The following is a 57,671-nucleotide window of genomic DNA, read 5'->3' on the forward strand; positions in this document are numbered from 1 at the left end:
CCCCCGCCAACCCGCTCAGCACCTGCTCGACATCCGCGTCCCCTGCCGACCGCACGTGCTGGGACGGAACCGACGAGGAGCCACCCGCCTCTGCCCCGGACACCTGACCCGACTCGCTGGACAGACCGGTCCCATCGATGGGCCCGGACCCGCGTGACAGCCCCGGCTCCTGCGAGCCGATCGCCGCATCGACACCGGAACGCGGCCAACCGACAGACTCCTGCGGCGCGTTCTGCACCAGGTCACGCAAACGGTTCGCGACCCGCTCGACCACACGGTCACGCCCCAGCGCCCCCGCACCGTTGAGCGGCCGGAACACATCGGCCAGCACACTCTGCCCGGCCAGCAGGTCCAACCAGGCCAGCCGGCGCAGCTCATCCAGCCGGACCGGAAAACGCTTCAGCACCCGGTACAGGTCCTTGACATTCCTGAGCTCCAGGACGACCGCGGCCTCCTCCAGCGCGTCGACCGACGGCACCTCCCCCATCCCATCCACCACACTCAGCAGGTTCTCCATCTGCCGAACGCCCAGCCGCTGCCGCAACGCCTCCAGGGCCACGATCTCGTGGGCACTGAACCCCTCGACCCGCGCCCCCTCAACCCCCCACGCACGAACCGCCCAGTCCCGCACACCCGCCGAAGCAGGAACACGAACGGGCCCCGGATAAGCCGGCGGCGGACCACTCAGCTCCGACCCCAACAGCGACTCTGACTCCGGCTCCAGCAGCGGTGCAGACTGCACCGACGCATGGGACGGGAGCTGCCCGGCCTCGGCATCATGTTCCGAGAAGTCAGGCAGCACGTCCAGCCCGTCCAGCGCGGCCCGTACACGAGGCGCGCTGTCCATGTACGTCCCAGAGTCATCAGGGGCACCCTGACGCTCCGCATACGCCAGCGCCCACTCACGCACCACCGGCCCCAACGGCCGGGCCGCGAGCTCATAACTCAACCAGCGCCGTACGGTGCGTCGGTCCTGGCGATCCACCCATTCAAGGCGCTCCGGCTGCGCGGTCTCGTTCACCTCCGCGAGGAGGTGCAATTGGAGGTCTTGGAGTGCGCGCGGGTCGCTGCGCAGCCCGGGCAGCTCCGCCATCTCCGCGAAGAGGCGGTTCATCACCCCGGCCCACACGGGCTCGCCGCTCAGCGCCACCAGGTCGAACCGGTAGACGTTCCTCAGGAACTCATTGAGAGGCAGGTAACGAGCCGAACCAAGACCCGGATCGGACGCAGTCTGCGAACCCGAAGCCTCCTGACCCTGCCCGGTGGCGAAGAGCTCCGGGCAGGCCTTGATCAGGCGGGCGAAAGCCGCCCAGTCCTCAGCGGTACGCAGCCCGAGCACATCGAACTGCGACCTCATGAACTCAACCCAGCGCTCCGGCACCTCCCATCCCGCGTTGTCCTGCAGACCCGCCCTCCAGCGCTCCCCATACAGCGTGGCAATGTCCTGCGGGAACAACAGCGCCAGGTGTGAGTCCTGCAGGAACGACAGCTCACCCGAGGCATCCCGCAGCCGCTGCGCGGCCGCCTCCAGCGTCGGCCCCCTGAGCTCGTCGGACATCAGGGCCTCAGCCCGCGCCTGGTGCTCCCCGAACGCCTCACCCGCCTCATCGACTGCCCGGCTCCGTTCGGTCAGCCACTCCCCGACCAGCAGACGGGCGTCCGGCGCACCGGTCCGCAGCCCCTTCAAATCAAACTGGCGTGCCAGCACGTAACGCCGGAAATCGACAAGGTCCTGCGCGCGCAGCTGCACCCCGGATCCCGCGAACCATCCGTGGTCCTCCGGGGCGAATCCCGCCTCCATCAGCTCCGACAGCTCGCCTGACACCGTGACCAGATGCTCCAGCGACACATTCATCCGTCGCGCCAGCTCGAAGACCTGGTTGGGGCCAAGGTCCAAGGCCTCGGTCAGGCCAACGACCTCTTCGGGGAAGCGCCCCAGCTCCTGAACGTGCGTCACCAGCGTCGCGGCCTGCTCCGCATCAAGCTCCCAGTGGTGCGCCCACCCCATCACTCCGGTGACGTCCACACCCTCCGGCAACGAGCGCTCGACGAAGACCCGCGCCACTTCGAGGTCAACGCCGAGGAGGTCAGCGTTCTCCCAGACCACCGCAGCGTCGACGGACGAGCCCGACGCAGATCCCGATCCCGATCCCGAGCCCGATCCCGAGCCCGACGCGGAGCCCGAGCCCGATCCCGAGCCCGACGCAGAGCCCGAGCCCGAGCCCGAATTCAGGAACCGATCGGCGCCACCCGATGTGCGGGCCAGCCGCTGGGTCTCCGTGCCGATCCAATGCTCACCGTTGTCCCGGGCTTCCCGCGACAGCTGCGCGGCCAGCCGTTCGGCGGCATCGCGTCCGGAAGTCAGCATCGCCCGGCCCACCGCGTCCGCGGCCTGGGCTTGGAGTTCCCGGCGGCGGACGGACTCACCGTCCGTACCTATGACCGGCGGCCACCGCAGCACACCGGAACCCAGCTGCAGCGTCTGCGACTGCTGCTGCAGCCGGTCGACCAGACGGTCCAGCGGGGACCGCTGCAGCGTCTGCGACTGCTGCAGCCGGTCGACCAGACGGTCCAGCGGGGACCGCTCCAGATCCAGGCTCTCCGGGTGGGACAGTGCCTCTTTTTGTGCGGCAATGTGTTTGTCGAACGAGGACACGGACTCGTCCGTCGGCGTCGACGGGGTCGAGTCCACCGACGGCTCTGGCTGAGGGCTCAGACCGGCGAGCACGAGCGCGACTTCGTCCTCTGCCCCCGGCTGCTCGGTACGGGTCTCCTCCGACTGCTCGGCGTCGGCCTCCTGCTCCTTCCCCTGCCGCTGCTCCTGCTGCTGGGTGTGGACGTCCTGCTCCCCGCCCTCGGCGCGGCCGGTGCGGGCGCGAGCGTCGATGCCGCCGTCGTCGCCGTTGTAGTGGAGGCGTCCGTCGTACTGGAAGATCACGGACGTCTGCGACGGCGGTCCGATGATGGGCTCGTCGAATGTGGCGGCCGACGGACGCTTGACGAAGATCTGCACGCCGAACGCCTCGGCCAGCAGGTGCGGGAGCACGTCGCCGTACCCGTCGGCGAACCGCTCCGCCCAATGCTCTGCCGTCTCGCGCAGGGTGGCGAACTCCTGGGGGGTCCACCGGGAGGTGTGGGACCAGGAGTGGTCCACCACAGACCCCAGGATGTCGTGGTCCACGTTCGCGAGCCGTTCCGCCAGGCTCGTGCCACCGGCGAGCGGGAACTCCGCCTCCGCCACGGCACGCGCCGTGAGCAGCGCGTCCTCGGACTGCGGGTTCGGCCTCAGTCCCTTGGCACGCCAACTGAGCCACGACTCGCGCAGAGCCACGAGCTCCTCGGTGGTGATGCGTCCGTGGAGCACCTGGAGCAGATCGTCCCTGTCGGGCGCCTGATCCGGGTCGACCGTCCTGGTGCGGTACGTCCGGACGCGCTCCAGGAACGCCTGCGGCACTCCCTCCACACGGTCGCCGAGGAATTCCAGCACGTGCCGGTGCGCAAGGCCGACCGCCTCGCGGAACACCGCGCCGTTGGGGTCGCGCTGTCCCAGTGCGAGGTTCCTCACGGTGCTGCGCAGCGCGTGAGAGTCGCTCAACAGGTGGGTCACCGGGTCGTCGTCAGGCAGGCCGAGCTGCTGTCGTACGTGCTCGGGCGCGCCGACGATCAGGGAGGAGATCTGACACCAGCCGTCCCGGGGAACCTCGATCTCCTCGCCCTGCCGGGGCCGCGGGAACATGAGCGGCTGCTGCGGCTCCTGCTGCGGCGGACGCTCTTGCTGCGGCGTCCGCTGCGGCAGAGGCTCTTCCTGCCGCAGCCGGAGCTGATGTTCCTGCTCCCGCTGCTGGTCCTGCTGTGGCCGGCTTTCCCCTTCCTGCTTCGCCGGCTGGTCCTGCGTGGACGACAGGTCACCCTCGGAGGGCGACATACCGGAGGAAAGAGAACTGGACGGGGATGCGGCGGACGACGGCTCGGACTCGTTGCCCACGGCCGTACCCCGCCGCGGGATCAGTGCCTTGACCGTCTGATCCTCGACCACCACCGTGACCTTCGGCGTGCCCGGCACACGCGGCCCGTCGGGGCCGCCCGGGTGGAAGATCTCCACGCCGACCCCGGGGCGTACGACGTGCACCTCGACGCCGTACGCCCGGGCGAAGAGCGTCGGTACGAGATACAGGTCGTCGTAGTCGTGCTCGGCCGGGTCGTCGCCGGGCAGCCGCAGCTTGTCCGGCTGTTCCAGCCGGCGGGCGAGCAGCTCGACGCGGATCTCGTGCGACATCGGGACGTTGGAGTGCAGCACGCCGTCCTGCCGGAACTCGGCCCGGTGCTCCTCCTCCATCCGGTCGGCGAGCCCGGACGCCACCAGGTCCTCCGTCGTGAAGACGTCCCGGCCCGGCTCCGGTTGCAGCCAGGTGTTCCCGGCCTCGACGCTGGAGTGCAACCACGACGCAGCGTTGGCACCGTCCTCACGCAGCCGCGCGGCCAGCGCCTGACGAAGCTGCGGCGCGACATCGGCGGGCAGGCCCACGTGCGGGAGCACCGCCAACGGCGCGCCGGCGCTCCTGAGGTCGAGCAGGCCGGCGTTCAGGGCGAGTGGCAGGCCCTCGCCCTTGGTGTTCTCGGGAGTGATGGTGTCGTGCGGATCCAGCACGTCGTACACGGTTCCGTCGACGTCCGTGTACGTCGCGGGCCCGTTGCCGGTGTCCTCGCCGGCCTCGAACTGCACGGGCCGGTCGAGGATGTCGAGGTACTCCAGGGCGCGGCGCTCGGCCTCGCCCCGGTTCTTGGTCAGCGGCGGTTCGGGGAACGCGGACGGCTTGAGGCCCTGCGCGAACTCCAGCGCGGCCTGCTCGACGGCGGCGGTCCGCCTGAGGTCCTCGATATCGGCCGCGGCCTCCCGCACGAGGAGTTCCTCCAGGTGCGGGAGGGCCTGCGGGCCGTCGGAGTTCTCCTGCGCGGCGGCGAGCCGCTGCTGGGCCTCCCGCAGCCTGGCCTGCGCGTCGTTCCTGCGGCGGGGCAGGTCGTCCGTGGTCCGCACCGGCGCGCCACTGTGCAGCCGCGCCACTTCGTCCGCCAGCAGTTCGGCCTGCTTCTGCGCCTCCTCGAACTGCGGGTGCCGCCGCGCCCGGGCGGCGGCTTCCTTCGCCGCGTGCTCCTTCTGGGCCACGGCGGCGTCGATGCGATCCGCCGCGGTCGCGGCCTCTGCGCGGGCGCGCCGCAGGTACGCGAGCTCCGCGCGGCGCAGGGCGATGAGGTCCTGGATCTCCTGGGCGTCCCGGCCGTCCTGGTGCTTGTTCGCGTCCTGCGCGGTGAGCAGTTCCTGCTTCTTCTCCCGCAGCGCCTCGTCCAGCGCCCGGATCTTGAGCTGCTCGCGCAGCGCGGCATGACGCGGCGGTACGGCGCCGCCCAGCCAGATGCCGCCGTCCGACTCGGCCCGCGACACCAGTCCCGTGACGCGGTCGTCCTGGTACGGCAGCGGTACCGGGTCACGGTCGGCGCCCGCGAGGAACTCGTCCACCGAGGCGTCCGGATCGGCCAGGGGACGCCGCAGGGCGGGCTTGTTCTCGTCCCCGTCGGCCTTCTTTTCCCCGTCCGGCTCGTAGGGCGTCGGCTTGGTGGATTCGTCGCGCTCGTCAGGGGCCTGCTGGTACCAGTCCAGTTGCTCCTGGGCACTGGTCTTGGCCTCGCGCAGCTCCTCCAGGAGCCGCCGGTGCTCGGCGAGCAGGCCGACCCGCTCGATCTCCTGCTCGATCAGCCGTCGTTCCGCACTCCGGTAGCTCTCGGCGAGCTGCTCCGGCGTACGGTGCGGGCCGGATTCATCGTCACCGGACGTGCGGCGCGCCCGATCGGCCTCGCGGATGATCTCGTACAGCTCTTCGTAGCGGCGTTCGACCCGGATCGCGGCGGCCTCGTGCTCCTTCCCCGTCTCGCCGATCTTCTTGCGCAGGTCCTTGACGTGGTCGTAGGCCTCGGTGACCGCCTGCGGCAGGGTGGTGTCGTCGAGCAGACCGTGTGCGCGGGCCACGCTCTCGGGAATCCCCACCAGCACGCCATCCGGCGAGCTGAACTGGGCCGTGGTCGAGCCCTTGGCCGTGGAATGCATCTGCTCCTGCGGACCCTGGTCGCTCGCCTTGCCCCCGCCCCTCGAGAGGAGCCCCGCCGCATGGCGCAGCGCGTCCGTGCCGGTCTTCAGCCAGTGCTTGGTGACCTGGGCTTCGACGCGCCAGTCCAGCGGAACGCGGAACAGGGCCAGCCGTTCCGGGTCACCGGAAACGGCCTGGCTGGCCGAATGGGCGGCTGCGCTCTGCGCGTTTGCGGCGTCGCCGCTCTGCGCGAGCGCCATGGTGCCGCGGTTGGTCATATTGCCAATGGAGGGCGTGACGGAGTACGTGGGGTAGGCGCCACCGGTGTATCCGGCGCTGACGTTGGAGCCTTCGGACTGCTGAACCGTGTTCGTGACGCGCTTTTCCTTGGTCAGCGACACATCGTCCAGCAGGCCGAGAAGTTGTGCGCGGTCCAAGCCGGCCCGCGCGTACACGGTGACCGCGCCGGACATGGCCCCGAGGGCGGAGTCGTCATGGATCGGCGGCTGCTGGTACCCGTGCTCGCTCAGCGCCTGTTCCAGCGTCTCGCGCACCACACGGGAGGTGTTCTGCTGGGAGAGCTGCTGGGCCGCCGGGGTTCCGGGGCGGGTGAGGGAGCTGCCGCCGACGGCAGTGCCGGCGGTTGTGGTGGCCGTGCTGTCGAGCGTGTTCGCCGTGGTGTCGGCGTCGTCCCCGTCCGACGGCAGCATGGCCGCTGTCGTCGTCTCCTCTGCCGCGTGATCGAGCGCCTTGGTGACGTGGTTCTTCAGCTCCTTCGCTCCGGCCACGTCGAAGAAGACCACGTTCGGGTCGCAGAGCGCCGCGGTGACGGCGTGGCGTTGTTCCCGCCAGGTGTCCAGCGGTTCGAACTCCGCGGGCGGCTGGGGCACGGCCGTCTCTGCAGGCGCGGAGACGGAATCGGAGGTGGGCTGCTCGCTTCGTCCCTCCTGGGTGTCCCTGCCGCTCTGCCCCGACGTCAGCAGCACCTCCGGATGCAGTTGGGTCAACGTGCCGACGTCTTCCCGTACCTGCACGACCTGCCCGTTGGGCCGGATGTAGGTCAGCTCCAGCTGGTACGGCACGCCGAAGTCCGCGAAGAGCCCGGACACCGACAGCTCGTGTGAGGTGGTGATCGTCTCGAACACGGTCAGGTTCCGGCTCGTGGTGGCGGTCGTCGTCACGGTGATCGGCACGCCCACACCGACGGTCCCGGACGGCGGCTTGCCGTCCGCGGCGTTGGCGTGGGTCATGACGGTCTGCGCGGTGTTCACGCCGAAGGTTCGGGTGCTGCTCTCGGTGACGGAACGCTGCTGGGTCACGGTGACCGAGCGTTCCTCGTCGACCGAGACGTTCCCTCGCATCCCCCGGTACTGGCCGTTGCCGGGTACGAGCCGCACCCGCACCTCGCCCGAGGAGCTGAACCAGCCCTTCCCGTTGTGGTTCAGCGGCAGGCCCTCGCGCAGCAGTTGATAGTGCAGCCCGCTGTTCAGGGCGTCCGGGGTCATGAGGATGTGCAGTTGCGTGCTCAGCGCGCCGAGGTCCTGGATGCTGGTGTCCGGCAGCACGCCGTCCGACAGGGCACGCAACTGCTGGGCGAACACGCGCAGCGCGGGCTCGACGTCGAGCATCCCCTGCACGGAGAGGAAGGAGGACAGTCCCTGGGGCGGCAGCCACGGGCCGGGGGCGGACAGTTCCTCCAGTCCGTTGGTCACCAGGTTCAGGCGGCGCGCGTCGGTCCAGTCCAGGATCATCTCCTGGCCGCCCTTCACCGTGACCCCACCGTGTGCGGTGTGCTCCGGGGCGAGCCACCGCAGCGACCTGGCGTGGCCCGTGACGAGGTAGGTGATCTCGTCGAACGTGGTCCTGACCTTGCGCCCCGTGCGGCCTTGCGTGACCGAGGCGCCGAGGGAGAGGGACTGCGACGGGCTTTCGCTGCGGCTGCGGTTCATCAGTGACCACAGCGCGCCCCACCCTTGGGACACCTGGATCTGCCCGGGCTCCCCCGCGTGGAGGGCAGTGCCAATGGTCAGCTCTGCCTGCAGGGCACGGGTGCGGATGGTGGACGTACCGCTGCCGATGCTCAGCGTGCTGGGCAGGCGGTGCTTGACGGTCAGCCCCTCGTCGACGATGTCGACGACTTTCAGGCCACGCGGCCGTACCTCGAAGAGGAGCGCCGCTTCGTGGCGGAACGCGCGGTCGCGGAAGAACAGCATGTCCACGGCGCGGCCGCCCTGTGCCGCGGCGTCGAACTGCGATTCCAGCTGACCGGTGGCGAACAGCAGATCGATGTGCTGGTACTCCTGCGTGCCGCGGGTGGCCAGGGCGGTCGCCAGGCCCTTGGACAGCCGCCCGAGCACGTCTCGTGAGAGGTCCGCGACATGGAATCCGTGTCCGACCCGCGCCTGGGCGTGGAAGACGTCCTGCCAGTCCTGGTGGAACCGCTGCCTGGTCAGCGCCTGAGCTTCCGCGGGGGACAACAGCGCCTCCGCGTGTCCCGGGGGCACCCAGAGCGCGTCGGTGGCGGACCCGGACGTCTGCTGTGCGGCGTCGTCCGGCGTGGGGACGACATCGGGTACGCGGTGCGGCAGCCGCACGTTCGACGGCATCAGGGCGTCGGGATGCCATACGTACACCCGGCCCTCGATGACGAGCCTGCCGTCCGGCCCGTCGCCCAGGTTGACCTTGCGCGACTTCTGGCCGAAGGCGTTGCCGGTGAGCAGGCGTACCCACTTCCTGGGCACCACATGGTGGGACGCCTCGACCGTGAACCGGGCGTCATAGGAGTAGACGTGGGTACGCGGGCCGGCTGCCAGGGCATGCTCACTGCCCGTCGCCACACCGGTCTCGGTCTTCCGCGTGTGCGTTGTGCCGAGCGCGCCGGTGACGCCGCCCATGACCACGTTGGGGGCGACGACCCGATTGATGCCGGCCTGGGCCCCGAGGCTCGCCTGCCAGCCTTGCTGCACTTCGGTGCCGGTGGCGACGTCGCGGCCGCCGGACAGCCCGCCGCCGGTCGCGGTGTTCTTGCGCAGCCCCTCGTACCTTCGGTCGGAGAGTTCCAGGCGGGTGATGACCGGGACCTCGCCACGGCGGAACCCGAGCGTGCGGCTGAGCACCACGGTCGTACCGGTGGCCTGCTCGACGACCGTGTCACCGTGCACCCGGCCGGAGCCGGCGGCCCGGCCCCGGCCGGAGCCGGTGATGAGCTTGGTGAACTGGGTCTCCAGCCGGGTGGAGGACTGGTGGACCTCCAGGCGCTTCCTGTTTCGCAGGATCCGGCGCTCAGAGGCGACGGGGGTGGGTTGCCGCGGCGGCGACGCCTCGAATCCGGCCGCCCGCTGCATGCGGTACACGGCCTTGCTGACGGAGTACGCCACGTTGTGCCGCACCTGGCGGAACCTCGAAGCCCTGGCGTCGACCATGGCTTTCACGGCGAAGTCGGGGTGGTTGGTCAGCGCCTCGACAGTGTTGTCAAAGATCTGGTGGGGCACCGGCCGGGCATCGCCCGACCGGCTGACGGCGAGCGGCAATCCGGCCAACTCGTCAGCGAACCGGACCTGGAGAGCGGTCGGCGACGTCGGCAGCGACAACGCCCCGGTCGGCTGCTCCTGCGGCTCTGGCGACGGCGAGTCCGAGGCTCGGGAGAACTCGCCCGTTTCCGTCATCGTCCGCCGGATGCTCAGCCTTGGCCTGACGTAGCCCTTCCCACGGCTCAGCACCGTATTGCGCGCAGACGTGCTGGACGTACGGCGCTCCGCGCCGCCGGAGGCACGGTGACGGAACACCTGCAATGCCCGCTGGGACAAGCTCCGGGGCACCCGTGGCTTGGGCGTGCCGCTGGTGACCACGGCCGAGGCGTAGCTCACGTTGTGCAGCGCCGTGATCACCGGGACGTCGCCGAGCAGTTCGCGCGGCACGTGCGGCTCGACGAACTCCGGCGTCAACGCCTGCCCGCCACCCACCTGCCGCGCGCCCGGCGCGGCGAAGGCGTCCTGCTGGCTCAGCTTGTACCCCGGGTCCCAGCCGGCCCACTGTCGCGCGTCGTCGCGGGGAACGCGCAGCGACACCTCCGCGGAGAATTCCTGATTCAGCGCCGCCTGTGTGTCCTTGAGTTCGTTCGGCGGCTCGAACCCGGCGAGCCGATAGCCCGGCCGGAACTCGACCTGGATCTTCAGCGGCACGTCGTACAGCCCCTGGGGAGCCTTGTTCGACAGGCCGTACTGCGCCTGGCCCGTGTCAGTGACCGCGGTGGAGTCGGTGCGTCCGGTACTGATCTGGGCGGTGCCGCCGAGCTGCCCGCGGACGACAAAGTTCGCTGCGGGGCCGCCGGAGACGGCGAGCGAGATCTGCTTGTTCAGCGCCCTGCTGCGGTCCAAGCCGATCGCGGTGTTCTTCTGGACCTTGATCTCGCTGTCGTGGATCGTCCGGATCAGGGTCGCGGGGCTGCTGTGATCGATCGTGACGCGGTAGACGAACGAGCCGATGATGTTGTTGTGCGCGTCCAGTACGTCCTCCACGCGGACCGAGCCGCGCATGGTGGACACCAGACGTTCCTGCATGGCGTGGTGGGAGAAGAAGTGCGTGATCTGGTCGAGCGCCGGCATGTCCGGCGTGAGCCCGCCGTGTTCACCGGCCACCCTCAGCGCCCAGGTCATCAGATCGCGGGGCAGCGCGAGGCGGTCGGTGGTCACCAGGTCCGGGTACTCGCCCCGCGGCATGGTGAACGTCTTCGGGAGCCCGGAGGGGACCGGCGACTCCCTCTGCGTCATTCCGTCGGGGACCCGCCACTGGAAACCGCCGCGCACGGCGAACTGCACCGTCTCGCCCGGCCCGCCGGACACCAGCCGACCGTGCTCGTCCAGCCGGTAGGTCCGCACGTCGTAGAGGACGTCGTTGACGTACGTGTGGGAGTCGCCGGAGGCGGAGACGCTGCGGGTCTCCTGTGACGTGTAGGAGTGGGTGGTGGTGTGGGTGGCCTGGTTCCAGCTGCCGGAAGCCGAGGCGCTGAACACGCCGCTCACTCCGGAGCCTGGCGCAAAGCCCGAACTCACGCCGAGCTGCCCGTTCGAGGACTCGACGAACGTTATGGCGCTCCTCTCGCCGCTGCGCTGGCTCTGCTTGACCTTGAGCGAGTCCTCGTAGCGGGAGTACGGGCCGAAGTTGAGGGCCCGGAGCGCGGCCACCTGCACCGTGCCGTCCGCGCCCTTGAAGCCGAGGTACTCGCCGTCGCCCAGCGCCGAGCCGCCCCCGCCGGCGGCGCGGGGCGACTGCGCGAGCAGCGCGTCCGGGCGGTCGGTCATCAGGTTCACGATCGCGTCGTACAGGCGTCCATGGTCGGAAGGGTGGACCTTCAGACCGTTGGCAATGACGCGGGCGGCGTGGTCATGCCCGCGCAGGGTCACGTGCGTGCCGCCGGTGGCCTTCGCGTGGCGCTCCAGGGTGCTGCCGTCGTCGAAGGTGTCCTTCGCGCCGTGCTGGTACGTGGTCTCGAAGCTGTCCGGCGCGTGGTCCAGCAGGACGGGCCGGTCGGTGTCGAGATGGCTGATATCCAGCGTCAGCTTGTCGTCGGCCACCGACTCCGGCGGCGCGCCGTCCTCCCCGCGGTCGGCGAGCGCGACATCGCGCTGAAGCGTGTGCAGATAGGCGAGGCTGCGGTCGACGGCCGCCTTCTCCCATGCCCTGCGGTCGCCGACCGGCTCGCCCAGCTGCTCCGTTTCGAAGGAGTGCTCCTGCCATTCGCGTTCGACGACGTACTCCAGCCACTGCCGCTGCTCCTCAGCAGTGAGCGGGCGCGGCTTGCTCGGCGCGGCTGACTGGGGCGTGGCGGAGACGTCCTTGGAGGTACCCTCGGGGGTTTGCGTGGCGGAGTCGTTGGCGCCGGTGGGCTCGGTGGTGGTGGCGGCCGTCGGTTCCTTCGCGGGCAGCGTCGGGTACCAACTGCCGGCCATCGGTTGCGGGTCGGGGCGGCCGTGCGCCCGCCACAGACGGGTGCGCTCGCTCTCCAGCGCCTGGACCGCGCGCAGGATGCGCCGGATCCGGCTGATCGACGCGCTCTGGAACTGCCCGTCGGCGTAGCGGACCGTCACCTCGGGGGCCCGGACATCGCCCGCGCTCTCGTGGCTGCCGTCCTTGTGGACCACGGTCAGCCGGAGGTCCAGGGCCTCGGCCGCCGCCTTGGCGGCCAGCGTGGCCATAGCGCCGTCCCAGTCCGTACCGGAACGCAGGGCCGCACGGACCAGGGCCCGTCGCTGCTCGGCGTCGAGCGCCTGCGGGGTCCTGCCCTGCTCCTCGAACCGGCTGCGGGCCTGTTCATCGAGCTTGATGCCCGCCGCAGTCAACTCCGCATCGATCACCGCCCTTTCGGGGAGCGTGACGGTGTCCAGGAGAGCGTCGGACGCGGCATCGGCGATGGTGTCGTGCAGCGTCGGCACCTTGCCGTCGTTTCGGGCCGCGGGCACCTTCAGCCACTGCTTGGGCACGGACTCCAGCGCCTGGCCAAGCGCCTGGTGGAAGCCCGCGCTTCCGTTCCCGGTGCTCTCGCCGAGCGCGTGGGACTCGCCGTCCGGGCCGGTCAGCGACGTGCCGTCACCACGGAGGACGTACTGCTGCCGGGTGCTGCGAAGCGTCTGCTGCTGCGCGGACTGCCCGTCCCGTGCGGCGTGTTCGCCCCCGGTCCGCTGTTCCCGTACGGCTGTGGTGCGCTCGTGCCCCGCCCCGTCGGCGAACGTGACCGAATTGGACACCCGTTGACGGTCCGAACCCGGCGGGGGGATCTCCTCGTCGGGGTGCAGCTCGCGCGATCGGGCCTCATGCTGCGGATCCCCTTGGGGGCCGGAGTTGTCGGTCTCCCGCCGCAGGGCCGCCAGTCGCTGGCCCAACTCATCCACGACGCCGTCGTCGTGCACAGTCTCGGAGGTGTCGTCGTGGAGGTCCGAGGAGACGCCCCCCTCATGGTCCTCCGGCGGCTCGTGCGGGGACTCCGGGCCCGTCGGCATCGCATCCGTGTCGTTGCCGTCGGGGGTCATTGCCCCGGCCTGCTCCGCCGAAGACGACTCGGTGTCGAACCGGCCGCCGTGCTCCTGCTCATGCCGCAGCCAGCGCTCGGCGTCGGTGCCCTCGGGCCCCCACAGGTCCCGGTACGTCCGGAACCACTCCTCACGCGTATGCGACCCGATGCGGGTCAGGTCGTCCTTGCTCACCCCTCGTCCGGCCGCGGCGTCGCGGAAGCCGTCTGCCCACTTGCCCAGCCCGTTCGTGGCGCCGAGCTCGAAATTCAGGTGCAGCGGCAGCTCCTCGCTGAGCTGCGCCCGGCGGACGCTCCACTGCTCGACCAGTGGGTCGAGAGCCGACGCGGGCTCTTCCGATACGGCCTCTTCCGACGCGGTACCGTCCGACGCGGGCTCTTCCGATACGGCCTCTTCCGACGCGGTACCGTCCGACGCGGGCTCTTCCGACGCGGGCTTCTCCGGTACGGCCTCCTCCGACGCGGGCTTCTCCGGTACGGCCTCCTCCGACGCGGTACCGTCCGACACGACGCCGTCCACTGCGGCACCGGCAGAATCGTCCCCCTGCGCGGGACGCTTGTCGAACAGCTCGTCGAACAGGGTCGTGGCCCGCTCGGCGTGCTCCTGCACGAACCGGTCGCGCGCATCCTGCGGCGCGAACTCCGCCTTGTGAGCGGCCAGTTGTTCGTACGCTTCCGCCTTGGCCGCGTTCTCCACCGCCGCACGGGCCACCGCGATGGCGACCTTGCGCTGCACCGCCTCGGAGCCGGTGTACTCCTCAATGATGCGTTCGACCTCGGCCGTGTTCCGGTTCTCGCCGCGCGCCCATTCGTCCAGCCTGCGGTGTATCTCGCTGCCGAGCGAGAAAGCCGCGGTGCGCTGCGCGGGCATGGTGGCCTCGCGCGCGTTCAGTTCGTCCCCCGCTTGGAGTCCGAACTTCTCCCTGAAGGCCGTGCCGAGGCCGTCCAGCGCCTGCTTCCAGGCACCGTTCGCCGCCTCCTTCACGGCGTCGACGGCCTCGCGTGCTGCGCCTTCCTTCGCCATATGGAGCTCGACGTGGCCGGGCAGCTCGCGCTCTCGGGTGCTGTGGCGCTCCTCCCACTGGCGCCCGGCCTCGGACGGATCGCCGTGCCGCCGCGCGGCGCTGCCGGGCTCGCCGAAGATCTCCCGGTAGTCCCGGTCGAACCCCTCCAGCCACTGACGCCGCAGCCGCGCCCGGCCGCCGACGGACAGCCGGGATTCCTGGTCGTCCCTCAGGACCAGCGCGCCGTCGTGCTCGGTCCGGTCGCCGCGCGAACCGTAGCTGCCGATGGAAAGCTGGTCGGCGGTGGCCTCGAAGTGGTGCAGCGCCTGCTCGCGGCGCGTGGTGTCCAGGACCGTATGGTCGAAGATCTCGTGCAGCTCGGGCAGCGTCGTACGCAGCGCGACCACCAGGTCGCGGGCCTGCGCGTCGGCCTGCCGGGCCCCCGGGTCGGCGGAACCGAGTGCGCCGTCCGTACGCGCTCGCCCGAACACCTCGTGCAGGCCGAAGATCTCGGCGTCCACGGTCAGGGCTGTCGCGTCGATCAGGCGCTGCGGCCCGCCCCGCAATGCGTCGGGGTGGGCGTGCAGGAGGTCTTCCAAGGAGGCGCGTGCCCGGCGGTCGAACGCGTGCTGGGCCTGCTCCAACGCCTGCTGGGCACGGGTGGGCGGTTGCTGGCGCGATCCGCTTTCCCGCATCCCGTCCCCGTCGGCACGGTCCGAGCGCCCGCCCAAGGGCTCGGGCTGGGTCTCGTCCAGCCAGGCGCGCCGTTCCGGGCTCAGGCTGCCCTTCCAGCGCTCGAAGGCCGCGCCGACCCAGCGGTCGACCTGTTCCAGAGCGTTTTCGATGACCCACTGCCGGTCCAGGAACTCGTCCATCCCCTCACGGGTGCCGAGCCGGTCCGATCCGTTGAAGTCCTCCACACTGCGCTTGACCTGGGTGTGCGCCGCCTCATGCAGCCGGGAGGCGACCCGGTTGTGCAGGCCGCCGCCGTCGTCCAGGAGCCGGTGCTGGGCCCAGTTGCTCAGGGCCCGCGCCTCCTCCTCGCTGGGGCCGTTGTTCTCGGCCCAGTCGAGCACGTCGTGCACCTCGTCCTCGGACCGCGTCCGGGCTTCGTCCGTCAGGCGACGCTCGCCCCACTGGTCGAAGTGCTCCTCGAAGCCCCGCTGCCGGTCCGCGTCGCGCTGCGCCTCGGCGAGTTCGGCGTCCCGCTCGTTCGCCATACGGGCCTGCTCACCGTGCCACTGGGCAGCCTTCGCCTCGTCCGCACCGGCCGACGGCGGGGGCGGCGCGAAGTACTGTTCCGCATCCGGCGACACGGCGAACAGCGGGGTCAGGTCCTGGTGCAGGTCGTGGAGGAAAGTTTCGGCCTCGCTACGGATGCCCGCCTCGTCGATCTGTGGCTCGGGCAGCGAGTCGTTCGTGTCGCCGGCCTCCGCGGCCAGCCGTGCGCGTTCGGTGGCGCGGGCGTCCAACACCTGCTGCTGGACCCACTCCTGGCGCTCGCGCTGGGTCATCGGGCGCAGCGGTACGTCGTCGTTGTGGTGTGCCGAGTGCTCCTGGTCGGCGGTCTGCTCACCGCGGCCCTGCCCGCCGCCGTCCGTGGACCGCTCGTCCCGTGCCCGCACCATACGCTCGACCAGCTCGGACGGGGAGGGGGGCGCCGGGTCGGCGTCGCGTGCGGTGAGGCTCTGGGAATCGTGCGGTGCAGAGTCGCCGTTGCCGTCCGGGGACACCCCTTCGAAACCGTGCTCGACCGAATCAGTGCCGACCGGGGAAGCGTCCTCGGAACCGTGCGGTACGGGGTCGCTGCCTACCGGGGAGGGGTCGTCGGAGCTGCTGACCGTGACCGTCTGGTCGGGCCGCGGGGCAGGCGGCGGGACGTCCTGCGACGTCACCGGCGCTTCCCCGGTATGGGTGACGGTCTCCATGTCGCCGGATGTGGTGGTCACGGCCTCGGCCGGCGTCTGGGCAGGCGGGTTGCCGCTTTCCGTGAGGTGCTCTGGCTTCTTCGCGTTGTTGCCGCCGGCGGAGTCCGGCGTCGCCCGCTGCTGCACGCTCTCCGTGACGATCTTCGTCGGCGCGGGCGGCGGGGCCACCGGCCCCTTGGCGGACGAGGTGGCGCCGGTCGTCGCCGTGTCCCGCTGAGCGGGCACACTGCCAGCGGTGGCGGATGGTGTCTGGACATGGGTCCCAGCCCCGGACCCCGTCCCGGCCGCGGGCCCCGTCGCCGTGTCCGTAGCGCTCGTCGTCTGCACGACCGGCGTCGTCGGGGTGGTGGGCGACTCTGAGGTCGACCCCACCGCCGTAGGCTTGTCCGACAGCAGGCTCGCGGAATTGTTCGTGGTGGTGTCGACCGGGGGCGGGGTCTTGAAGTTCTTCAGGGCCGAGGTGACGCTGTCGACCGCCGGGGTGACGAGGTACTTCTGCGCCGCGGGCATGGCGAACTCGCCCAGGCCGCGGCCGGCCGCGCCCATGGCCATGCCGCCCGCGAATGCCTGCAGGTCGAACTCGAACGGCTTCCCCTCGTAAATCGTCGTGACGACGCCGGCGGAGAGGGTGTTGTTGACGCCATCCAGCACGACGCCGGTACCGAACTGAGACAGCTGGTAGCCCAGGCTGCCCCCCAGGTGATCGCGCAGCGCGGCGTTCAGCACGTCGGGGACGTCGTGCGCGAACAGCTTCACGCCCTGCGCGCCAAGCTGGCTCTCGTACTTACTGACGATGGGCTCCAGGGCCTCCTTCACCCCGATGCGCTCGATGTCGCCGGCCGACCACTTCGCAACGACGGCGCCGGCCCACTCCTTGCCGAACTGGGACGCCTCCCCCTTGGCCAGCGTCTCTCCCAGGTGCTTCTCGAACAGTTGGCCCGTCTTCTCGGTGAAGGCGTGCGCGATGCTGCCCTTGCCTGCGCCCTGGCCGAAGCCCTCGAGGAACTGTGCCTGCGTATTGCTCAGCAGGGAGCCGAAGTCCTTGGCGAACGCCTCCTGCTGACCGCGAGTCAGGAACGACAGCGGACTGGAGCTCTCAGTGGCGATTCCCTTCCCCGCCCCTGCGCCAACGTCCTTGCCCACGCCTGCGCCGAGATCTTTCCCCAAGCCCGTGCCAAGGTCCTTCCCCAAGCCCGTGCCAAGGTCCTTCCCCAAGCCCGTGCCAAGGTCCTTCCCCAAGCCCGCGCCGAGATCCTTCCCCAAGCCCGTGCCAAGATCCTTCGCCAGGACCCGACCCGCGTCCCCGGTGAACAGCTTGGTGAGGTCCGCGGTGACGGCTCCCTTGACCGCAAAGCCGAGGCGGTTGCCGATCCACTTGCCGAAGCCGAGGCCGATCAGGTCGAAGGGAGCAGCGATGGCGCCTCCGATGGCACCTGCCACCGTGGCCTGGCTCAGCAGCTTGGTGTCGATCTCGCTGCGGTGCCCCTGGTCGATCTGGACCTTCTGGACGATCGCGTCCATTGCCGCGCCCACGCCCGCGCCGATGGCGGTTTGCATCGCGATGGATCTGAGGAGCGCGATGAGGAGGTTCTTGATGAATTCGCGGACCAGCGCGTATTCGAAGCTCATGCCGAACATGGCGGCCGGGCCGAAGAAAAAGCCGAGGAATGCGGTGATGGCCAGCTGGGCGATGAGGGCCACGGCCTGGGCGATGATCGACCACTTGGTGTGCTCGACATCTGTGGCGGTATTGTTCGCATTCTCGGCCAATTTGTCCGCCTGGGCCGCCCCCGCGCTCAGAAAGGACTCGTCGCCCGAGCAGATCGTGTTCACCCGCCAGAGGAACGCATCGGCCGCCTCTCCGCTGAATTGCTCACTGATCTGCCGGGCCACCAGGATGAACTGCTCCTGGAGCTCCTCGAATTCACGCGCCGCCTTGCCGTAGTGGGCCGCGGCCTCCCGCAGTTCGTCCTCATTCGCCTGGGGCCACTTCATGCCCAAGTTCTTGAGGACGTTGATCACGTCCTGGCTGGGCATGAGGGCCATAGCTGGTCCCTTCCTTACTGTGCGGCACGGCAGGCTTGAAATGAACGGAGGAGAACCACTGAATAGCGGAAAGAAGGGGCGACGAATGCCAAAGAACGGGTGAATGAGTACTCATTCACCCGGAACGGACTACTTCACCCCTAGGCGGGATGTTCTCGATCCACCACTTATTCCTTCTCTTTCCCTCGCATCTCGCCCCAATCGGCCGCGATCTTCTTGGCGTCCTCCTCGGTCACCTGGAAGAGCTTCACCACGTCCTGGCCGCTGTCGCCGGTGGAGGCCGTGACGTCCTTCAGTAGCTTGACGATGTCGTTCAAGGTCTGCGTACCGATCTTCGCCACACCGTTGTACTGCTCGGCGACCTCGTCGTCGTGGCCGCCGGCGGTCAGATTCAGTTTGTTGATGACCTCGAAGTCCCCACTGAGCTGCCCGATCACATCGGCGATCTGCGGATACTCGCCGAACAGCCGCTTGAGGTCGTCCGTCGTCTTGATCTCGTCAGTCATCGCCCTCGTCCTCACCCGCGGTGCGCCGACCGTGGCCCGCGCCCGGCCCGCCCTGCGGCCACATCTTCTGCCGCACCTCATTCATCATCCGGTGCTGATCGGTGCCGCCGATCAGCGAGCCCCGCAGCTCCTCGCCGAAACCCGCCATCGGGGCGACGGCCGCGTTGACCTTCTCGGCGGCCTCCGCCCTGGCCCGTTCGAGCAGTTCCACCAGCGCCCGGCCCAGCTCCGCGGGGGCCTTGGAGCGGTAGGTGTCGTCGTGGAACTTGATCTCGCGCACATTGGCCTGGGTGCCCATGACGACCGTTATCGAGCGGTCCTTGGAGGTGACCTTCACGGTCTCCTTCGCGAGACGCTGCTGGGTCTCCAGCAGCCGGTTACTGTGCTCGGCGAGCCGTCCCATGATCTCGTCGAGCTGCTCCTGGTATCCGGAGCTCATCGAGCGCCGCCTCCTTCATCTACGTTGCCCGCACCCTTGTCGGTACTCTCACGCCTGCCACCGCTCGCGTAGGGAGCCGCCCGTACGCTCATCGGCCGATCACTCCCGGGGCCGTCCCCTCGTCGGTGCCCCAAACCCCTTCGTCCTCGTCCAGCCAGGTCTGCCGCTGCCTGTCACCGCCGCCGCCCCCCTGGGCACCGCCCATACCTCCGCCGGACATGGGCGGAACCATCGGTGTACCGCTGGCGTTGGTGCGCCCCATCACGGGAGCCTCTCCCGGCGGCAGCGACCCGCCCGCCTTCAGGGACCGCGCGCTCATGCCGGTCTGCGTCGGTACGAGTTCGCCGTTGCTGTTCCTGGCCATGTTGCGGAGGGCGTTGCGCTCGCCGAACGCGCCGCCACCGATCTCCGTCGGTCCGCTGGACGTGGAAATCTTCTTCGGCATGGAGGGCGCGAACCCGCCGCCCCCTGCCCCGCCGCCGACCTTGCTGGCCGACGGCAACTTGAAGTCGCTGGGGAGCTTCTGCGACAGCCGGTTGGGGGGGTGCGTGCCGCCGGTCGGTTCGGTCAACGGGCCGAGGCGGGCGCCGCGCGGCACGCTGAGCAGCTTGCCGTTGGGACCCTTGAGCAGCTTGCCGTCCGGGCCGGTCACGGTGCCGTTCGAATTGATCTTCGCACCCTGCGGGACGATGATCGGCATGCTGTCGGGGCCGGTGAGCGTCTCGCCGTTCGGGCCGACGATCTTCTTCGAGCTGTCCAGAGGCCCCTGTGACTGGTGAGCGCTGGGCGGGCCGGCGACCATCGCCTTCTTGAGGCTGCCGCCTCCAGACTCGCCGCTGATCGGCCCGAGACGGGGCACAGGTCCCGCGCCCTCGCCGCCGTTCCCGGACGTCCCGTCGCCCAGCTCGCCACCGTCCTTCTGCAGCAGGGACTGCTTGAGGTCGTTGATGTCGGGCGACTGGTCCTGCTTCAATCCGGGCGGCGTCTTGATTTCTGTCTGCCCGGTCCCCGGCGGAAGCTTCGGGCTTGGCGGGGTGGGCATCCGCAGATGGAACTGTGTCAGGGACTGTGGAATCGCGCTCGTCGCGCTGCTGTACGCGCCTTCCAGGAACCCCATCTCCAGACTGGCCGGCTTGTCCAGGTTTTCCGAGACGTTGTTTTGCCACATCTCCTTGGCCCTCTGCTGGACCAGGTCCCAGAATTCCTGCGTTTTCGGATCACCGTGGGCCGTGTTGACCACGGGATACAAGTCAGCATCCTGTCCAATTTCAGCGCCTTGCAAGTACTCCATTACGGCGTCGTGCGTGGCGTTGACCGGAGCGGCCATCCTGTCGTTGAGCCAATTCGTATGGATCCCGCGCAGGGCGTCCAGCGAAGTCTTCAGTTGGAAGCGGACGTGGTCGATGTCAGCGGTGAAGTCCCGCGGGTTGATCATTTCCAGCCGCAGCCGTTCCAGCGCGTTGCTCACGCCCTTGAGGGTCGCCCGGAAGACCCCCGCCGCGCTTCCCTGCCAGTTGGAATCCGGGACATCGATCCCTTTGGCCCAGCGATCGATCTCCTCCATCGCCGCCTGGATCCGCCACTCCATCCCGCGGGCCATGTTGGAGGCGGCGTCGAAACTCCCCAGACTGGTGGTGTCATTCCCTTTGACAGTGCCGGCGACGGGGACGAGGATCTGCTCTACCTCATGAATGAATCGATGCAGCGCTCCCCCTACCGCATCGACCACGCCATAGTCCATGTTGACGCCGACGACATATTGGTAGGTCGTACGGAAGGCGGGCCCAGCGCTCCACTGGTAATTGAACGACCACCAGACGTCGTACATGGAGCCGAAGTCTGCTTCGGGGGAAGCGTCCTTATGGATCCCGAACCGGCTGAACCAGTTGGTCGACAGGACCTCGGAGCTCTCCGTCACCTTCTGACCGCTGCCGGCGAAGGTCTTGAGCACATTGCTCCAAGTCCAGTCCGTACCCATCCCTGTGGCCTCTCCTTGTCCACTGCCGTCGTTCTTCCGGGCGTGCTCCGGCCCATCCCACAGCCGACGGGCGGCCGTCCGGAGGGTCCACGAGGTGCGGCGGCCGGCCACCCGCCGGCGGCCTGGCGTTCAGCGCGTTACCTACGGCTTGGTCGTCGACGGAGAACCGCCGCTCAACCCGTTCAGAATGTCTGTCAGGTCCTGCATCATTTCCGAAGCCGTCAACTCGGCTTCCTGCTCGCCCTTGTCCAGGATCTGATTGACGCTCAGCAGGTCACTCGAGAGATCACCCATGGTCTTGGAGAATGCGTCGATCTGCTGCTTCAGGCTCGTGCACAACCCGTGGTATTTCTTCTGCAGGGCTTCCGCAGGGGCCCAGCTTTTGCCGCCGGCCAGGATTTTGCCGTACCCCCCGGGACCAATGGGTCCGTCGGCAAATCCTGAAAGATTGCGGTAGTCATCGTTATCCCACAGTTCCTTGAGGAATGTGTTGATGACGTTCCGGGCAAAGTTCTCGAGGTATCCCTCGGTCACCTTGAGCTTGCCAGTACCGGATTCGTTGTCGTTGCCACTCATGCGGTGACTCCCGTGTCAGCGTCCGACGACCGATCCTCCTCAGAACCCCCTGGCGCCCTGGAGGTCGTGGTGGAGCAGGCGCTCGACCATCTCGTTGAGGGCTGCGACCCCCTGCTTGTGGGAGGTGTTCATCTCCGCGATGGTGGTGTTGACCGTCGTCTGAACCTCCTGCCACGCCGAGCTGGACGCACCCTTGAAGCTCCCGGCGATCGGCCGCAGTTGCTGGACCATGTCATCCAGCGCCTGCATCATCTGGGAATTCGCCTGGTTCAGGTTGTCCACGTCGTGGCGCGTGTCATTGATCAGCATGTCGATATCGGCCATGTCGGCTCCTTGGTGTCTGCGTCGGCCTGCGCTTGTCCGCGCGTTTCGTCGATCGGAAGGGGGAAGCGTATGGCCCGTCCGGGCGGGGAGGCGAGCCGCCCGGACGGGCCGGTCAGGAGGCGGAGGAACCGCCGGCGAGCGTGCTTTGGATCCCGTCGAGGTCCGTGCCCTGCCAGTTGCTCGCGTGCTGGATCGCCTCGTCCTCACCGACGTTCAGCTGCTGGTTGGCCGACTGGAGGCTCGCGTGCAGGTCGTTGACCTTCCGCGAGACCCTGTTGTAGGCGTCGATCCAGCCCCGCATCCGGTCCTGGAAGACGCGGCTGGACTGCGCCTTGTAGTGCCCGTCGACGTCCCGGAGGATGCCCTCCACGGTGTGCTCCGCGGTGCGCATCTTCTCCATCTGGCCCTCGAGGATCACCAGCGCATTGCGGATATCCTGATCCTGTTTACTGAGGGCGTGGCCACCGGACATGGAATTTCCTCTCGACGAAGGCTGACAGACCTCGTTGGAAGCGGCGCTGCCACTTTGCGTCTGTCACCTGGGAGCCGTGTCAAAACGGAGGGGGATCGTGCCGCGCACGAATATCGGGCCTGAGCGGTGGGAGTTCGCGGACCAGGACGTGTGAGACCTGATCGGGAACCGGTTCCGAGGGCTCGATCAGTTGCACTGTATTGAAGCCCGTGCGGCCTGTAGTCATACCAAAGGCTGATGTTCTCACTCACCTCGCCCGTCAGGAATTCGAGCCCGAACCGGGACAGCCGGTGGACGACTTGGCGGCCTGGACCACTCCGCCGCGCGCGAGACTGGCCGGGTCCAGGCTCGGCCCCGTCGGCAGGAGCTGGAGCCACTGCGCGGGAACCGCCACGGACTGCGCCTTCTCGTACCCCAACTGCTTGACCGCGTCGGGGAACAGCGGATGGACCACGCCCGCGTCGGTGACCAGGTACTGCGAGGAGCCCGAACCCGACGAGGACAGCGCCCGCACCAGTACCCCGCTGCCGGGCCGCACCCAGATCCGGTCCGACTGCAGACAGCTGGCCTGGACGCCGGGCTGGTTGTCGGGGGCGCCCGCCGGGACCTCCGCCGAGTCCACCACGGTGACGCTGGTGGAGGGAGTGCTGCCGTGCGGGGTGACCTTCGCGCAGACTTCCTGGTCCTCACGGGGCGCGACCAGTTGTGGCGGCGTGCTCGGCAGCCCCTCCGCCAGGGCGAACTCCACCTGCTTGGACGCCTGGTGGGCGGCGAGCTCGGCGGGGCCGATGGACCGCACCTTAACGATTCCGCCGCCGTACGCCTTGTCCTGCGTCCGCGGATCGCCGCGCAGCAGGTCGAAGAGCATGGGCGTCAGCGGTACGAGGCCGTCCTCGCGCAGCAGGTAGTGCTGGCCGGCCGGACCCTCGAACAGCTGGCCATAGGCCGTCTCGCCGCTGGCCAACTCCGGACCGGGCTCGCCTCGCCCCGCTACGTCCGGGGAGGTGACGTCGGTGCCGGCCGTCAGGGTGTTGAGGAAGGCATCGCTGACGGGCATGGGTGAGGAGCCCGCCCAGCCGAGCGCGGAGTGGGCGCCGTTCGCGGTGTCCAGGCGGTGCCGCATCCCCTTCCACAGCAGCTGTACGCCACCGGAGGGCGCGGAGACCAGGATGCCGTCCCCGTCGCTCAGCTCCCGCCCGACCTCGGGCCGGCCGACGGAGACGCTGAGCACTTCACGCTTGCCGCCGTGACCGTCAGAGGCGCGTCCGCCGCACGCCAGCCAGGCACCGGAGTCCAGCGACGCCGCGCCGGGCACCGAGTCGGGCGCGCCGACGATGCCGATCGGCGCGCCGTGCGGCGTGGATCCGAGCGAGGCGGCGGTGACGGTCTCCACCCGCATCTGGCTGCCTGCGATCAGCTTGGCCGACGCCTCGTTGAGCACGGGGTGCAGGACGCCGTTCGCGTACAGGTAGCGGCTGGTGGAGTCGCGGACCAGCACGAGCGTTCCCGGGGTGCGCCAAGCGGTGGCGCCGCCCGGTGAGATCATCCCGTACACGGCGGTGCCGATGGCGATGAGCACTGCAATGAGGGCGCCGCCGATCAGGCCTCGCCGGGTCCTGGCCAGCGGTGCGTCGGGGGTGTCGGGGTCGGCCCGCAGCATCCCCGACGACAGCCGGCTCATCACGAACAGTTGGGCCTGGACCTGGTCCCGCCTGGACTGCATGGAACTCCCCTTCCTCGGCCGAGGCTACGGCCAGTTGCGGCTGCGCGGTGCGCGTCAGCCCTTGATGGCACGCAACTGCTGGTAGACACCGGCGACGAGGATCGCCAGGGGCATGAGGACGATCGCGGTGGCGGTGTGCACGAGGTCACCGATCCGCGCCCAGTACGGCACCAGGCGGCGTCCAGGCACGGTCCAGGCGGCGATTGCCGCGACGGCCGCCGCCGTCATCAGCGCGGCGACCAGGCCCAGCCGGGCCGACAGCGGCAGGCCCGCGGCGGTCACGCACGCCAGCAGCGTGAGCCCGTACGCGCCGGGCAGCACCATGGCGAGCCGGTGCCAGAGGCTGCCGAGGTTCCGAGCGTGCAGCAGCAGGAGGATGCTGAGCACGGCCGCGCACACGGCCGGCGGCCAACCGTCCGTCTCCGGCGCGGCGACCAGCGCGGTGATGCAGCCGACGCTCACCAGGCCAAGCGCGGTGAACAGGCCGGTCATGTACGAGTCGGCGAGCACGGCGCGGGTCCTGACCTGGTCTGCGGGGTGCGGGGCGATGCCTTCCTGGAGCTGATCGGAGTTGGCAGGCAGCACGGGCAGCCGCAGCCCGGCGAGCCGGAACCCGAGGCCCGGGACGAATCCGCCGCACACCAGGGCGCAGATGACGACGACGCCCGCGACATGGCCGAGCGGCGGTCCGGCCACCGCGACGGCCCCGCCCGCGGCGACGAAGAGCGCCACTGTCAGGGCCCCGAGGAACAGCGGAGCCCAGGCCGCGACGGCTCCCAGGGCCAGCACGGCGGCGCCCGCCCCGGCGGCGCCCGCGGCCAGGAGCCGCGCCCCGAGCAGCACATCACCGCTGCCCGCCGACGGGACCAGGGCGCCGGCCAGCGCCATGCAGGGTACGGAAACGATGCCGAGCACCGCGCCGCCCGCGGCGTCGCCGACCGCCCGGGAGGCGGCGGCAGAGCAGGCGATGAGCAGCAGGGCCAAACCGGCGGCAACCACGGCCCGCAGCACAGCCGGACCGGGCAGGGCGAGGACGACGAGCCCCGCGGTCAGCGCGGTCGCGGTGAAGCCGAGCAGCAGTCGGCGGGTGAGCTGGGGGCGCCAGGAGTCCGGCCGGTCGCGCAGCACTTCCCCGATGCCGCTGACCACGTCGTCGAACGCGACCTCGGGCAAGGCGTCCTGACAGGTTCTCAGATGCAGTGTCTCGCCGTCACGCAGCTCCAGCGAGCGCGGGGTGCCTTCCTCGTCGAGGGGCGGCTCGCCGAGCCGCTGCACGGTCCAGCCGCCTTGTTCCAGTCCCCGTTCGTGCAGGTCGCCACCTGCGTAGTCGACGAGGACGGGCAGTAGGTCGGCGACCGGCACGTCGACGGGTACGCCGATTTCGAAGCTGCGGTCGGGGCATCGGACGGTTAGTCGGCACAGGCCGACGGTGTCACTCACGACGGCTCGCTCTCTTCGATCCGAAATAGGTCCGGGTCGACGGGAATTGAGGGGAACACTATCCTGCTTGCTTATCAGTAATCTTGGCTGCAGATCGTACCCCCGTCAGCTAAAGGTGTCCCACCGGCAGCTTGCTCATGGAGCAGCAAACCCCCATTCATGGCTCGCTTTTGCAAAGAATCGGCCGACCGCCCGGTGAAGGAAGATCCGTCTTGAGTACAGTCACATTCCGCCGTCCACCACGCCGCCCGGGGCCACAGATGCCCGACGGCGAGCTGAGCCTGCAGGAGCCGCCGGCCCTGCCGGAGCCGCAGGGTGCGCTGTCCGGCGTGATCACGTATCTCCCCATGGCCCTCAGCTCGATGGGCATGATGCTGGTCTTTCTCAGACCGGGAGGCGGCGGCGGGGCTCTCCAGTACGTCGCGATCGGCCTGATGGCCGTCTCCGCGGTCGGCATGCTGGTGTCCCAGTTCATGCGTAGCGCCCAGGACCGCAAGCAAAAGCTGCGCGGTGAACGCAGGGACTACCTACGGTACTTGAGCACCAGTCGGAACCGGATCCGCAAGGTGGTCACCCAGCAGCGGCAGGCACAGGCGTGGCAGCACCCCGATCCGGCGGCGCTGTGGTCGCTGGCCCGCACCAGCCGACTTTGGGAGCGCCGACTGACTGATGAGGACTTCTCGGAGGTTCGGATCGCCCGCGGCCCCCAGCAGCTCGCCCTGAAGCTGACCCCGCTGTCCACCAAGCCGGTGGAGGACCTCGAACCGTTGTGCGCCCATGCGCTGCGGCGGTTCATCCGCGCCTGGGGAACGGTGCCTGACCAGCCGGTCGCCGTGCGCCTGCGTTCGTACGGCCGCATTCTGCTGCGCGGCGACCAGGCCGCGGCCAGGGCGGCTGTACGGGCGCTGCTGGCGCAGCTGGCGGTGCTGCACGCGCCGGGCGACCTGGACATCGTCCTTGTCACCGACGATGACGCGCGCGCGGAGTGGGAGTGGACGAAATGGCTGCCGCACGCCCAGCACCCGGTGGAGACCGACGGGGCGGGCGCGGTGCGCCTGGTGACCGACACGGTCTCGGACCTGGAGCAGCTGCTCGGCGCGGAGTTCGCGCAGCGGCCCACGTTCGCCCCCGACGGCGAACCGAGCCGCAGCGAGCCGTACACCGTCATCGTGCTGGACACCGCGAACGTACCGGCCGGGGCGCGGCTGGCGAGCGGCGGTTACCGCAACGCGGTCGTGCTCGACGTACGCGGCGTCCTGGAGTGGAAGGTCTCCCGTACGGTGCTGCGGCTGCGTGTGGACCCCGACGAGCTGCGGATGGTGGGGGCCGACCGCAACGGCAAGGAAACGGAGACCGTGGTCGGGTGCCCGGAGCGGCTGGGCACGGCCGCGGCGCGGGTACTGGCCGCCACGCTGGCGCCCTACCGCCCCGGCACCAGTATCCAGTCGGAACAGCCGCTGCAGACGGACATGGAGCTGACCGGGCTGCTGGGCATCCTCGATCTGCGGACCGCGGCCGTGGACCGGCTCCAGACGCGGGCCGAGGGTGAGCGACTGCGGGTGCCGATCGGCCTGTCGGCGGACGGCTCGCCGGTGGAGCTGGACATCAAGGAGTCTGCGCAGGGCGGTATGGGCCCGCACGGCATGCTCATCGGGGCGACCGGCTCGGGCAAGTCCGAGCTGCTGCGCACCCTGGTCCTGGGGCTGGCCCTCACCCACTCCTCCGAGACGCTGAACTTCATCCTGGTGGACTTCAAGGGCGGTGCGACGTTCCTCGGTCTCGACCGGCTGCCGCACACTTCCGCGGTGATCACCAACCTCGCGGACGAGACGGCGCTGGTGGCGCGTATGCAGGACGCGCTCCACGGCGAGCTGGTCCGCCGCCAGGAGCTGCTGCGGCGGGCGGGCAACTACGCCTCGGCGCTGGAGTATGAGCGGGCCCGCGAGGCGGGCGCGGACCTGGCGCCGCTGCCGACGCTGTTCATCGTGGTCGACGAGTTCAGCGAACTGCTCAGCGCACACCGCGACTTCATGGAGCTGTTCGTGATGATCGGGCGGCTCGGGCGCAGCCTCGGTGTGCACCTGCTGCTCGCCTCGCAGCGGCTGGACGAGGGTCGGATGCACCAGCTGGAGTCCCACCTGTCGTACCGCATCGGTCTGCGGACGTTCTCCGCCATGGAGAGCCGCGGTGTGCTCGGTGTGCCGGACGCCTACAACCTGCCCTCGCAGCCGGGCAGCGGTCTGCTGAAGAACGATGTCGGCACGCTCACCCGCTTCAAGGCCGCCTACGTCTCGGGCCCCTACCGGCAGGTCCGGCGCAGCACGCCGCAAGCGGTCGTGGCGGGTCAAGTGGTGCCGTTCAGCACGGCGTGGGTGCCGCCGCGGCAGCTGCCGCAGGCGGATCCCGAACCGGTCGCGGTGCCGGACGACGAGGACGCGCCGAGCCTGCTGAGCGTGGCGGTGGACCGGCTGCGCGAGTCGGGTGCGGCGGCGGCCCATCAGGTGTGGCTGCCGCCGCTGGACGACGCGCCGGTCCTGGACGCGCTGCTGCCGCCACTGGCGTCGGTCCCCGGGCGTGGGTTGTCCCCTGCGGACCCGCGCCAGGCGGGCACGCTCATCGTGCCCGTCGGTATCGTCGACCGGCCCTTCGACCAGCGGCGCGATCCGCTGCTGGCGGACCTGTCCGGGGCGGGCGGCCATGTCGGCATCGCGGGCGGGCCGCAAAGCGGCAAGAGCAATCTCGTACGGACCCTGATCGGCGCGCTCGCACTCACCCATACGCCGCAAGAAGTGCAGTTCTACTGCCTGGACTTCGGTGGCGGTTCGCTCTCCGTGCTCTCCGGACTGCCTCACGTCGGCGGGGTCACGGGGCGGCTGGATCCCGAGCGGGTGGTGCGTACGGTCGCGGAGGTGACGGGGATCATCGCGCAGCGCGAGCGGCGGTTCGCGGAGCTGGGCATCGAGTCGATGGCGGACTTCCGGCGTCGGCGTTCGGCCGGTGAGCTCGCCGATGAGCGCTGGGGCGATGTGTTCCTTGTCGTGGACGGCTGGAGCACGGTGCGCCAGGACTTCATGGACCTGGTGCCGACCTTCAACCTGATCTCCTCGCGCGGTCTGAGCTTCGGTGTGCATCTGATCGTCGCGTCGACACGGTGGAGCGAGATCAGCAGCGGCCTGCGCGACCAGTTGGGCACCCGCTTCGAGCTGCGGCTGGGCGACGCCGTCGACTCCATGATCAACATGCGTGCGGCCGAGACCGTACCGAAGGCGCCGGGGCGCGGCCTGACCGAGGATCGGCTGCACTTCCTCACCGGGCTGCCGTGCCTGGACGGCGATCCGCAGGTCTCGTCACTCAGTGAGGGCGTTGCGGCTCTGGTGAACGCCGTAGCGCAGAGCTGGGACGGACCGAAGGCGCCGCCGGTACGAATGCTGCCGCTGGAGCTGGATGCGGCGACGCTGCCGCCTGCCGAGGGCGATCTGCGCGTTCCGCTGGGCCTGGAGGACCAGCGGCTGGAGCCGATGTGGCACGACTTCGAGGCCAGCCCGCACCTGATCGTGGTGGGCGACGCCGAGACGGGCAAGACCAACCTGCTGTCTCTGATCTGCCGGGCCATCGTCAACCGGTACACCCCGGACCAGGGGCGCGTGATGCTGGTGGACTTCCGGCGTACGCTTGCCGCCGCCGTACCGCAGGAGAACCGCCTGGGGTACGCGGTGGCCACCGACAAGCTGCGGCAGATGATCGACGGGGTGGCTCGCGCGATGCGCGACCGGGTGCCGGGGCCGGACATCTCGCCGGAGCGGCTGAGCAAGCGCGACTGGTGGACGGGGCCGCAGCTGTTCCTGGTCGTGGACGACTTCGAGATGGTCGGCGGGGGCCCCCTGTCGGGTGCCAGCCCGTTCACGCCGCTGCTGGAGTTCCTGGCCCAGGGCAACGAGCTGGGACTGCACGTGGTCGTAGCGCGCAGCGCCAACGGCGCCTCGCGCGGCATGAGCGACCCGCTGCTGCGGCAGTTGCTGGAGGTCAACACGCCCGCGTTGATGCTGTCCTGCCCGCCGTCGGAGGGCATGTTCCTGCCTGGCGTGAAGCCGCGGGTCATGCCGACGGGACGCGGCCTGTACGTCACCCGCCGGGGCAGTACGCAGGTGCAGACCGGCTTCACGGCGACGCCGCCGACTCCGTAACGGTACGGGCCCTCGGAACGTAGTGCCGCCCCGGTCGCGATCCCGCGACCGGGGCGGTCTTCGTGGAGCAAGTCCGGGTGGGTCCGTTACCCGTGGAATCCGGTGACCCAACCGTTCGCAGTTGCACATCAAGAGACGTCGAATTCTCAATATCGATACAGGTTCGAAAAATCCGGATAACAAAAGGAAGGGGCGTCCACCACCCCCACTTGGAGGGTTTCGGCACCCCTTCTGAATCCCCGTACGGGATTTTTTTTTCCGGAAAATGGGACGGCGGGTACTGCAGGCGAAAGCGGATAAGGGCGGAGGCACCGGGATGCGCGCTCAGGAGGTGGCGGGGCCGCTGCTCGCAGGAACGCCACCGTCCGTGGACACCTCGCCGAGCACGCCGGGACGCCAGCTGCGGCGGCGCCCGCGCGGCACCACGACGGCGACCAGGGCCACCAGCAAGATGACCCCCGCGGCGCCGCCCACGACCGCCCATGCGCGGTGCTCGGCGGAGTCCGGTGCGGGGGCGGCCAGCCGGAACGGCTGCTGCGCCCCTGCGCCGTCGCCGTGGCTGCTGTTGGGCAGCGCGGCGGTGACCGCCGCGGCCGGGTCGACCACGCCCCACCCCACCAGCGGGCTCGGCCCGGCCACCGCGGCATGATAGGCCGTACGCTCCAGCCTGGCGACGACCTGCGATACCGTCAGGTCGGGTCGGTAGGAGCGGGTCAGCGCCGCCGTACCGGCCACCAGCGCCGATGCGAACTCCGCACCACTGCCGGTGAAATAGCCGGATCCGCCCGGTCCGATGCTCATCACACTCTCCCCCGGCGCCGCAAGATCCGGCGCGGTGCCCGGTGCCTGCGCGCTGACGACCGAGCCGTCAGGCGGTGCGAGCGAGGCGACTGCCAGCACGCCGGGCAGCGCCGCGGGGTAGGCGGCGGGCGTCTTGGTCTCGGTGTCCTGCTGCTCGGCGTATGCCGGGGCGACGATGAGCACGTCCTGCTGCTGGGCGGTCTGCACGGCCGCCCTCAGCGCCGCGCTGTCTTTCGGCAGCGCGATCGGTACGTTCACCACCCGCGCACCGCCCTTCACGGCGGCCTCGATCCCTGCGGCGACGTGCTCGGGCGTGGTGCTGCCGTCGTGCGCGGTGACGCGTACGGCCAGGATGCGGGTCTCCGGGGCGACCCCGGCGAAGCGCGCATCGTCGGATTTCCCCGCGGCGATCAGCCCCGCGACGAACGTGCCGTGACCGACGCAGTCCGTACCAGCCGATCCGCCGGAGACCACATCCGGCCCCTCGGTGACCCGTCCGGCGAGCGCGGGCGAGCCCTTTGCGTCCACGCCGGTGTCCACCACGGCGACCGTGACCCCCGAGCCTTCGGTGAGGTCCCAGGCCCCCGACGGGTTGAGGACCACCTGCTGCCACGGCGGCGCGGCGGGCCGCTTGGTCGAGGGTTTGGTGCACTTGGCGCCCTGGAGGACGGTGGGGATCTGCGGGAGGGTGGTCCCCTCATCGGTCCCCGCCGCGGCGGCGCCGGGTACCCCGCCGGCCGTCCCGGCCAGCACCAGCCCCGCGACCACGGCCGCTCGCACGCGGTGCCGGCCCCGGGCGGATCGCGTGACCTCCGCTCGTGGCGCCGCGGCCTCCACTGCCGTCTCCGGTGCACCCGCTGTGCCGGTCGCCCTGCCCTCCGTCGGCCGCGCCGTACTACGAACTCCGTCCCGCCCCATCATCTCTCCCGCCCGTCCCGATGATCTCGCGCGCTCGCTCCGGCGGAACGAGGCGTCCTCCCATACATACAAGTTTGCTCGGCGCGCACCACCTACAGATGGGGGGTTTGGCGCGGGTGGTGTGGCCAGTGGCGAGGGGTGGCATCCCCCAAGATGAAGATCACGCCGCCGGGTGCTGGAGAGGTCCTGGTGCACCTCGTCGGATCGGAGGCATGCCACACCGACCTCGGAGTATGGCCACGATCGCCGCTGTGGACCCGCTGCCCGACCAACTGGCGTTCTCCGCGGAGCCGGGGCCACCCATGTCATCGACCCGTCCGGGACCGACTCGGTCGCAGCGGTCCTCGACATCGCCGGCGCCGGTGCCCAGTACTCCGTCGACTGCATCGGCCTGCCCGTGACCGCCCGTCAGGCCCTGGAGTGCCTGCAGTCTTTCGGCGTGTACGCCAGCGTGGGCTTCCAGGACCCGGACAACGAGATCACGATCGACCAGGGGCATCTGCCGTTCGGCCGGTCGCTGGTGGGCGTGATGGAGGAGAACACGATGCCCGGCAAGTTCATCCCGTGGCCGGCCGATCTCCACCAGGAGGGGAGGTTCCCGCTGAGCCGGCTGATCAGCACCTTCCCGTTCAGGCGGATCAACGAGGCCATCACGGCAGCGCACGGCAGAGACGGTGGTCAAAGCGGTTCTCACCTTCGACGAGTGAGAAGTACGCAACAGCAGGACGGGCCGCCCGGAGCGCCGCATGCGCACCGGGCAGCCCGCTGTCACAGCCGATCGGTGGCCAGGTCCTCCGGCAGCAGCCGACGCAGGTCCGTCACCCCGGCCTCGGGCATCCGGCTCAGCCGCCCCGCCTGCCGGGTCACCATCGACTCCATGACCTTCCGGGCGAAGCGCGCATTGCCGAAGTCGGCGCCGCGCGGCGTGGTTGCGAAGAGATGCCGCAGCCCGTCCACCGTCTCTGGTACGCACTCGTACCCGTCCCTGGTGCACTGACCCAGCACGATGGAGACCAGCTCGTCGGCTGTGTAGTCGTCGAAGTGCACAGTACGTGAGAAGCGCGAGGCCAGGCCCGGGTTGGAGGCCAGGAACCGATCCATCTCACCGGAGTAGCCCGCCACCACCACCGCGACATCCTCGCGGTGGTCCTCCATCAGCTTGACGAGGGTGTCCACCGCCTCCTGTCCGAAGTCGTTGGCCGAGCCTCCGGCCGGAGTGAGGGTGTACGCCTCGTCGATGAACAGCACGCCGCCGCGCGCCCGCGCGAACATGTCCCTGGTCAGCTGCGCGGTGTGCCCGACATAGCGGCCCACCAGATCGGCCCTGGCGACCTCGACGAGCTGTCCGCGCGGCAGTACACCGAGCGCGCCGAGCAGCTCCCCGTACAGGCGCGCGACGGTGGTCTTGCCCGTGCCGGGCGGCCCGGCGAAGACCAGGTGGTGGCCCACCGACGTGGCGGGCAGCCCGGCCGCCTGCCGGCGCCGGGCCGTCCCCAGCAGGTTGACCATGGCCTCCACCTCGGACTTGACGGCGGCCAGACCGATCATGCCGTTCAGCCTCTCCATGAGGGCGTCCAGCGCTCCGTTGTCCTGCTGGACGGCGGCGGCGCCGACCGCAGCGGCGGCCTGGTCGCCGACGTCCAGCGGCATGAACGTCGTCAGGTCCGTCTGCGACATCTCGACCATCGAGGCGAGCCGGAACGCCTGCCGGTCGACCATCTCCTCGAAGACCTTGCGGGCCGCGCGGGCGTTGCCGAACGCCTCATTGCGGTGCATCCGCTCGAAGTGCGCGGCAAGCGCCTTCTCGGTGTCCTCTTGGAAGGTGTAGCGGTTCGCGTCGCACTGCCGCCGGACGATGGTGACCAGCTCCGAGACGCTGTAGTTCTCGAACTCGATGGTGCGGCTGAAGCGGGAGGCGAGGCCGGGGTTGGACGCCAGGAAGCTGCTCATCTGGGCGGTGTAGCCCGCTGCGACGACCACGATGTCGTCGCGGTGGTCCTCCATGAGCTTGACGAGAGTGTCCACCGCCTCCTGACCGAAGTCCGGTCCCCCGCCGCCCTCTTGGGCGGTGAGGGTGTACGCCTCGTCGATGAACAGCACCCCGCCCAACGCCTTCTCGAAGACCTCGGTGGTCTGGATGGCCGTACCGCCGACGATCTTGGCGACCAGATCGGCGCGGGAAACCTCCACGAGGTGGCCCGAGCGCAGCACGCCGAGGGTCGCGAGGATGCTGCCGTACAGGCGGGCGACGGTGGTCTTGCCGGTGCCGGGCGGCCCGGCGAAGATCACATGCCGCGCGTTGGTCGGCACCGGCAGCCCGGCCTCGCGGCGCCGCTTGGAGAGCCGGTTGAGATTGACGAGCGTGTTGACCTGCTCCTTGACCGCTTGCAGCCCGACGAGAGCGTTCAGCTGCGCGAGGGACCCTTGGGGGTCGTCCGCGGCGTCCCCGCCACCGGAGCCCTTTCCGTCCCGCCATACGTCAGGATCCTGGTTGCCCGAGCTGGTCAGATCCTCGACGGAGGTCTCGCCGTCGGGCGCGGTCTGCCGTACTCCGGCGCCCTGGTTGTCCGTGGTGGTGCAGCCGATCACCTGGATGGGCCGGCTGCCCTCCAACCGCAGGCCGTCCCCAGCGTTGCCGGTCAGCTCACAGCCGTTCAGCGCACCCTGTGCCTGACGCCCTATCAGGACTCCGTTGGCGCGCCCGCCGCGCACCCGGGTGCGTACGGCGGTGAGCTCCGCGTCCTCCGTCAGCGCGACACCGTCGCCGCCACTGCCAACCACCTCACAGTCGAGCAGCGTGACGGCGCCGCGCCGCCCGACGAGCACTCCGGCCCGCGCCGCGTCCCGCACGGTGGTGCCCTGGAGGGTGGGGTGCGATCCCTCGGTGATGTCCACGCCCGCCTGCCCGGCCCCGATGACCTGACAGTCCTCGAACTGGCCCCGGCCGCCGTCGCGTACGACCACGGCATGCCCGGCGGCCTCTGTGACGCTCACATGGCGCAGCACCGGGTCGGCGCCTTCGGCCACCACGATCCCGGGGCCACCGGCGCCCACGACCTCGACGCGGTTCAGGCGGGCGGACCCGCTGCCGCTGATCGCGATGCCCTGGCCCGCCGGGCTGCGAACCGTGAGCCGGTTCAGCGTGGGCGCCGCAGCCTCCTCGATGACCACGCCGGAGGTACGGGACCGGTCGACCGTGCAGTCGGTGAAGGTACCGCGGGCATGCCCGGCCACGACGATGCCGTGGCTGCCGGAGCGCTCCACGACCATCCGCTGCAGGACGGGGTCGCTGTCACCGGCGAGCGTGATGCCGTGGCCGGAGGTCTCGCGCGCGGTGCAGTCCGCCAGTTCCACCCGGGAGGTGGTATTGATGTGGAAGCCAATAAAGGAGTCGCGGACCTGGCAGCGCAGAATTTTGGTGGCGGTGTCCTGTTCCAGGGCGACAGCGGGTTTGCCGGTGCCGGAGATCACGCAGTCCTCGACGGTGCCGCGGGAACGGCCGTTGCTGAGGACTCCGTTGCCGCGGGCGTCGCGCACGGTGCAGCCGCGCACTACTAGAGCAGCGTCTTCACCGATCACCACCGCGGACGTACCGAGCCGTTCGAACACGCAGTTCTCAACGACACTGGGGGAGCTCGAAACGTCGACGACGCCCGCGCCCGCGCGGTTGGTCACCCGGCAGTCGCGCATCGCCAAGGAGCCCTCCTCGCGGGAGAGCAGCGCCGTCCAGGCGGAGCCGATGATCTCGCAGTCGTCCATGGCGGCCTGGCCGCGGGGCACGTCCACGACGGGGACCTCATCGTCCTCGCTGCGCAGCCGCAGGCCCGAGAGCTTGACGGCCTCGGCCAGCACCTGGACGGCGCTGCCCGTGCGCGGGGCTATGTCCACGACGGAACCCGGTTCGTGGGCGACGACGGTGACCGTCTTGGTCACCACGAGGTTCTCCTCGTAGCGGCCGGGCCGCACACTGATCATGGCGCCGCTGCGGGCCGACTGGATTGCTTCTCCGATGGTGCGGTGGCCGTCGACCCCGTCCGGGTCCACGATCATCAGCTGGCGCGCCAACGCCGTTCCCCCTTCATGTCGATCGGATCGGCGCCCGTGCGTCGGGCGCCAGCGTCGGGAAACCGGTGAGGAAGTGCGACCCGTCCCGTCGGGTCGGCACGGTGATGAGGGGAGCGTGGCCCGGTCGACCGCGTCGGGGCCTGTGCGCCGACCGGCCGCGCGGGCATGGAACGCACGCTACAGACCGACGGCAGACGGGCGGATGACGCCATCCGCTGCCGTAGGTGACGGATGGCAGCCGTCGCGGGCAGTGTACGTCGAAACCGTTCGCGTGGACGCAAGTTGATCGTTTCCCTAACCTTCCGCGGCGGTCGCACCGGCCCGCCCGCCGCCTCATTCACGCCGCTCCGCGAGATCTTCCGCCTGTCGCACGGGCTCGTCGTGAGAGGCAGGTACGACGGCAGGGAGGGTGACGCAGGCGACGGTGCCGCCGTCGAGCGACCCGCTCTCGATCACGAGTCGGCCGCCCATGCCTTCCACCAGCCCCTTGGTCACATGCAGCCCCAGGCCTGAGCCGGCAATCTTCGTGCGCTCTGCGCCCAGCCGGTCGAACGGCACGAACAGCCGGTGCTGAAGGTGCTTGGGTATGCCGGGTCCGTCGTCAGCCACCACGATGCGCACCTGTCGTGCCGAGGGCTGCTCCGCCCGCAGCACCACGCGTCCGCCCGCACGGTTGTATTTGATCGCGTTGGTGGCCAGGTTAAGCACGACCTGTCGGATGCGCCGTTCGTCGCAGTTGGCGGCGGGGCTGCCGTCGGGCAGTTCGATCTCCACCGTGACGTCCGCGTCCCGTGCGGTCGTCGACACCAGACCGTGCACATCGGTCAGCAGCGGTCCGATCGACACCGGCCGCGGGCGCAGGTGCAGTGCCTTGGCCTCGATCGCCGCGACGTCGCTGAGGTCCTCGACGAGGGCGACAATGTGCTTGGCGGCACCGGCCATCCGGTCCAGCGCCTCAACGCTGCGCTCGGGCGAGAGGGTGCCCGACCGAAGCATCTCCCCGAAGCCGACCACCGCGTGCAGCGGGGTTCGGATCTCGTGCGCGAGGGCCGTCAGGAACTGTGACTTTGCCTGGCTGGCCTTTTCGGCGGTCCACCGACTGGCGACCGCAGCGGCCCGCGCCTGGCGATCTTGCTCAGCGGCCTTCCGGTCGGTCTCGTCGACCACGTTGACGTACCACAACACGATGGCGCCGCTTGAGTCATGCACGGCGGAATAGGTGGTGGACGTGATGAGCGGGGCGCTGCCTGCCATGTTGAAGCGCAGCTCGACATGGCAGGCGTCGCCGCGCGCCACGCCCAGCTGGGGCAGCGTCGCGCGGTCGTCGCGGTGGACCAGTTCGCCGAAGGACCGGCCGACCAGCTGGTATGCCGGTACGCGCAGCATCCGGCACAGGGCGGGGTTGACGCGGCGCAGTCGGCCATCGAGGTCGAGCAGGGCCATGCCCGCGGCGTTGTCGTCGAAGACCCGGCAGAAGCGCTCCTCGCTCTGGACGAGGCTGCCAAAGATTCTGGAGTGGTCAAGGGCGATAGCGCACAGGTGCGTGAACCGCTCGACCAGCCGCCGTTCTCGCTCGGTGGGGACGTGCGGGGCCTGGTGATAGACCGCGATCGTCCCCAGAACCATGCCCTCCTTGTCGACGATGGGTGTGGACCAGCACGCCTGGACACCTGCCATCTGGGCCACGGGCCGGAAGTCGTTCCACAGGTCGCTGCGGTCGATGTCGGAGACGACGACCGGTGCGGCATGGTAGGCCGCAGTGCCGCACGAGCCGGCACAGGGGCCGATGTCCATGCCGTCGATGGCTTCGACGTAGGCGGCGGGGAGGCTCGGGGCTGCGCCGTGGTGCAACCGATTCGTGCGTTCGTCCAGGAGCAGCACCGAGCACCTGGCTTCCGGAAGCAGTTCCTCCAGCGTGCTCGTCACCGCGTTCAGCGCCTTGGAGAGCTCGGCACGCATCTCGGCCTGCCGTGCTAGCAGGCGTCGGCCGTCGTCGGGCGGGGTCATCGTCTCGGGAAGTCGGCATGTCCGGGCAGAAGGGATGTGTGGGGGCAGCCATATCACGGCTCGAACTTGTATCCGACACCTCGCACGGTGCGCAACCATCGCGGTTTGTATGGGTCTTGCTCGAGCTTGCGGCGCAGCCGGTGGACGTGCTGCGTGACGGTGGCCGGCTCTTGCCAGTCGCTGGAGGAGTGCCAGACGTGTTCCAGGAGCTGCGCGCGGGTGAAGACGCGGCGCGGCGCGTCGGAGAGGAAGGCAAGTAGGTCGAACTCGCGGGCCGCGAGGTCCACGAACCGGCCGCGTGCCGTGACGGTCCTGGTCACCCTGTCGACCACCAGCTCCCGCATCTCGCGCTCCGGCGGCCGTCCCGGGGCCTGCGGCACCTGCTCCGCATCACCCTCCGAGCCGTCCTGCCGCCCGCTGCGGCGCAGCACCGACCTTACCCGCGCGGCGAGTTCGGCCGGAGAGAAAGGTTTCATCACGTAGTCGTCGGCGCCCAGGTCCAGGCCAATGATACGGTCGGTTTCACCGGTACGGCCGGAGACCACGATCACCGGGAGGTTCCCCGACCGCCGGATGTGCGTGAGCACGTCGAGGCCCGCCAAGAGTGGCAGAGTCAGGTCCAGCAGCACCAGATCGGGCCGGTCCCGCTCGACGGCCGAGAGGGCGGCCTGCCCGTCGGACACCGCCGTGACCCTGAACCCCTCCGCCTCCAACTGCCAGCCCGCGAGCGTGCGCACGTCTTCGTCGTCGTCCACCACAAGGACATGAGAAGCAGCCGTTGTCGGCATCAGTCCCTCTCCGTTTCTGCGCTCAACGCGCCTGCGCGAGAGCCCACAGCGACTTGATGTACATGTCTCGTCGCTGGAGGATCTACTGGCGGGCGCAGCCGGTAACTTCACACATCGGCATGGAGATCGATAACCGGCTCACGACGGCATCGAAATCTCACGATGCGGACTCCGGATCAAGGTCCGACTCTACTTCGAACCCCGTCAATTCGGGCGTTCGATTTTCACTCTTTCGAGTGACGTGCGCGGGCCAGGCACAGCCTGGTGAGGGGCCAAAAGGGGACGGCCGGGCGTGCGCCCGGTACCGCCCGGCCTGAGGTGAACGGCTTCGGCAGGACCGACTGTCACAGCAACTCCGTACGCATGAAGATTCCCCGAATATGACGTGTGTGAGAAGGGCCCGGGCCCGGCCGTGCCGCTGACACTCGCAACTCTCCAGCCCACCGCTCACGTCCTGCTGACGTTCCGCTGACGTTTTGCTGATGCCCATGAGCCCTAAACCAGTCCGTGAACGAGCAAACAGGCACTGAGCTTGACTCTGTCCAGAAAGCCCTGGAAAGCGGTCGGCAGCCGTGGAGGGGTTGCTTCGCCGGTCGCCGGCAGACCACTGAGACGCTCGATGTCCACCACGATGGCCGTAAAGACGTGTTTGCAGGTGGGCCTTGGGTAGCGGCATCGGCGCGGTCTCTCACCCACATCGCCGTCGTACCGCCCGGATTGCTCGCCCGCGCGATCCGCACAGTCAGAGACGGAACCTGCTCACCGGAACGGGGACAAAGGGACAACGGACACCTCAACAACTGCATCGGACTTTGGAAACAGCCCTGAGCATGCCCCCTGATCACACTGCCGCACCGGAAAATCCCCCAAGATCCCCGACAGAATCAAGCTGAAGATTTCTCATCCAGGCCTGGGCGAGGGATGGCAGGGTTCTCGTCCTGGCCGACCGGGCGTAGCGCGGAGCCGACGCGACCGGAGTGTGAATGCCCTCCTGCGGGCTCTCGGCGAACGTGCCTTCGCACACCCGAAGCAGTGGCAGATCTTCAGCAGAGCCCGGTGCAGCACGAGTCATTGAGAAACACTCACTTTGGCATCCGCCGAGTCCTCGTTAAGCAACTCTTGATGATCCGTTACGAGAGGTGTGAGGAGCGAGGTCGATGGTTCCACTGTGAAATCGAGAGCTGCTGCCACCGTTGGCGCCGCGCTGGCCGACGGCGCCGCGCTCCAGGGCGACAAAGCCTTCCTCGTGATGACGGCCGCGTCAGGCGAGCTACGAAGCATCGGCTGGGCGGAGATGGACGCACGAGCCACCCGCACGGCCCGTCTGCTGCGCTCGCTGGGGCTGCGGGTCGGCGACCGCTTCAACGTGCACACCACCAACTGCCCGGAGTTCTTCGACCTGTGGTTCGGCGCCGCCCGGCTCGGCGCGGTACTCGTCCCCACCGACCCCCGGTGCACCTCCGACGAACTGGCCTACGTGCTTGGGCGCTCCCGTTGCCATCTCACAGTCACCCGGCCCGAGTTGCAGGAAGTCGTCGCCCGTGCGCAGGTCCAAGCCCCCGACTGCGGGCATCTGCTCGTGATCGGGGACAGCGGTGACGAAACCTTCACCGCGGCGCGCGATGCGCAGGCCGACGCCCCGTGGGACCCGCTGCAGAACCCCGAACCCCGGCCAGAAGACGTACTGGGCGCGCTGTGCATCGCGGAACCGGGGCAACAGCCGGAGAACGTGCTCGTCACGCATGCCACGTACCTCGACGTCGGTCGCACCGCAGCCGCGCATCTGCGCATGGGCCCGAACGACCGGCAGTTCATCGCACTGCCGCTGTCGGACCACGACACGCAGTGCCATGCATCGATGTCGGCACTGGTCAGCGGCGGGTCCATCGCGCTGGTCCCGCGCTTTTCGGTCGCGCGCTGGTCCGCCCAGGCCGGTGCGATGGGAGCGACCTTAGCGTGCTTGGTCGCGGAACCAGTCCGCCAACTGTGCACGCGGGGTGTGCGCCCGGCCGACAGTGCGCACACCCTGCGGGCGGTGACCGTCACCCAGCCCGGCGCCGAGGAGTATGTCGCGCGCTTCGAGGAGCGGTTCAGCGTGCCTGTCGTCAGGGGCCATGAGCGACCCGCCCGTCGACACCGGAGCACGACCCGCACGACCCTCACGTCCTGACCCCCCACCTCCCGCCCCCGCCCGCACTTCACCGGAGAACCCGATGGCCACGCGATTTCAGCCAACCACCGACACCACATCCGAGCCCACCGCCGGCACCAAGTTGGCATTCCCTTTCCGCCCGCCGTTCCGCCGGACGGAGCCCCTGGCGGCGCAGCAGATCCTCGAAGCGGTCCGGCAGCAGTGCCATCACGGCAACGCCGCCCTGGTCCACGCTTCGGTCTTCGCGGCGCACGATCGGGCACCGTGGTGATCGACTGCGGAATCGGCGCCGCCCGGCTGTGGGTGACCCTGGCCGACGAGCTGGCATTGGACGACGAGGAGGCCGCGACTCGCCTGGCCTTGCGCGTGAACACCGGGGACGACGTATGGGCCCATGGGGTCCGTGTCTGCCCGGACCTCAACACCGCGCTGTACGCGCTCAGCAGCAACCGGGCCGATGCCGCAACGGCGTTGGGTCCGCAGACACTGATCGCCCAGACACTCCCGGTCGGCGGCCGTGCTCCGGTCGGGCTGGCCGGTGTCGCACTCGGCATCGCCGCCCCGCAGCCGATCGCTGCTGAGCCGGACAGAGGTGTACGGGTATGAGCGTCATCGAAGGCGGCCAGGCAACCCTTCCCGACCAGAACCCGGTGGTCACCGACCACACCACCGTCTTACACCAGCAGACAGCGCCGCGTACGCTGCCCGCACCGGCGGCGACCGCAACGCAGCCCAGCTCCCTGCGCGTGCGCGGCGCCGCCAGCCTGCAGGTAGGCCTGAAGGACGGCCGCAGGGCTGTCAGTACCGTCTTCACGTTCTCCGGGCTCGCCGACCGGGGCGAGCATCTGGCGCTGTCCTTTGGCGATGCCGCGCAGCCCAGCAACGACCGCGCTCCCTTGGTGGGAGTGCATATGCAGTGCCTGAACGGCGAGGCGCTGGGCTCGCTTCACTGCGACTGCGGCGACCGACTCCAGGACCTGATGCAGGACGTGTGCGATGCGGACGGTCTGCTGCTGTATCTGCGGCACACAGGCCGGGGCACCGGATGCTACGGCGAATTGGACGTCTGCCCGCGGCGCGCCGGGAACCCGGTCACCTATGCCGACGGTCGGCCGCCAGGTCGATCGGAGGCGGACGCGGACTGCACGCTCGCCGCGGAGATGCTGGCCACACTCGGGCTGCCGCGGATCCGGCTGAGGACTGACGACCCGCGCTTGGTCCGTGGTCTGGTGCGGCTGGGGATCACCGTCGGCCAGACAGTGCGGCCGGGCGCACCGACACCCCGGCGGAAGCTCAACTGTTCGCAGGAGCAGGGGGATTCGGCATCCCTCGACACGCTCGTGACGCCGCGCGAGTACGACGTGCTGCGGCGGGTGGCGCTCGGCCAGAGCAACCCGGAGATCGCCGCTGCGCTGTTCATCTCCCGTAACACGGTCAAAGGCTATCTGCAGAACGCCCTACAGAAGCTCAACGCGCGCAACCGGGTAGAAGCCATCGCCAAAGCACGCGAACTCGGCATCCCGCTGTGAGCCAGGAGCATCCTGCCGGAGTCGTCCGGACACCACACACAGGCACCCGATCTTGGCCTGTACTCGGCCGACGGCACCACCGAGATTTCCCGGGGACACACATGACGGAAGACTTCGGTACCCAGATTCGTACAAGTGAGAGCGTACCGGCCGGCCCGCAGCCGCTGTACGAACAGGAAGAACACCTGGCGGGGCTGCACCGGGTCCTCGACGAATGCCTCACCGGGACAACCCGTTTCGCGGTCGTCTCGGGCCCGGCCGGGTGCGGAAAGACCAGGTTGCTGCGGACGTTCGCCGACCAGGTCGTTGCCTCCGGCGCCGTCTACCTGGGCGCCACGGCGTCCCGGGCCGAGCACCTGGTGCCCTTCGGCGTGCTCTCCCAGCTCTTCCGCGACGCCAAGAGCGCCTTCCCGTCCGCAGGACCCGGCATTCCACCCCTGACGGACGGCGGCACCCTGGTCGGCGAGGATGTACAGGCCGAAGCCTCCCCGCTGTCGGCCGGTGTCGTCAACGGCGTCTGCCTGCCGCTGGTCGACCTCGTCGAACACAGCCGTCGGCCGGTGGTGATGGGGATCGACGACTTCCAGCACGCCGACGCCGTGTCTTTGCAGTGTCTGGCCGCTGTGGTGCGTCGGCTGGCCCGTACGCCGCTGCTGATCGTGCTCAGTGAGTCCTCCGACCGCTCCTCGGCCGATACCGTCCTACAGGCCGGACTCCCGCTGGACGCGTACGCCCTCCGGATCCGTCTGCGGCCACTGTCGCAGGACGGCGTGGTCACCCTGCTCGCCCGGCACCTTGGTCCGCACCCCGCGCGGCGCCTTGCAGCGGAGGCGTACGCGATCACTGGCGGGAATCCGCTAATCCTGCGAGGCTTGATCGCCGACCAGCGCAGGACTGAAGCGGCGTCCCCCAGCCTCATCGTGGACCACGGCTTCAACGAGGCACTGCTCGCCTGCCTTTACCGCTGCGGCGCCCAAGCCCTCGCGCTGGCCAGGTACACAGCGCTGATGGACGACTCGGCGACCCCTCGCCTCCTCGGCCAGCTGACCGGCATCGAAACCGAGTCCGTCATCCGCACAATCAGCGCCCTGAATTCGGCTGGCATCCTGGCCGCTGGCACGTTCCGCCATCCGCAGGCCCGCGCGGCGGTCGTCGATGGCATGGCGGCCGAGAAACATACGGAGCTGCGCGCGCTGATCGCCGACTCCCTCTACCAGGCCGGAGCGCCGCCGACCGCCGTCGCCCGGCAGCTGCTCGCCGCCGGCCGCGTGAGCGCCGACTGGGCCGTACCGGTCCTGGCCGAGGCAGCCACGCAGGCGCTGCACGACGGCGAACCGGACCTGGCGCGCGACTGCCTGCTGCTGGCCGGGGAGGCCGACACCGACGACGAGGCGCTCAAGGCTGCCCTGATGGCCACGCTGTTCCAGACGGAATGGCGGATGGATCCGTCTGCGGCCGTCCGTCGGCTGCCCCCACTTGCCGACACGGCGCGATCGGGGCTCCTGACTGGTGCGCACAACTCGATCCCGGTCCATTCACCGCTGTGGTTCGGCGATGTCGGCTCGGCCGTCAGCTCCCTGACGGACATCTCCGCGTCGCCGCAGGCCCAGGCCCGGGTCCCGGAGACACTTGCTCTCATCCACTGCTCGCGTCTGTGGATGAGGGTCACCTACCCCGCGGTGCCCGCCGGGGCCGAGTCGCCCGCCGATACGATCGGCCAGGTGCCGGAGGGGACACCGGACGCGCTGGCCTCGCAGCTGCGCGGGGCGGTGCTGCTGAACGACGTCTTCACCCGCGGCCCCGACGCGGCGGCGGCCGACGAGGCCGAACGGCTGCTGCGCAGGTATCGCCTGGGTGAGCGAACCGCCGCCGCGCTGGTGGCGTCCGTCATAGTCCTGATCTTCGCGGACCGGCTCACGGAAGCCGAGCGGTCATGTCAGCGTCTGATCGCCGAGGCGACGGACCTCTCAGCCCCGACCTGGCGCGCGCTGTTCACCTCGTTGCTGAGCGAAGTCGCGCTGCAGCGAGGAGAGTTCGCCGATGCGACCGAGCACGCGCGGACGGCCCTGACGATGTTGTCGCGCAAGGGCTGGGGAGTGGCGATCGGCGCCCCTCTGAGCGTGCTCCTGAACGCCCACACCGCGCTGAGTGAGTACGACGCCGCTCTGGACACGCTGGAGATCCCCGTACCCGACGCGATGTTCCAGACCCCGGTCGGCCTCTTCTACATGCTCGCCCGCGGGAGCTACCACCTCGCCACCGACCAGCTCTCCGCCGCACTGGACGCTTTCCTCACCGTCGGCACACTGACGCGGAAGTGGCAGATGGACGTCCCCGCACTGCTGCCGTGGCGCGGCGGAGCGGCGGAGGTGTACCTGCGGCTGGGACGCGCCCAGCAGGCCCGAGATCTGGCGCATGAGCAGCTGGACCGGTGCGGGCCACGACACGGCCAGGCGCGGAGGGCCGCGCTGGAGGTGCTCGCCGCGGCGCGCAACACACCCAGCACCGCGTACGGGGAGACGGCGAACCGGCGGGCGCAGATGCTGCCGCTGGGCGGAGCGGGCCTGCGTGACCGGAAGGGCGGAGAGGCCGGGTCGCTGCCGATCCTCAGCAGTGCCGAAAGCCGGGTGGCGGCGCTCGCCGCGCGCGGGCAGAGCAACCGCCAGATCGCCCGTCGGCTCTGCATCACCATCAGTACGGTCGAACAGCATCTGACCCGGGTGTACCGCAAACTCAATGTGAAGCGACGCACGGACCTCCCCCCCGATCTCTGCCTCATCGGCTCTCCGCCCACAGGCGGGCCGTCGGACGTCGAACCGTTGGCGTACCGGCACCGGATCGCCTGACCTCACGTGCACGCGGCTGTGTACCGTCGGAGTCGGGTTCCCGACTGCTCCAGTCGAGGTGCCTGCGCGCCCGCGCGCAAGGTCACGAATCCCTCTGGCCCCGGCGTTCCTCGCCCGGCTCGCAGACGAAGCCATGGCGGTGGCCGGGGTGCTGCTGGCGATGTACCGCACCGGCAGGGCGTGCAGATACTGAACCCGTGGCTGGCGTCGCGTGGGCCGACCGCACCATTGACGGCAGCCTGGCCGGACGGGTGCGGCAGCCGCGGCTCTTCTACGCGGAGGCGCAGGGTGCTTCGGCTTCGGCCTCTGAGGGGTGAACACCACCACGTTGAAAGGTGGTTCTTGAGGTTCCACTCCCCCAACCACAACCCGCCCATCCGGTCCTGGATCAGCTCACACATCTGGTCCTTGACCTACCACCACATCCACGCGGCCCAGCCCAGGCCAGGAGCACCAGTCCCAACAGGGCGATCCCCCACCGCGGCAAGCTGCACGATGGGCATGGCTCGCCGTCCGGCGGAGCCCCGCTGACGAACCACCCGAAGGCCACAGCTCCCTGCTCCAGGCTATCTTTGAGCTGATTATCGGACTTAATCTGCGCCGCGCACCCCGGGCCTACCCCCATTTGCCGCTTTGGTGGCCCCGCAATGGGGCGCCAGGCCTCTGGAGTTGACATGGCTTTCTCCCTTGTCGATCGCATGTCTTGGGGGGCACCGCCTCCGGAGGCATCGGCAGATCGCTGATTAGGGGCCTGGCCACCGGCCTTTCCGTAGGCCGGGAGGCTCTTCGCGATGTGGCCGGGTACCCGGGGTACCCGCGGCCCGCTGCTGGGTACCCGGGGTACCCGCTGCCTCTCCACTCCCCCGCGTCACGCTGCTGCCGGGTACCCGGGGTACCCGCCGCCGTCGAGATCTGGTGCTGGGTACCCGGGGTACCCGCTGCCGTCGAGATCTGGTGCTGGGTACCCGGGGTACCCACCGCCTCTCCACTCCCCCGCGCCACGCTGCTGCCGGGTACCCGGGGTACCCGCCGCCGTCGGCCGCGGCCCGGTGCCGGGTACCCGGGGTACCCGGCACCCAACGCATAAGATGTGCCCCGCCAGGGCCGGTATGACAGAGGCCCGACGCTCCACTCAAGCGTCGGGCCTCTATCCTCTTCGCCTTGATTCTCAGCCTGTGACAGTCTCGGCCATGTCGATCCCGAACTCGGCGCACAGCTCGCGCGCTACCTTCATGAACTCTATGGCTGCTTCCCTCGCCTTCGCCTCGTCAGTCGCCCGCAGCGAGACAATCGCTTGCTTTGCCTGAATCACCCGGTCGCTCTCGGCTTCGTTGGCCGCAGCAGCAGAAGGCTGCGCCACGACTTTAGCCTTCTGCTCAACGGGCTCAGCAAAGCCGAGGAAAGCCGCCGCCTCCTGGAGGTTCTTCTGCGTGATCTTCTTGCGAGATGCCTCCGACCACACCTGTCTCACCGCATCGGCGCCGAAGGACTCATAGACCGGGCACAGCGGGCGGAGGTGTTTCTCGACGAGCTCCATCGAAGTCACGGACTCGAGGGCCATTACCACTGGCACGGCGCGAATGATCTTGTTCGCGTAGTTCTTTCCGAACCCGAAGCGTGCCTTCATCAGCGCATCGAAGTCTGGGAGGCCAACGGTCTTCCAGAGCGACTCCTCCTTGATGGCGAGGAAGTTCTGCCCTTGAACGATGATCTTCTGCTGTTTGACGCGCTGCTCGTTCGCGCGGGCCGCCATCTCCGCTTGGGCAATGCCTCTCGCGTAGTGGGCCAGGCGCTCTTTCGGGTCCTCGCTCTCCGGGCGCGTGAAGGGATGGATCTCAACATAGCCATTCCGGTCACGATTGGCCGGCAGGTGTACCAGGCCGTCGCCGTCGTCACCAGTCAACAGCAGTTCCGTCGGCCCCTCGTCGGCCTCCGTGCCAAGGGCGGAGGCCGACGTGGCACCTGTTGGTGCCGCGGTCTCCACAGCCTCCGTAGCTACACTCGGCGCTCGAACCCCCGCCGATGCCTCTGTACTTGCGCCACCTTCCTCGATTGCTGCTCCCTCCTGAGCAGCCTTCTGGGTGGCCTCCCACTCCGCACGAATCTCTTCGCGTGTACGCACTGGCGGAACGGCGCCGCCCTCGGGCTGGCCTGCCGTACTGCCCTTCGGCAGGGATTTGGGACGGTACTTGCTCATGCCGCCAGCTCCTTGGCGAGTTTTCTCATGGTCTCAGCTTGCGGGCAGTCAGGCGCGAACTGGAACAGCGGGATCTCATAGTCCGACGACTCACGCCCCTCGATGCTGTCCCTGAGTTCCGCCAGCACGATGGGGGAGTCGAGGGTGTTCCACTCGTCGTAGAACCCGCGGGTCACAGTGCCCTTACGTGCGTCGTACGCGTTGATGATGAAGCCGAGTTGGTCGACTTCGATCATCATGTTCTTGCACGTCGTCTCGATCTGTCCCTTGAGCAGGTTGTACGCACGGAAGGACGACCTGTCGGACCAGACCGGGATCAGGATCCCTGAGTGATCCGTGAGCTCTCCGGAACGACGGTGGACGTAGTCGATGGCGAGCTCCATGCCCAGCCCCAGGTTCGGAGGGCCGTCGAGCACCACCACGTCGTAGTCGGCCTCGACCGGCTCAAGGGCACGTCGGAGGCAGGTGTCGCGCCCGGCCGGCATCGTCGCGAGTGCGGCGTCCATGAGGAAGGCGTCCTCAAATGCCGGCAGTATGTGCAGGCGCCCGTCGAACATCGGACCCGGGGTGATCTCGCGCCCCTCCATCGGGACTTCCTCGAGCGCGATGATCGAACGACGCAAGTGCTGGGTCGCCTTCCCAATCATGTGCTGAAGAAGGCTGTCGCCGCCCGTAGGCAGCTCGGCAACCTGCAGGCGCGCAGACAGATGTCCCTGCGGGTCGTAGTCGACGAGCAGCACCTTGAGGCCGAGTTCGGCGAGGGCTTGGGCAAGCGCAGCTGCAATGAACGTCTTGCCCACGCCTCCTTTCTGGTTGCCCACGAGGATTCGCTTGACGGGCTGGCGAACCACCCGCTCGACGGGGGAGCGGTGGCGGAGAAGCCAGAGGGTGATGGCCTGGGCGATGCCCTGAACCTTGGTCACCTTTCGGGCCTCACACTCGTGCTCGAATCGCTCGACACCGCCGGCGGGGACGTACGAGGCCCAGGACTTGGCGCCCTTCACCTCAACCTTCTCGGCGCTAGGCGTCTCGTACCAAAGGTGTAGCGCTCGGACGATCGCGTCGGACACGTTCAGGCCGTGCTCGGCAGCCCGAATCTTGAGGTCGCGCCGCATCTCTGGCATGACGTTCGCGATGAGCTTTTCAGTGCCTGAATCGCTGTTGGAGATGGTCATAGTGGGCAACTTATCAGTCACCGATATGTCAGTGAGGAAGGGTGTGGCGTGTGCGCAAGATGATCACGTTTCTGCCGAGACAGTTGCTCCGGACGGGCAACTGGCGGCGGGACGACTGAGGTTCTCGCTTTGTCGTCGAGTGGTGACTGTTGGTGATCCCTGCGCTATGCCGGTGCGATGCGGTATACGGAGGGTGAGGGCCTGACTGCTGAGCGGCGGCGTTTCGTGAACAGGTGCAGCTGGGAGCCGGCGGGCGGTTCGCGGCGGGTGAGAAGACCGCTGTGATCGCGAAGGAGTTGCGGGTGAGCGACCGTTCGGTGGAACGCTGGCGTCGAGCTTGGCGGGAGGGGGGCCGGAGGCCCTGCGTTCCGCTGGGCCGACGAAGGTGCTGAGGATCTCGGATGCCAAATTTGCGGTGCTGGAGGAGGAACTGGGCAAGGTCCCGGCCGCCCATGGCTTCGAAGGTCAGCGGTGGGCTTCGGGCCGGGTTCAGGCGGTGATCGCCCGCCGTTTCCGGGTGAGTGTGTTGGTGGCGGCTTGTGGCGGCTGCTGGAGAAACATGGCTGGTCACGATAGGCGTCGGCTCGCAGGGCTATGGAACGGGACGAACATGCGGTGGAGTTGTGGCCGAAGGAGGTGTGGCTGCGGGTAAAAACACCGCGGCGGCGCTCGACGCCTGGATCGTCTTCGAGGACGATGCCGGGTTTGCGATAACGCCGTCCCGTGCACGCATCTGGGGCCGCCGTGGCCACACTCTTGTCGTCAGGGTCCGCGGCAGATCCCGCCGCCGGATCTCCGTTGCTGCCTTGTGCTGCTACAAGCCGGGCGAGAAGAGCGGCCTGATCTACCGGCCCCGATTCCACCTGCCATTCAAAGGCGCCCGCAAAAGTTTTGCCTGCACCGACTGCCGCGACCTGCTGATCCGCGCGCACATCCAACTCCAGCACCACCTCATCGACGAATGCCTGACCGGGACCGGACTGATACTCACAACACCGACCCCAACCTGAAAACCTCAGCAACTGCACGCATTGGAGGGTGCGCACCCTTGATGTGGCTTGCGGGCAGCGGGGTTTGGGAACCGGCATACCGGCGAGCGCCTTGCCCTTTCGGCACCGCCTGGTGAGGTTCCGTGCCGTCGTCAAGGCCATGGGTGGGCTCCGGAGATGAGCATGGTGAGGCCGCGCCACTGGGTGCTGATCAGACCGCGCGCTGGCCCTCATGTCCGTGACCGCCCTCTGGGTACTCGCGGTGCGCAGAGGATCGAGCGACATCTTCGCTGCCAAAAATGCGCGTCGAATTAAGCAACAGAAGTTCATCAGGAAACTCAAAACTGACTCTAGATTGCCTGCTTAGTTTGGGCGGCGAGTGTGCACATCGAATCTCGATTTTGCACGGCAGTTTCGCCATCTAAATGAGCAATTCAAAGACAGATTCGGACCCTTCTCAGGTGCGCTCAATCGGCACCACATCTGCCCTTCAAACACCAGCGCCGCAGGTCAGGGAGCGTGTAAGGTGGCGATCACCTATTCAGATCTCGAGATTCCAGAATTCCGAAATACGCCACAGAACTCCCTCGGGGCGGTCTCGTTATTCAGCTCAAAAATCTCGCCCTGATTGATCGTCACAAGTGCGGCGGAACATCCGCCTGAACCTGGCTGAGGAGGAGCTATGCGTGCACTGGCTTCCTCCGCGCTGCGAGAAGCCACGCTTGAGACGGCAAAGGCAGCAACGCGCTCCACCTGCTTCTGCCCACCACCAACCAGCCGTCACAAGAGGCACCGGCCGGACTTTGTCCACAGGTCGAGTCCTGCAGGGTGGCCCGGAGCGCGAACAGGCTCGGGATCTGCGGTCCCGAGCCGTTCGCACTGCGTGGAGGGGGTGTTGGTCAGCCAGATCGCCAGCTGAATACCAGCGTCGCCCGGGTCCGTCTCTCGTGCTTGCCCTAGCCAATTGGACCGCGGTGACGGTATTCCCTTCCCTCCTCGATTATGGAGCAGATCATCACTGTCCGTACGAGGGCTGGCTCAGTCATGCCGAAAACGGCTGATCGAGTGGCTCGTTCCAAGCGTTCTGGTTCGTCCTGGCGTCGTGACGCGCGCGCGGGCGACGTTGTTGAGTTGGCGGGTCCGGTTCCCGAATCGGGTCCTGGTGACCCGCTGGTGTTGAACCGGGCGATGCAGGCCCGGCTGTATGCCGCGGTGCGGTGCCTCCTGGCCGACAAGTCCCTTGAAGGCCTGCCGGATTCGGTGCGTCTGGCGGCGGTAGTGTTGTTGGCGAAGGCGCCGGCGCGCAGCGCGGTGTTGCGTCTTCGGGCGCGGGAGATGGGGCGGTGGCTCGGGTTCTCCGAGTCGTACGTCGACCACAAGGTGCTGCCCGCGATGCGCGAGGCCGGCGTGGTGGAGACCGACGCGCTGACCGATGAGTCCGGCCGGGTGACGGGGCTGGAGTGGAAGCTTCTTCCCTTGCTCGCCGCGCGCGAGAGCGGTGACCCGATACACCCGCTCGCCCTGGCCCGCAAGGACTTGGCGACGCTTCTTCGGTTCTGCGAAGCGTTGTTCGCGCCGGGCTGGGCGCCGGTCGACGGTCCGGTGACGCCGCCGGGACTGCTCGCGGCTCGGCGGGGGAGGGGTGCGGCAACGGACCGGCTCGCTCTGCTGCTCCTGGCGCTGCAGACCCGGCCGGACGGGCGCGTTCGCCTGGTCGGCGGCTCGGTGAAAGACGGCCGGGGGCGCGCGGACGCCACGGCGGCGAAGGCGCTGGGGTGTTCCGTCTCCGGCGGCAGCAAGGTTGTCAATCGCCTGGAGCGCTGGCAGCTGGTGGAGGTGGTCCGCGGGACAACGGAGGCCGGGCAATTCGGCAAGGGCCGGCTAATGGTTCCGGCCATCGCGTCCGCGTATGGGCGCGGCAGGGCGCCACTCGCCGTCGTCGAGGAGCCGGAGGGCCCCGAGGCGTGTCCGTCGTGTGCGCAGGGTTCGGTTCACGGTGAGGACGGGGTGCCCGGCGAGGGGCTGGTGCTGTCGGGGGAGGGTTGGGAGCAGAAGTCGTTCGACGATGTCGAGGCCGTGGTTTTCCAGCGCCCCGTTGCTGCACCCGGGGATCTTGACTCGGAGCGGGAGGCGGAAGGGCCGGTAGCCGACGGGGGAGAGGCCCATGCGAAGGAGCCGGAGTCCGATGTGGTGGAGCGCCCCGCTGGTGCATGCCTCCACGCCGACCACGCGTCGGTGGTTTCTCTCTCTGGTTCTCTCTCGCTCTCTGGTGGGTTTTCCGGCGAAGCCGATCCGGGGTGCGGTGGTCTGCCGGAGCGCGCGAGCGCCCGCGAGGACGAGTCGGACCACACCGATGCAAACACGGCTGTGGCTGAGCGGGGGCTGAGCGGCCCGCTTCGCGGGGAACAGCAGCAGGAAGCCGCTGTTGAGTCGGGCCAGTCGGCCGAGCCGCGCTCGTTGAAGGGTTCGGCGGAGTGGACGGGAGCGGTGGTGTTCGTGCGGCCGACACCGTTGCCGGCGGGTCTGGAGTCGGTGCTCGCGCCGGTGCGGTCGGTGTGGGAGCGCATTGGCAGGTCTGCTGCCCGGCGCCATGTCGCCGCGGCGGTGCGGGTCCAGCTCTGCGTGCTGCGGGGGATCGTCGGCCCGCAGGAGGCCTCGCAGGCACTTGCCGAGCGGCTCGAGCGGCGGCTCGATCAGCAGATGGGCCGCCTGATCACCGATCCGGTGGGCTGGATCCTGGGCCGCGGCCTGGTCCAGCGGGCGTGGTGCTGGTCGCAACTGTGCGACGAGGGTCGGCGGATGGACACCGGCGCCAACTGCCCCAGCTGCCGGGTCCTGATCGGTGACCGGCGTGGGCTGCGTGCGAGGATCGCCACCGAGACTGCCCGCGAACTGGCCGGGGCGGCACCGAAGGTGTTGCAGGCCGAGATGGAGAAGCGGCTGAACGCCGCGGTGACGTACGAGGCCGCGGCCCAGGCGGTGCGCCGGAAGCGGGCGCTCGCCGAGCAGCAGGTCCGTGCCAAGGTCGTCGAGCAGCGCTGCGCGGAGTACGCCGCGGCCGAGCAGGAGCGCCTCGCGCAGCCGTGCGCTGACTGCGGCATCCCGGACGCGATCGGCCGGTGCCTGCTGTGCACCGAACGCCGGGCGGTGGAGCGGGCGTTGGCCGAGGCAGTCGACTTCGCCGTCATGGCCCGTGCCGACCTCGCCGACGCGGCCGCGGTCGCTGAGGCCACCCATCGGTGCACGGCGGATACCCGAGCGCTGCTGGAGCAGCACCTGGACCGGTTGCGCGCCGAGGACCTCGAGGAGGGCAGGCGGCTGCTCGCCGCGCGAGAGACGGCCGAGACGCTCCGCGACCGGCGCCGCGAGAGCCTGTACGGCAGGCTGATGCGCTCGGCGGAGGCGGAGGCGGAGGCGGACAAGGCGTACGACGCCAAGCTCTGTGCCCAGCACCGGTATCCGAACCGGGCGATGGCCGAGGCGGCCGCCGAGCGTGCCGCGGACGAGGCCCTGCTGCGGGCGGTGGAGTTCCTGTTCGCCGACCGGGCCCGGCAGCTGCGGATCGCTCGGGGCGACCAGCTGGCCCGGCCGCCTGCGGCCACCGACTGGGCAAGCCGCTGCGCCGAGCTCGCCGGCCAGGAACTCCCCGAGGACCGAACCGTGCCGACCGGGACGCCGGTGCTGGAGGCGGTGAGCGCGGCGTGAACTTCACCTCGTCCCTTGGCTGCCGCACACCGGACGGCTCTCACCGTCCGGTCCTCACCCGATCGATCCAGTACGCCGGGATGTGGTGTCCCTCCTGCGACCTGGGGAAATGTCATGAGCACCAGGAAACTTCCGCGGGCCCGGCGCGCGCCGGTGGTGCCGGTGTGGGAGCGGCGCCCGCTCAGCACCCGGTCGCGGCGCCTGCTTCTGGAGGACGACGTCGAGGGCCAGTACGTGGGACGGGACGATCCCGACTCCGGCTACCGGATCACCATGGCGCTCACGCTCGCGTGCTTGCAGCCTGGACGTGGAGTGGACGCCGGCCGACTTCCACCAGGCGCTGATCTACATTCCGACCTGCGGCGGCTGGTGGGCGCGTAAGCTGCGCGAGCGCAAGGGCACGCAGTACGCGGAGAACAAGCTAACCGCGATGCTGGACACAGGGCCCGCGAGTTCGCCGCCCGCCACAGCGTAATCGCCGGCCTGCCTGACGCCCTGGAGGGGATCGCCGAGGTCCGCCATGCCGTGGAGAGCATCACCTGAAGTTTCCCCGTGATCTCGGACACTCGATCTCTATGCCGCCAAGGCGTGTTCATGTAGTTGTCGGGTTTCGGCTGGGGTGGTAGCCGTGGACCTTGTGTTTGCGTAGACGACGACGGTTGTAGAGGGTCTCGATGAACGCGAAGACCTCGGCGCAGGCGGTGGCCCGGTCGGGCCAGATGCGGGTGCCGATCCCGTCTTTGAGTAGAGCCCAGAAACTCTCCGCGGCGGCGTTGTCGAGGCGTGATCGGATGCGGCCGCAGCTCTGCCTCATTCCCAACTCGCGTATCTCGCGGCTGAAGTCGGCCGACGTGTATTCGCTGCCGCGATCCGAGTGTGCGATGCAACCGGGTCGCAGGCCACCCCGGCCGTGGGCCATCTTCAGCGCGTCGAGGACCAGGGAGGCGCGGTGGTGGTCGGCCATGGCGTTCCCGACAACCTCGCGGGTAGCCAGGTCGAGCCGGCAGGCGAGGTAGAGCCAGCTCTCGGCGGTGGGCAGGAAGGTGATGTCCCCTGCCGGTCTGGTTCCCGGCACACTCGCGTGAAAGTCGCGGCCGATCAGGTCCGGGGCCGGTGGTGCCTTCTTGTCCGGCCGCTTCAGCGAGCACCGCTTGCGGCGATGGGAGCTTTGGATGCCCCTGTCGGGCATCAGGCGGGCGATGCGCTTGCGGTTCACATACCGTCTCAGCCGTCGTGGTTCGGCGTGGATGCGCGGAACGCCGTAGGTCTTCCGGGCAGCGAGATGGATGAGGGTGATCTCGTGGGCCAGGGCCTGGTCGGCCGCCTGGCGCAGGGCACGGTTCTTCCCCGCGGCGAGCCAGGCGTGACAGGAGGCGCGGGCCACTTTCCGTAGCCGGCACAGGAAAGCGACGCCGTGGGTGGTCTTCTCCGCCTCGGTGAACGCGTACACCTCGCTCATCGGTCGCTCTCCTTCGCAAAGAAGACCGCGGCTTTTCGCAGCACCTCGATTGTGTTGGCCTGCTCTGCGTTCTGCCTGCGCAGCCGCTTGAGCTCCTCCCGTTCCGCCGTGGTCAGCTCGCCGGGCCGGCCCTCGCCGCGATCGGCCTTCGCCTGGCAATACCAGTTGCGTAGGGACTCCGGGCTGACCCCGAGTTCCCGGACGATCTCGGTGACCCTGCGGCCCGTGGAGTCCACGAGCGCGATCGCGTCCCGTTTGAACTCCGGTGTGTACCGCTCCGTGTACTTACTTCCCCAGGCGGTCATATCCTCTCCTGCGGGTGACGCCGTACGTGAACGGTGATACCTGTGGTTCCGCGCCGTGCACGCTGCCTACTCGTTGGCGTACTCGATTCCGGTGTTGTGCCGGTACCCGGAGGAGCTCTGTGTACCGCCTGCTCTCGGCACGGAGCCGTTACGCAGGATGTGCGCCCACTGCTTCAGAGGCATCGATGGCGAGGGCGGCCCGATGCCTGCGGCGCTCCCGGTTGCCTGGAAGGACGTCACTGACCCGCAGACTCTTCGTGCTGAGGCTGTGCCAGCCGAGGAACTCCTCGAAGCGACCGAGCGTGCTCGGAAGGTGAAAGTCTCTCCCCCCGAGCCATACCGATGGCGTGAGCTGTCGAATCAGTTCTACGAGTGGGAGGAGGCGAATCCTGCTCCGTCGCTGAGTGCTAGGGGAAGGCTGGCCTTGGCTGGCGTCCAGCGGTATGTGAAGCAGTGCGACCTCGCGTTCGTGGACGACAGGGTGCGCGCCCTTATGCGGCAGGCTCACGCGGACGGGCTGGGACCGACCCGGCTTCAGGCGCTGTCGGGTGTCAGCAGGCGGACGATCCCCGGCTGGCTGCGGGACCTCTGCGGGCGACGGTTCTGAATGCGACGAAGCCCCTGCCCATCGTGCTGAAGGGCAGGGGCTTGTTGCTTTCCGGCTATGCGTCTCGGAGGAGGCCTGCGGCGACCTGCTGGAGGATGGCCGCGAGCGAGGCGCGGTCCTGCGTGGCGAGGTCGCCGCGCATGTCTGCGATGACGGCCTCGACTCCGCGGCTGCGGCGGAAGTAGCGCAGGATGAACGCGCTTCGCTGGACGGGGTCCAGCTTCTCGAAAGCCGCATTCATGAGGGCGGCACCGTCATGCCACGGTGTGGCAGCAGTCGTGTCGGCTTCGGGGATCGCCGTAGGTCGCGGCTCCGGAACTACGATGGCGGGGCTGTCCGCGTTGGATGCCTCGGTGGCTACGGCTCCCCCGCTGGTCGTGCCGGGGGCGGCGGCCGGGTTCAAAACCGGGTTTTGAACGGGCGGAGCTGGCGGGGCGGCCCTGCGCGTGCGCGGGGCCTTCGGCTCCTGGGCTTTGCGGATCTCTTCGGCCGCGATCGCCTTCTGCCGCTCGGGGTCCTGAATCTTGGCAAGCTTCTCCGCCGTCTTCACCTTGATCTGCTTGGTGTCGACAGCGTCCCGGAGTTCGGGTGCCAGGTTGAGCAGGGCCAGGCGGTTGGAGACGTACATCTGCGACTTCCCGATGCGCTCCGCGACCTTCTCCTGGGATCCATGCCGCTCGACCATCCGCTGCAGGAACTCCGCCTCCTTGTAGGGCGGGATGTTCTTGCGCTGGATGTTCTCGATGACGACGGCTTCGTCGACCTTGTCGTCGTCCTCCTTGCCGAGACGGTCTCGCACCCGGATCTCGAACTTCGTCCAGCCAAGCTGCTTGGCCGCATGGAAGCGCCGGTTGCCGAGGATGACGACCCACTGGGCGTCGACCAGGCGAGCACCGTGCTCGGGCTTGACGCGCAAGAACGCTTCGCGCGACATGGCGACGGCCGGCTGGAGCTGGCCGACGGACTTCATCGACTCCTTGAGCTCGCGGAAGTCGGCATCGTCGTCGGTGTAGTCGGCCTCGGTGCGCGGGTTGTCCGGGTTGCCGGTGATCGTGTGCATGTACACGGTGGTCGGCGGCACTTCGGAGTTGGCGGGCTGCTCTGCGGGATCCGTGCCCTTCTTCGCAGTCTTGCCGGGACCGTCGAGGAGTTCCGCCCAGGGCTTCTTGGCGGCCATCAGCGACGGTCCTTCTTACCTGCGCCAAGCTCTAGTGCGAGCTGGTAGAAGTCCTCGCGAGCTTCCATTGCTACGCGGTTCTTCTTGTACTGAGTGACGACGGTGCCTTCGAGGGCTGCTCGGGTATGCACCTTGTAGTGCCGGATGACCGTGTTCGCCAGCTTCCACCCCTGGGCCCGGACGAAGTCCTTGGTCTGGTCAAGGTCGGCCTCTCCGTCGCGAGGGTCCCAGTTGTTGATGACGACCAGGTAGGGGATGCCGAGCGGCTTGACGACCTCTTCGATGGTGTCGCGGGTGGGCATGAAGCCGAGAGGCTCGGGCTCGACGGGGATGATGATGTCGTCGGCGTTGGAGAGGACGGCGCGCATGGCGTCGGCAGCGGTGCTCTTACCGAAGGGGTCGCCAGCCTCTTCCTTCTCGTCCTCGGGAAGGTCCATCCAGCCGGGGGTGTCGATGAAGGCGTGCCTGACCTTGCGGGACTTCTTCAGGTGAGAGAACAGTTCAAGATCGTCTCTGGAGTTGATCTGCTGGAAGGAGAAGGGCAGATCCTCACCGACTCGTTCTGACCACCAAGTGGTGGAGCCTTGGGGGTCGGCGGAGACGGCTGCGACGTAGTGGGGGTCGCCTTCGGGGGCTTGGCCCAGCACGTGGGCGGTGATGGCCGCCGTGTTCACGGTGATAGTCGACTTGCCGACTCCACCTTTGCGGTTGATGAGCGCGGTGATCCGTGCCATGGGTGGTACTCCTGATGCTCCGTATGCTTCCCGGCCCGGTTGGGTCGGTACTAGCGGACCGAAACAGGATGCCACGTGTGCCCCACTTGGCGACGCCTCGACTTGCCGGTTCCAAAACCGGGTTTTGAAACCCTCGACAGACGCCCTCCCTAATACGGCGACCACGGCCAGCTTCAAAACCCGGTTTTGAACCGCGCTCACACGCTCAGGTCAACACCGGTCGGGTGCCTCTTCAGAACACGCGGCAGGTGGGTGAAGGTGCTCAACCTCGAGCTCGCGGCCGCAGTCCTGTGGCCTCCCTTCCTGGGTTGATGTGTCAATGAAGACGGGCGCGCCGAGGTCGACCAGTTGTGCTCGGCCATCGGCCGGGGTTCGGCCGAGGCTGTTGAGCTTGGCGGTGGCGTCGAGGCTGGCCTCCATCAGCCGGCGCCACCCGCTCACCGACGGCCACCCGGCAGCCGCTCGCCGGACCTTTACACGGGAACTGGCCGCG

29 protein-coding genes and 2 pseudogenes are annotated in these 57,671 nt (G+C 69.0%); 12 read left to right on the forward strand and 19 right to left on the reverse strand.

The window, feature by feature from the left end; translation table 11 throughout:
* The 9 genes and pseudogenes from ABZ826_RS30710 to eccD all read right to left on the reverse strand — a co-directional run.
* Positions 1-18,082: pseudogene (locus tag ABZ826_RS30710) on the reverse strand (hypothetical protein); the annotation flags it as partial.
* Between the two features lie 167 nt (positions 18,083-18,249).
* A complete protein-coding gene (locus tag ABZ826_RS30715) occupies positions 18,250-18,588 on the reverse strand; it encodes a hypothetical protein (protein WP_361455443.1) in 339 nt (112 codons plus the stop codon).
* Positions 18,581-19,027 (reverse strand): YbaB/EbfC family nucleoid-associated protein, encoded by a 447-nt coding sequence (locus tag ABZ826_RS30720; protein WP_361455446.1) that lies wholly within the window; start codon positions 19,025-19,027, stop codon positions 18,581-18,583. Before ABZ826_RS30720 ends, ABZ826_RS30715 begins: the two co-directional genes overlap by 8 nt.
* Before the next feature lie 88 nt (positions 19,028-19,115).
* Positions 19,116-21,005: a hypothetical protein gene (locus tag ABZ826_RS30725; protein WP_361455449.1), complete on the reverse strand. Its 1,890-nt coding sequence runs from the start codon at positions 21,003-21,005 to the stop codon at positions 19,116-19,118.
* Positions 21,006-21,146: 141 nt separating this feature from the next.
* A complete protein-coding gene (locus tag ABZ826_RS30730) occupies positions 21,147-21,581 on the reverse strand; it encodes a hypothetical protein (RefSeq protein WP_361455452.1) in 435 nt (144 codons plus the stop codon).
* 39 nt (positions 21,582-21,620) lie between these two features.
* Positions 21,621-21,905 carry a hypothetical protein gene (locus ABZ826_RS30735; RefSeq protein WP_361455455.1) on the reverse strand — a complete coding sequence of 95 codons (285 nt, stop codon included), beginning with the start codon at positions 21,903-21,905 and terminating at the stop codon, positions 21,621-21,623.
* 112 nt (positions 21,906-22,017) lie between these two features.
* Positions 22,018-22,377 carry a hypothetical protein gene (locus ABZ826_RS30740; RefSeq protein WP_361455458.1) on the reverse strand — a complete coding sequence of 120 codons (360 nt, stop codon included), beginning with the start codon at positions 22,375-22,377 and terminating at the stop codon, positions 22,018-22,020.
* Positions 22,378-22,636: 259 nt separating this feature from the next.
* Positions 22,637-24,100, reverse strand: coding sequence for a type VII secretion protein EccB (gene eccB / locus ABZ826_RS30745; protein WP_361455461.1), 1,464 nt, complete (start codon positions 24,098-24,100; stop codon positions 22,637-22,639).
* Positions 24,101-24,154: 54 nt separating this feature from the next.
* Positions 24,155-25,540, reverse strand: a complete 1,386-nt coding sequence (gene eccD, locus ABZ826_RS30750; RefSeq protein WP_361455464.1) for a type VII secretion integral membrane protein EccD — start codon at positions 25,538-25,540, stop codon at positions 24,155-24,157.
* 212 nt (positions 25,541-25,752) lie between these two features.
* Between eccD and eccCa the strand changes: the two genes are divergently transcribed.
* Complete coding sequence (eccCa, locus tag ABZ826_RS30755; protein ID WP_361455467.1) at positions 25,753-29,724, forward strand: type VII secretion protein EccCa; 3,972 nt, start codon at positions 25,753-25,755, stop codon at positions 29,722-29,724.
* A 324-nt stretch (positions 29,725-30,048) separates the two neighbouring features.
* On the opposite strand, the gene ABZ826_RS30760 is transcribed toward eccCa, so the two are convergent.
* Positions 30,049-31,305 carry a S8 family serine peptidase gene (locus ABZ826_RS30760; RefSeq protein ID WP_361455470.1) on the reverse strand — a complete coding sequence of 419 codons (1,257 nt, stop codon included), beginning with the start codon at positions 31,303-31,305 and terminating at the stop codon, positions 30,049-30,051.
* A 310-nt stretch (positions 31,306-31,615) separates the two neighbouring features.
* Here ABZ826_RS30760 and ABZ826_RS30765 point away from each other — a divergent pair.
* Positions 31,616-31,963 (forward strand): annotated as a pseudogene (locus tag ABZ826_RS30765) (zinc-binding dehydrogenase); the annotation flags it as partial.
* 248 nt (positions 31,964-32,211) lie between these two features.
* Here the strand turns inward: ABZ826_RS30765 and ABZ826_RS30770 are convergent.
* The 3 genes from ABZ826_RS30770 to ABZ826_RS30780 all read right to left on the reverse strand — a co-directional run bounded on the left by ABZ826_RS30770 (position 32,212) and on the right by ABZ826_RS30780 (position 38,270).
* On the reverse strand, positions 32,212-35,508 hold the full coding sequence (locus tag ABZ826_RS30770) for a right-handed parallel beta-helix repeat-containing protein (RefSeq protein WP_361455473.1): 3,297 nt from the start codon (positions 35,506-35,508) through the stop codon (positions 32,212-32,214).
* Positions 35,509-35,841: 333 nt separating this feature from the next.
* Positions 35,842-37,614: an ATP-binding protein gene (locus tag ABZ826_RS30775; protein ID WP_361455476.1), complete on the reverse strand. Its 1,773-nt coding sequence runs from the start codon at positions 37,612-37,614 to the stop codon at positions 35,842-35,844.
* Complete coding sequence (locus ABZ826_RS30780; protein ID WP_361455479.1) at positions 37,569-38,270, reverse strand: response regulator transcription factor; 702 nt, start codon at positions 38,268-38,270, stop codon at positions 37,569-37,571. Before ABZ826_RS30780 ends, ABZ826_RS30775 begins: the two co-directional genes overlap by 46 nt.
* Positions 38,271-39,471: 1,201 nt before the next feature.
* On the opposite strand from ABZ826_RS30780, the gene ABZ826_RS30785 reads away from it, so the two are divergent.
* The 5 genes from ABZ826_RS30785 to ABZ826_RS30805 all read left to right on the forward strand — a co-directional run bounded on the left by ABZ826_RS30785 (position 39,472) and on the right by ABZ826_RS30805 (position 44,830).
* Positions 39,472-40,473: an AMP-binding protein gene (locus tag ABZ826_RS30785; RefSeq protein WP_361455482.1), complete on the forward strand. Its 1,002-nt coding sequence runs from the start codon at positions 39,472-39,474 to the stop codon at positions 40,471-40,473.
* Between the two features lie 43 nt (positions 40,474-40,516).
* Entirely contained in the window at positions 40,517-40,726 is a 210-nt protein-coding gene (locus tag ABZ826_RS30790) for a hypothetical protein (RefSeq protein ID WP_361455485.1), read from the forward strand.
* The gene (locus ABZ826_RS30795; protein WP_361455488.1) at positions 40,720-41,061 is read left to right on the forward strand and encodes a hypothetical protein; all 342 of its coding nucleotides are present in this window, start codon (positions 40,720-40,722) and stop codon (positions 41,059-41,061) included. The genes ABZ826_RS30790 and ABZ826_RS30795 overlap by 7 nt, the downstream gene beginning before the upstream one ends.
* On the forward strand, positions 41,058-41,984 hold the full coding sequence (locus ABZ826_RS30800) for a LuxR C-terminal-related transcriptional regulator (protein ID WP_361455491.1): 927 nt from the start codon (positions 41,058-41,060) through the stop codon (positions 41,982-41,984). The genes ABZ826_RS30795 and ABZ826_RS30800 overlap by 4 nt, the downstream gene beginning before the upstream one ends.
* Before the next feature lie 101 nt (positions 41,985-42,085).
* Complete coding sequence (locus tag ABZ826_RS30805; RefSeq protein WP_361455494.1) at positions 42,086-44,830, forward strand: AAA family ATPase; 2,745 nt, start codon at positions 42,086-42,088, stop codon at positions 44,828-44,830.
* A 1,168-nt stretch (positions 44,831-45,998) separates the two neighbouring features.
* Here ABZ826_RS30805 and ABZ826_RS30810 read toward each other — a convergent pair.
* Both ABZ826_RS30810 and ABZ826_RS30815 read right to left on the reverse strand, forming a co-directional pair.
* Positions 45,999-47,027, reverse strand: coding sequence for a hypothetical protein (locus ABZ826_RS30810; RefSeq protein WP_361455497.1), 1,029 nt, complete (start codon positions 47,025-47,027; stop codon positions 45,999-46,001).
* Positions 47,024-48,202 (reverse strand): ParA family protein, encoded by a 1,179-nt coding sequence (locus ABZ826_RS30815; RefSeq protein WP_361455500.1) that lies wholly within the window; start codon positions 48,200-48,202, stop codon positions 47,024-47,026. Before ABZ826_RS30815 ends, ABZ826_RS30810 begins: the two co-directional genes overlap by 4 nt.
* A 281-nt stretch (positions 48,203-48,483) precedes the next feature.
* Between ABZ826_RS30815 and ABZ826_RS30820 the strand changes: the two genes are divergently transcribed.
* The 4 genes from ABZ826_RS30820 (at position 48,484) to ABZ826_RS30835 (ending at position 53,371) form a co-directional block, all read left to right on the forward strand.
* The gene (locus ABZ826_RS30820) at positions 48,484-48,594 is read left to right on the forward strand and encodes a helix-turn-helix domain-containing protein (RefSeq protein ID WP_361455527.1); all 111 of its coding nucleotides are present in this window, start codon (positions 48,484-48,486) and stop codon (positions 48,592-48,594) included.
* A gap of 246 nt (positions 48,595-48,840) precedes the next feature.
* Entirely contained in the window at positions 48,841-49,212 is a 372-nt protein-coding gene (locus ABZ826_RS30825) for a transposase (RefSeq protein ID WP_361455503.1), read from the forward strand.
* Between the two features lie 1,152 nt (positions 49,213-50,364).
* Positions 50,365-52,896, forward strand: coding sequence for a hypothetical protein (locus tag ABZ826_RS30830; RefSeq protein ID WP_361455506.1), 2,532 nt, complete (start codon positions 50,365-50,367; stop codon positions 52,894-52,896).
* Between the two features lie 307 nt (positions 52,897-53,203).
* The gene (locus tag ABZ826_RS30835; protein WP_361455509.1) at positions 53,204-53,371 is read left to right on the forward strand and encodes a hypothetical protein; all 168 of its coding nucleotides are present in this window, start codon (positions 53,204-53,206) and stop codon (positions 53,369-53,371) included.
* A 117-nt stretch (positions 53,372-53,488) separates the two neighbouring features.
* On the opposite strand, the gene ABZ826_RS30840 is transcribed toward ABZ826_RS30835, so the two are convergent.
* Together ABZ826_RS30840 and ABZ826_RS30845 are read right to left on the reverse strand one after the other, a co-directional pair.
* Positions 53,489-54,355, reverse strand: coding sequence for an IS3 family transposase (locus ABZ826_RS30840; RefSeq protein ID WP_361455512.1), 867 nt, complete (start codon positions 54,353-54,355; stop codon positions 53,489-53,491).
* Complete coding sequence (locus tag ABZ826_RS30845) at positions 54,352-54,660, reverse strand: transposase (protein WP_361455515.1); 309 nt, start codon at positions 54,658-54,660, stop codon at positions 54,352-54,354. The genes ABZ826_RS30840 and ABZ826_RS30845 overlap by 4 nt, the downstream gene beginning before the upstream one ends.
* Before the next feature lie 55 nt (positions 54,661-54,715).
* Between ABZ826_RS30845 and ABZ826_RS30850 the strand changes: the two genes are divergently transcribed.
* The gene (locus ABZ826_RS30850) at positions 54,716-55,267 is read left to right on the forward strand and encodes a hypothetical protein (protein WP_361455518.1); all 552 of its coding nucleotides are present in this window, start codon (positions 54,716-54,718) and stop codon (positions 55,265-55,267) included.
* 55 nt (positions 55,268-55,322) lie between these two features.
* On the opposite strand, the gene ABZ826_RS30855 is transcribed toward ABZ826_RS30850, so the two are convergent.
* Positions 55,323-56,444: a ParB/RepB/Spo0J family partition protein gene (locus ABZ826_RS30855; protein WP_361455521.1), complete on the reverse strand. Its 1,122-nt coding sequence runs from the start codon at positions 56,442-56,444 to the stop codon at positions 55,323-55,325.
* Positions 56,444-57,178 carry a ParA family protein gene (locus ABZ826_RS30860; protein WP_361455524.1) on the reverse strand — a complete coding sequence of 245 codons (735 nt, stop codon included), beginning with the start codon at positions 57,176-57,178 and terminating at the stop codon, positions 56,444-56,446. The genes ABZ826_RS30855 and ABZ826_RS30860 overlap by 1 nt, the downstream gene beginning before the upstream one ends.
* Positions 57,179-57,671 lie beyond the last annotated feature (493 nt).

The sequence above is a fragment of the Streptomyces sp. NPDC047515 genome (assembly GCF_040643055.1).
Classification (GTDB): Bacteria; Actinomycetota; Actinomycetes; order Streptomycetales; family Streptomycetaceae; genus Streptomyces.

Bases quoted from the DNA above. Each gene is read 5' to 3' on its own strand.
- ABZ826_RS30715 (WP_361455443.1), bottom strand. From the start codon at position 18,588: ATGACTGACGAGATCAAGACGACGGACGACCTCAAGCGGCTGTTCGGC.
- ABZ826_RS30720 (WP_361455446.1), bottom strand. From the start codon at position 19,027: ATGAGCTCCGGATACCAGGAGCAGCTCGACGAGATCATGGGACGGCTC.
- ABZ826_RS30725 (WP_361455449.1), bottom strand. From the start codon at position 21,005: ATGGGTACGGACTGGACTTGGAGCAATGTGCTCAAGACCTTCGCCGGC.
- ABZ826_RS30730 (WP_361455452.1), bottom strand. From the start codon at position 21,581: ATGAGTGGCAACGACAACGAATCCGGTACTGGCAAGCTCAAGGTGACC.
- ABZ826_RS30735 (WP_361455455.1), bottom strand. From the start codon at position 21,905: ATGGCCGATATCGACATGCTGATCAATGACACGCGCCACGACGTGGAC.
- ABZ826_RS30740 (WP_361455458.1), bottom strand. From the start codon at position 22,377: ATGTCCGGTGGCCACGCCCTCAGTAAACAGGATCAGGATATCCGCAAT.
- eccB (WP_361455461.1), bottom strand. From the start codon at position 24,100: ATGCAGTCCAGGCGGGACCAGGTCCAGGCCCAACTGTTCGTGATGAGC.
- ABZ826_RS30775 (WP_361455476.1), bottom strand. From the start codon at position 37,614: ATGGTTGCGCACCGTGCGAGGTGTCGGATACAAGTTCGAGCCGTGATA.
- ABZ826_RS30790 (WP_361455485.1), top strand. From the start codon at position 40,517: ATGGCCACGCGATTTCAGCCAACCACCGACACCACATCCGAGCCCACC.
- ABZ826_RS30800 (WP_361455491.1), top strand. From the start codon at position 41,058: ATGAGCGTCATCGAAGGCGGCCAGGCAACCCTTCCCGACCAGAACCCG.
- ABZ826_RS30805 (WP_361455494.1), top strand. From the start codon at position 42,086: ATGACGGAAGACTTCGGTACCCAGATTCGTACAAGTGAGAGCGTACCG.
- ABZ826_RS30810 (WP_361455497.1), bottom strand. From the start codon at position 47,027: ATGAGCAAGTACCGTCCCAAATCCCTGCCGAAGGGCAGTACGGCAGGC.
- ABZ826_RS30815 (WP_361455500.1), bottom strand. From the start codon at position 48,202: ATGACCATCTCCAACAGCGATTCAGGCACTGAAAAGCTCATCGCGAAC.
- ABZ826_RS30840 (WP_361455512.1), bottom strand. From the start codon at position 54,355: ATGAGCGAGGTGTACGCGTTCACCGAGGCGGAGAAGACCACCCACGGC.
- ABZ826_RS30845 (WP_361455515.1), bottom strand. From the start codon at position 54,660: ATGACCGCCTGGGGAAGTAAGTACACGGAGCGGTACACACCGGAGTTC.
- ABZ826_RS30855 (WP_361455521.1), bottom strand. From the start codon at position 56,444: ATGGCCGCCAAGAAGCCCTGGGCGGAACTCCTCGACGGTCCCGGCAAG.
- ABZ826_RS30860 (WP_361455524.1), bottom strand. From the start codon at position 57,178: ATGGCACGGATCACCGCGCTCATCAACCGCAAAGGTGGAGTCGGCAAG.